Consider the following 55,155-nt stretch of genomic DNA (forward strand, 5'->3'; position numbering starts at 1 on the left):
TCGGGACCGATGCCATGATCACCGCAGCCGCCGTGCTCCAACTGCTGATTCTCGCGGGAGCGTTGTACGACACGGGACGTCTGCTGGCGTCGCCCGGAGCCCGTCGTCCGGTGTGCCCCCGGCTACGGCACGGTCGCACGGCGCTCGAAGCGGCCGAGCGGCAGCTGGTGGAACAGCGGCTGCGCGTCCTGATCGACGCGGCCGCCTACCGGGAGCGGATGCGGTCCCTCGCGGACGGGCGACGCCCCCGGGCGGGGCGCCGCGGCTGACTCCGGGAGCTTGCCACGCGCGCGGTGACATCTGGCGCTGTCCTTCGCCAGGAAGCAGTCGCCTCCGGCCTCCTCCACGTACCGAGCCACCCCTGCGTGGCAAGACCCCGAACGTCCCTCGGACAGGTACGGTCGCCCCTCTCTCCCCCGTGGCCACGGCGTGATCATTGAGTCGGGCGCGGACGCCGGGCACGGCATCCGAAAGGGTTCCCCCGTCCCCGCCGGAAACGGCGTCCGTGCCAGGGGGACGGCCCTGCGAGGGGTCGTGGCCGCACGAGGGTCGTCGGCCGCGTGTCCGCGCGATACGCAGCCGCGCGGACACGTCCCCCGGCCCGACGGCGGACAGGGCCCAAGGGGACAGGTCCATGGCGCCGCACGGCCCCCACGCTCCGGGCGGGCCATGGGGCCGGGGTTCCCCAACCCATGGGGCTACGTGGCCCCTCTTCCGCTCAGCGCCCGAAACGGCACCGAAACACAGCAGGACGACTGCTACACAGAAGGTCTCCGCGCATTCGACGCGGCGGTCCTCGCACCCCGATTCCCCCGCCCGGGAGGTTCCATGCTGCCCGCAGAATCCGCCGCCGTGGTACGTGCCACCCTGCCCGCCGTGGCCGGAGCGGTCGACGAGATCACGACGCGCTCTACGGGGCGATGTTCCAGGACCGGCCGGAACTGCTCGACGGAATGTTCGACCGCGGCAACCAGGCCGGCGGAGACCAGCGGCGCACACTGGCCGGCTCCACGGCCGGGTTCGCGACCACGCTGCCGGCAGACCCGGACCGCCGGTACGACGCATCCGGTACGAGGTCTTCGGCCCCGACCTGTGGCCGGCCGACAGCGCGGCCTGAACCACCTGCACCTTCCAGGAAAGGATCCACGATGACGCGCGACAACTCCCAGGCCGCACCCGCGGTGCGGCTGCGTTTCGACGGCCCGGTGGACCAGGAGACCCTCGCCTACGCCCGTACGAAGATCGACGCCGTCGTCGGCCGTTCCGGCCTGCCCGCCATCACCGGTGAGGTGAGGATCGTGCGGGCGGCCATCCGCCACGCCGACCGGCCCTGGCTGGCCACGGCCGACCTGCGCGTCGGCGGCCGGCAGGTGGTGGTGCTCGCCGAGGAGTCCACCGGCCGGGAGGTCGTGGACCTGCTCCAGGACCGGCTGCGCCGCCAGACCGACAAGGCCGCCCACGCCTGGGAAGACGGCCACCGGACCGAGGCGCCGCCGTGGCGCGGCGGCGGTCAGCAGTCGGCGTAAGGGCTCACTGGGAACGGCCCGGTCGGTGGCGGTCCACCGACCGGGCCGCTGTCATGTGCTGCCGCGGCGGGACGCGGGCCGACCGGCCCGCACAGGTGACCAACGGCCCACTGACCCGGCCCCCGGCGCACGAAAACGTGGGTGCCGTGGTTCCCGGACCGGCGGGCGAGGACGAGGAGTTGTGTGATGGCGAAGGCGTACCTGGTGGGCAGTGGGATCGCGGCGCTCGCCGCAGCCACGTTCCTGATCCGTGACGGCGGATTCGACGGGGCGGACATCCACCTCTTCGAGGAACAGCACACCGTCGGGGGCAGCCTGGACGCGGGCGGCAGTGCGGACGCCGGCTACAGCATGCGCGGGGGGCGGATGTTCGAGGCCGAGTTCCGCTGCACGTACGACCTGCTGTCCGCGATCCCCACCCTCGACGATCCCGCGGTGTCCGTGACCGAGGAGATCCTGGCGGGGCACGAGGAGTTCGCCTGGGACGACGTGGCACGTCTCGTCGACGGGGACGGAAAGATCGTCGACACCGCCTCCATGGGGTTCTCCGAGCGCGACCGGCTGGAACTGGTCCGGTGCCTGGCGAGTCCCGAGGGACACCTGGACGGCAAGCGCATCACGGACTGCTTCGGCGAGCACTTCTTCACCACGAACTTCTGGTTCATGTGGTGCACCACGTTCGCCTTCCAGCCCTGGCACAGCGCGATCGAGTTCCGCCGCTACCTGAGGCGGTTCATCCATCTCTTCCCCGAGTTCGCGTCGATGTCGGGCATCCACCGCACCCGCTACAACCAGTACGACTCGATCGTGCGTCCCCTGACGACATGGCTGCGGGAGCGCGGCGTCACCGTGCACACCGGAAGCCAGGTCACCGACCTCGGGTTCGCACCGGGGCACGACGGCACCACGGTCGAGACCCTCCATGTCTCCCGGGGCGGCCGCGACGAGAAGATCGCCGTGGCTCCCGAGGATCTGGTCCTGGTCACCAACGGCTCGATGACGGACGCCTCCAGCCTCGGCTCGCACACCACGGCGCCGCCCCCGCCCGGCCACCGCTCGCAGGCGTGGCTGCTGTGGCACCGCATCGCCCGCGGGCGTGAGGACTTCGGCAACCCGGCGGTGTTCGACAAGCACGTCAAGGAGTCCCGCTGGGAGTCGTTCACGGTCACCGCCAAGGATCCCGCCTTCCTGGACGCGCTGGCCGAGTTCGCGGGCCGTGAGACCGGCAGGGGCGGGCTGATGACCTTCACCGAATCCAACTGGCTGCTGACGATCGTCGCCAACCGCCAGCCGGTCTACCGCGACCAGCCCGAGGGCGTCTCGGTGTGGTGGGGCTACGGTCTGTTCCCCGGCCGCGCGGGCAACCACACGCCGAAGCCGATGACGATGTGCTCCGGCCGGGAGATCCTCGAGGAGCTGCTGCACCATCTGCACTTCGACGCGTCGTCGGCGGCCCGGGTCCTGGAGACCTCCACCGTGGTGCCCTGCCTGATGCCGTACATCACCAGCCAGTTCCTGGTCCGCCGCCGCGTGGACCGGCCCCGTGTCGTGCCCGAGGGATCGGTCAACCTCGCCTTCATCGGGCAGTTCGCGGAGGTACCGGACGACGTCGTCTTCACCGTCGAGTACTCGGTGCGCACCGCGTGGACGGCGGTGGCCCGGCTGCTGAACCTCGACCGGCAGCCTCCCGCGGTCTACAAGGGGCACCACGACCCCCGTGTCCTGGTTGCGGCTCTGGAGACGATGCACCGCCGGTGACCGGGCACGACTCGGCCGGTGGAAGCGTGTGCGGCATCAGGACCGCTCCGGCTCGGATCCGGTCGGCCTCTGTCAGCCGAGCATCCGCTTCCTCCACTGGGGGCCGACCCGCGCCCACTGCGCGTCCCACTCCGCAAGGCGCCGCCGGTCCAGCCGTCCGCGCGCGAGCCGTTCGCCGGCCAGGACCACGGCCCCGGCTCCCATGGCGGCCGCGGCACCGAACAGCGCCGTCTGCAGCCATGCCTCGGTCGGGCTCGCGGGTTCGAGAACCAGCCTGCCGGTGTGATCGGTCCAGGTGGTGATCCGGGTGCCGACGGCGGTGCCGGGCTCGACCCTCGTGGTGCCGGTGTGCGTCGAACCGTCGGCCGCGACCCACCGCACCTTCGCCCACACCTTGTCGTCGCTGTACCCCGACGTGGATACCGGCGGGATCCGTGGCGCGTCCTCGGTCAGCACCGCCGAGACGGAGTGCACGTCCGCGCGTCGTGCGGCGAGGTCGTCCCGCACCGCCTGCTGCGTCGCCAGGGCGGCCAACAGGCCGCCGAGCAGGGCGAGTGTCCAGGCGGCGAGCACGATCCACGCTTCCAGCCGGTCACTGCGGCGCCGCAGGGGATTGCGCCGCCACCGCCAGAACCTGATCCTCTTCGCCTTCGCACGGTGTGTCTTCATCGGTCGACACCCCATTTGTCGTACGCGCCGACGTGCTGAGTGACGTCCTCCACCTGGAACATCGCACGTCACGGCGGGCAGACGGGAGGGGCCGACCAGGCAGGCCCACAGGGCCGACCGGCCCGCGTCAGCGCGCCCCCGAGTGAGGCGACCAGGCAATCTGCCGAGCCGACGCGCCGGGTCGTCGTGGCAGGCAGGCCGACCATCCGTCGCGCAGACACCGCTGTCACTGGAAGGCGGCGTGGATCTCCTGTTCGGTGGCGGCGTGCGAGACGACCAGGATTTCGTCGCCGGGCTGCAGCCGCACCTCGGGTGTGGGGACGGTGGGTTGGCCCTCGCGGATGACGGTGGCGACGACCGTGCCCGCGGGAAGGGTGATCTCGGCGAGTGTGCGTCCGGCGGCGCGGGACTCGGGTGTGATGGCGGTTTCGATGACGTCGACGCCCGCCTTGCTCAGGCGCAGCAGGGCGACGGTGTCCGTGGCCCCGGTGGCCTCCTCGATGAGGGAGATCAGCGGAGTGGCCGCGGGCACTGCGGTGTCGACTCCCCAGTTCCGGTCGAACAGCCAGGCGTTCTCGGTGTCGTTGACACGTGCCGCGACGCGGGGCACCTCGAACTGCCGCTTGGCGAGCAGACTGATGACGAGGTTGTCCTCGTCGTCGCCGGTGGCCGCGATGACGAGGTCGGCCGTCAGCACGCCCGAGTCTTCCAGGATCGCGGGTTCGCAGGCGTCCCCGGCCACGAGACGTACGGGCAGATGGCCCTTGAGTTCGGCGACGCGGTCCTCGTCGATGTCGAGGAGTGTGACGTCGCTGCGGGCCGCGGCGAGCACCTGCGCGATCTGGGTGCCCAGGCGTCCCGCACCGGCGATGAGAGCCTTCATGTCCCCAGCTCCTTGTCCAGAAAGCCGCGCAGTCGGCCGAGCGCGGTCGCCGCGACGGCGAAGGTGACCTGGTCGCCGGGCTCGGCACGGGTGCTGTGGGCGGGCACCAGCGAGCGGCCCGCACGGGTGACCTCGACGACCCGGATCTCGCCGTCCACGTCGAACTCGGCCAGTCGCCGCCCGCTGACGTAGGACGGCAGCTCGGAGCGGACCAGCAGCGTCTCCCCGTTGCCGAAGGTGAGTTCCGGTGTGAGGTGGCGGTGCAGGAGCATCTGGTGGATCTGGTGCACGGTCCAGCGGACGCTGGCGATCGTGGGGATGCCGAGGTCGCGGTAGATGTCGGCGCGGCGCGGGTCGTAGATACGGGCCAGGACGACGGGCACCCGGTAGGTCTCCTTCGCGGTGCGCGCGCTGACGATGTTGCTGTTGTCGCCCGAGGTGGCGGCCACGAACGCGTCGGCGTGCTCGATCCCGGCGGCCTCGAGCACGGACCGGCTGTAGGCGTTGCCCTCGTGGAACCGGCCCGGGAAGCCGGCCGGCAGCAGTCTGCGGGTCCTGGCGTTGCGGTCGATGAGCTCCACGTCGTGGCCTTCGGCGACGAGCTGGACGGCGAGTGCGGATCCCACCCGGCCGCAGCCCGCGATGATCACCCTCATCGCACTCCTTCCTTCCGGCCCGCAGGCCTACGGTGTCGCAGCCACCCCTTGCGGGCCTCCTCGGCCGCCAGCAGCAGCACGCCGAAGCCGGCGAGAACGGCCCAGTCGGCGGCGGCGAGCGGGGCGGTGTGGAACAGGGCCTGCAGGGGCGGCGCGTAGCTGATGGCCGCCATCAGCGCGATGCCGAAGCAGCCGGCGGCCAGCAGCCAGGGATTGGACAGCAGGCCGATCCGGAACACGCTCTGCCGGTCGGTGCGCACGGCGAGCGCGTTGAAGAACTGGCTGACCACGATCCCGGCCTGGACCATGGTGATCGCCTCCCGGTAGACGGGGTCGTCCTTGGTGAAGTCGGCGTACGGGATGCCGGAGGCGTGGATGTGCCAGAAGAACACGGCGCACACGCCGAGGGACTGGATGCCGCCGAGGAAGAGGACCCGCCCCATCACGGCGGTGGAGAACAGCCGTTCGCGCCGGGAGCGCGGCGGGCGGTCCATGACGTCCGGCTCCGGTGGCTCGGCGCCCAGGGCCAGCGCGGGAAGGACGTCGGAGCCGAGGTCGATCGCGAGGATCTGTACGGCGGTGATCGGCACCAGGGGGAATCCCGCGAAGGTGGCGGCGAGGATGGGCGTGAGCTCGGCGATGTTGTGGCTGAAGAGGTAGATCAGGAACTTACGGATGTTCTGGTAGACGGAGCGGCCCAGGCGTACCGCGGTGGTGATGGAGGCGAAGGAGTCGTCCAGCAGCACCATGACGGCGGCCTCCCTGGCGACGTCGGTGCCGGAGGCGCCCATGGCGACGCCGATGTCCGCGTGCTTGAGGGCCGGTGCGTCGTTGGCGCCGTCGCCGGTCACGGCGACGACCTCGCCGCGCTGCTGCAGGGCGGCGACCACCCGCATCTTGTGCTCGGGGCTGACCCGGCACAGCAGCAGTTCGCCCGAGCCGGCGAGCAGGGTGTCCAGAGCCTCGTCGTCAAGTGTGTCCAACCGGGTGCCGGTGACGACCGTGGGATCGGGCCGGCGGACGATGCCGACGCGGCGGGCGACTGCTTCCGCGGTCAGCGGGTGATCGCCGGTGACCATGACGATGCGGATGCCCGCGTGCCGGCAGGCGTCGACGGCGTCGCTGACCTCGGGCCGGGGCGGATCCTGCATGCCGACGAGGCCCAGCAGGGCGAGGTCCGACTCGGTCTCGTCCTGGGTGGGGCGGCCGTCGGGCAGGGACCGCGACGCCACCGCCAGGACCCGCAGGCCCTGGGCGGCCAGTTCGTCGTTGGCGCTGATCACCGCTGCCCTGAGATCCTCGGTCAGCGGCTGCCGCTCGTCCTTCCATACGACGGCGCTGCAGCGGGTGAGCAGTTCCTGCGGCGCGCCCTTGACGCAGGCGCGGAGATCGCCGTGCGGGCCGCGGTGCACGGTGCTCATCAGCTTGCGGGTCGAGTCGAAGGGGAACTCCGTCACGCGTGGCGTCGAGGCCTCCTCCGCCGCCAGGTCGACGCCGGCCTTGGCGGCGGCGACGAGGATGGCTCCCTCCGTGGTGTCGCCGAGGACCCGCCAGCCGTCGTGGTCCGCGGGTGGGACCATCCGGGCGTCGCAGCACAGTGCCGCCGTACGGAGCAGCTCGCGCACCGGCTGTGGGTCGGTGACCTCACCGACGGGTGCGTACCCGACGCCGGAGACGGGATGACGGACACCGCCCGCCCACACCTGGACGACGGTCATCTCGGCCTGGGTGAGGGTGCCGGTCTTGTCCGTGCACACGACGGTGGTGGAGCCCAGCGCCTCCACCGCCAGCAGCTTCTTGACCAGGGCGTGCCGGCGGGCCATGCGGCGTACACCGATGGCCAGGGACACCGACAGCGTCGCGGGCAGCCCCTCGGGCACCAGGGCGACCATCACGCCCAGGGCGAAGACGAAGGTCTCCACGAGCGGCCGCCCGGCGGGCAGTCGCACCGCGAACAGGAGTGCTCCGATCGCGAGCGCCGCGCCCGCCACCCTGCGGGCCATGGAGGCCACTTGGAGCTGCAGGGGGGTCTTCTGGCGGGGCGCCGCGGACGCGAGCCGGAAGATGCGCCCGAACTCGGTGGCCGCACCCGTCGCGAACACCACGGCCTTCGCGGATCCCGCCACGACGTCGGTCCCCATGAACACGCAGTTACGGGCCTCGAGCACCGGCCCGGCCGCCACCGGCTGGCGGGTGCGGCCGACGGGGTCGCTCTCCCCCGTCAGCGCCGCGTTGTTCACCGCGAGTTCGTGCGCCTCAACGAGACGGCAGTCCGCCGAGACCGCGTCACCGGCCTCCAGGACCACGACATCGCCGGGGACCAGGTCACGGGCGGGCAGTTCCTGCCGCTCCCCGCCGCGCAGCACCCGGCAGGTGCGGGGCACCATCGCCTGGAGCGACTCGGCGGTCCGCTCGGCGGAGTACTCCTGGACGAAGCCGATGGCCGCGTTCAGCAGCACCACGCAGAGAATCGCCACGGCAAGCTGCAGGGTCCCCACGTCCCGGGGGTCCTGAAGACCGTAGGCCAGGAAGGTGATCGCGGACGCGACGAGGAGGACCACGGCGAACAGATCCCTGAACTGGCCGGCGAGGTCCCTCCACCAGCCTCTGCGCCGGGCCCTGGGCAGCTCGTTGGGGCCGTGGCGCTCCCGCCGTACGGCCACGTCGGCGGGTGCCAGCCCTCGGGGTGAGCTGTCCAGGGCGGCGAACACGTCCCGGGTGGCCAGGGTCTGCACCGCCGGGCTGTTCGCCGTCACGGGGTGACCATGTGCCGGGTGATGGCCTCGGACGGCGCGACGGGGAGTGCCCTGACGGCGTCGCGGCAGTCGGCGTGGCGAGCGGCCATGTCCTCATCGTGGAGTCCGTCATTCCGGGCCGCAATCCCGGAACCGGGCATCGCGTACGGTGTCCGCGGTGGCGCATGCACAGCGTTCATCCGTCGAGGATCCATCGCGTCGGGCCTCGCGGGCGCGGGGCCGTACGGGCTCCGTGGGAGAGCCGTTCGGCCCCCGGAGGACGGCGCGAGGCTCTGTCGCCGCGGGGTCCGACAGCTTGCTCACGGCACCGGTGGGACCGCGCGGGCGGCTGGTGGAGACTCCGCGCGAGGACAGTCCGTCGCAAGCCGGACCGGGGTCACGGCTGTCGGCGGGCGGACACGGTTGGTCCGGTGGGCCGGTCGTCGGCGCGCGCGGGCGGATTGGCCCGCGAGTAGGTGTGAAGCTCCCACCTCAGGGAGCTGGCGTGGTCGATCTGGACCGCCTTGGCGATGTCGAACTCGACCACTCGCAGGGCGCCGGGGTACTTCTGGGTGCGGGCGGGATCCCAATCGATCCGTCCCTGTCCGGTCAGCTGCAACGTGTGACCGTTTTCCCAGTCCAGGAAGAGCAGACCGGCCGCCGGGTGGAGATGCATGTTGCCGAGCGTCATATAGAACTGATTACCGCTGTAGTCCGGCCAGGCGATGGTGCGCGGGCCGGCGACCGTGACGAATCCCGGCATGCCGCCGCGGTGCGAGGAGTCGGCGCCGTGGCCGGGCGAGAGGCTCGCGATGAAGAAGGTGTCGGCGCCCTCGATCCACCGCTGCTGGTCTTCACTGAGCTCTTCGCCGGTCGCGGCCGGCCCGGCGCCGCCGGGTACGGTTTCCTTCACGGTGCGTGTCTGAAGGTATTTCGGGCAGTTGCCGAGCACCTGATCGGTCCGCAGGACGAGGCGGTTCCCCTCCCGCCTGGCGACTCCATTCATCCGGACCCGGCGTCGTGTCTGCGGCTGGAGGGCGAGCACACCGATGTCCCGTTCGGTGTGGAAGGCCTCGCGGAGCGGATCACCGGGCGCGGGCAACGCGTCGATGACGACGGTCCGTTCGTCCACCACTTGGGCGAAGCCGGTCGGCCCGTCGAGGATGGTCGACCAGATCGCACCCTCATTGTCGGCCCCGGCGATGACGAGCATGGGCTGGTCCCGCATGAATGGGACGAACCCCTGGGGGATCTCCGGGCCGAACATCGGAGAACCCCATCCGGGCCCGCCCTCGCGCGCCTGCCGCTGGATCGCCTGCTCGCCCTCGTGCTCGACGTTCCTGATGTCCATCAGTCCTCCTTTTGCGTGGGCCTGATCACTTCCAGGCGCGGTCGAGAAAGTCGGCGATCAGCGGGGCGATCTCGGGCAGATGGGTTTCCAGGGCGAAGTGGCCGGTGTCGAAGAGGTGGAGTTCGGCATCGGGCACGTCGCGGAGGTAGGCGCGGGCGCCGGGCTCGGGGAAGAAGGGGTCGTTGCTTCCCCAGGTGATGAGGGTGGGCGGGGTGTGCCGGCGCAGCCATGCGTGCCAGTGGTCGTAGAGCTCGACGTTGGTGTGGTAGTCGAAGAGCAGTGCCTGCTGGGCCTCCTTGCGGCCGGGCAGGTCGAGGAAGTGCTGGTCGAGCGTGTAGCCGTCCGGGGCGACGAGGTCGCGGTCGGGGACGCCGGTCTCGTACTGACTGCGGGTGCCGTCGAAGGTGAGCAGGCCCTGGATCGCGTCCTCGGCGCCGGGCGTGTCGGGCGTCAGACCGAGGAGGCCGCGGGCCGCTTCGGAGAGCCCTTCCTCGTAGGCGTTGCCGTTCTGCACGACGAGCCCCGCAATCCATTCCGGGTGGCGGTCGGCGATACGGAAGCCGATGGGCGCTCCGAAGTCGAAGACGTACATCACGAACCGGTCGAGACCGAGGCTCCGGACGAAGCCTTCGGTGATGTCGGCGACCCGGTCGAAGGAGTAGGTGAAGTCGTGCGGGGCCTGGGTGTGGCCGAAGCCGGGGTGGTCGGGGGCGATCAGCCGGTAGTGCGAACCGAGCGCGTCGATGAGTCCGCGGAACTGGTGAGAACCGGACGGGAAGCCGCAACAAGGCCAGATGACCCGAAGAACAGCCGGTTCACTTGAGGTGCGGCGGATACCGGGTTGCGAACCATCTCGCGCCGCACGACGAGCACGCCGTATGCGTGCAGCAGGCGGGCGATGCGGTCGGCGCGGGTCAGGATGCCGGTGACGTTGGAGGCGACGGAGAAGCTGCCGCCGCCCAGCCGCAGGTCGACGTGTCTGCGCAGTTGCGTTGCGAGCCGGTCCAGATCGATGTGGCCGTCCGGGCCCTCGTCGATGCACCAGCTTGTTCCACGCTGCGGATGCGGTCCAGCAAGGTCGGCACGGTCGGGGCCGATGGCGTGCTCATGGCCCCAGCTCGATGTCGATCTCGGGTGGCTCGTGGAGGGTGTTGTGCACTGTGCAGTGCGAGGCCACGGCCAGCAGAGCGGCTCTGCGATGATCGGAGAGTTCGGGCGGCGGTACGACCACGACGTGCAGGGAGGCCACGCGGGCCGGGCGGTCGGTGATCCGGTGCGGGCAGGCCGTGCCGGTGGGGATAACGGCCCGCGTAGAACGCGACGCAGGTGGCCAGGGAGGCCGCGAAGAGTTCGGTCGCTGGCGCACACGGCCGTCACCTTCCAGTCGACCTCGGAGGGCGCAGTCGATCGAGGGGCCGACGGGGTGCGGCGGGGGCCGTTCGGCCCTCGTCGGAGGCCCTGCAGCGGTATACCCCGCCAGGTATTCATTGTGGGTCCTGACGGCTGGTCCGGCGTCGGCGATTGCGTCGAAAGGCGGGACGAACGGCCCTGCCCCCGGGCCGGGCGAGGACGCAGGCTGGGACGCGAGACGACGTAGTCGATCCCCTTGTCGGGGAGACGGGCGGCGGGCATGAACGCCCAGGCCACGGGTGCAGCCGAGGAGACGCGGGTGCTGGTCGTCGAAGACGACCGCGGCATCGCGGAGTCCCTGGTGCGTGGTCTGCGGCAGGCCGGCTATGCGGTCGAGGACGTACGGACCGGGCGGGCTGCGCTGGCCGCGCCCTCCCCCGATGTGGTGCTGCTCGATCTGGGGCTGCCGGACATCGACGGGGTCGAGGTGTGCCGGCGGCTGCGGGCCCGGTCCACTGCGGCGATCATCGCCGTGACCGCCCGGGGCGAGGAGGCGGACCGGGTGGTCGCCCTGGACGAAGGAGCCGACGACTACCTGGTCAAGCCGTTCGGGCTGGCCGAGCTGCTGGCGCGGATACGGGCGGTGCTGCGCCGTCGGCGCCCGGCGCGACCGGAGATCCTGCGGCACGGGCCGCTGGCCCTCGACCTGCGCACCCGGCAGGTCTCCGTCGACGGCCGTGCGGTCGCTCTGACGCCGAAGGAGTTCTCCCTTCTGGAGTGCCTGGCCGCCGATCCGGGCCGGGTGGTGAGCCGACGGCAGATCCTGGAGCGGGCGTGGGACGCCCACTGGTACGGACCCACGAAGGTGCTCGACGTGCATGTCGCGGCGCTGCGCCGCAAGCTCGGCGTGCCGGGGCTGATCGAGACGGTGTACGGGCACGGCTTCCGGCTCGGAGTGGTCCAGGAGTCCCAGGAGCAGCCGTGACCCGCCGGATCGCCTGGACGCTGCTGGCGCTGACCTCCGTGCTGCTGGTGCTGGCGGTCGTACCGCTGGCGGTGTCGATGACGGCGCGCGAGCGCGTCTCCTACCGCGACAACCAGCGGGCGGCCACCCGCCTGATCGCCGCGGCCGCCGAGGAACACCTCTCCGACCACAAGCCGGCCACCGCCATGCGCAAGGAACTCGGCACTGCGGCCCGGGCCGGGGACTGCGCCGCGGTGTACGACGCCTCCGCGCGCCTGGTGGCCAGTACGCCCTGTACGGCGGCGCAGGGCGAGGAGGCGGCGGAACTGGTGGGGAAGGTGCTGGCCGGGCACGAGCCGGAACCGCCGGAGAAGGAGGGCCGGCTGCTGGCCGCGGAACCGGCCGGTGAGGTGCGACGGCCCGCGGGAGCCGTCGTGCTGGCCCGCTCCGCGGCCCCGCTCGATGCCCGTACCGCCGCGATCTGGGGCTGGTCCGCCGCGATCGGCGCCGCGGGACTGGCCGCCTCCGTGCTGCTGTCCGCCCGCCTGGCCCGCTGGGTCGGCCGGCCCCTCTCGACGCTGGACGCCAGCGCCCGGCGGCTGGGCGAGGGGGCCCTGGACGAACGGACCGACGTCGACGCCGGACCGCCGGAAGTGCGCCGGCTGGCCGCCACCTTCAACACCATGGCGGCCCGCACGGAAGCCCTGGTGCACGGCCACCGGGCCGTGATCGCGGATGTGTCCCACCAATTGCGCACTCCGCTGGCCGCGTTGCGGCTGCGGCTCGACGTCCTCGCCGCCGGCGCCGAAGAAGGCACCGCGACGGAACTGGCCGCCGCGCAGGAGGAGATCGCCCGGCTGTCCCGGCTGGTCGACGGACTGCTGGCGGTCGCGCGCGCCGAACAGGCGACACCCCGCCCGAGCGCGGTGCGCGTCGACGAGGTGGTGGCCGAGCGGGTGGCCGCCTGGTCGCCCGTGGCGGAGGAGCGCGGGGTGGGGCTCAGGGCCGTGTCCGCAGGACCCGCGGTGACCGTCGCGCTGGGCGCGGGCCACCTGGAGCAGATCCTCGACAATCTGGTCGCCAACGCGGTCGAGGCCGTGCCCGCCGGCGGGAGCATCACTCTCGACGTCCGCGAGGCGGGCGGGCGGGCCCGGGTGCTCGTGCGGGACGACGGGCCGGGGATGACGGCCGAGGCGAAGGAGCTCGCATTCCACCGGTTCGGGAACCCGGAGACCAGGGGCAGCGGCCTGGGGCTCGCCATCGTCCACCGGCTGGTCACCGCCAACGGCGGTGCCGCACGCCTGGAGGACACGCCCGGCGGCGGGCTGACCGTCGTACTGGATCTGCCGCTGTGGCCGGAGCGCGGGCACGAGCGGGGGATCGCGTCGAGATCCTTACCCGTGGACCGGACGGCGGATCAGAACCGGTAGATCTTTACGGGTTCTGAAGAAGACGCGAACCAGTTCCCGAGTGGCGTGAGCAGAGCCTGGAGAAAGACGCACCCGACGCGGGCCGCCGATTCACCAGGAGCGCTGCCATGGCACCCTCGCCCGACGACTTCCACCGGCCCCCCTCCCCGGCCGGTTCCCCGCTCACGCGCGATCACGGCCTGCGACGCAGCCGCCGCATCACCCGGTGGATCGCCGTCACCGCCGTGGCCGGCGCTGCGGCCCTGGGCAGCCTCTACACCCATCTGCTGCCGGGCACCTCGGCCTCCCCCGCGCCGCCGGGCCCACCCGTGCAGCACTCCGCCGCTTCCACCGCCACCACGGCACGAGGGGACGACCAGCGGCGGGGCGAGGACGACGAGGAGGGCGCGGCCCCGGTCACCCAGCCGGCACCGCGGCCCCCCGCCCAGCCGCCGGCCGCCTCCCAGGGACAGCCGCACACCACGACGGGGGCGTCATGACCACGCGCGCCCCGGCACCGGCCCGGACGGTCTTCCCTGCTCTGGGCACCACGGCCGCCCTGCTCGTGACCGACCCGAGCGCCCTGCCCGTCGCGACGGCGGCCCTGCGCGACGAGCTGGCCACCGTCGACCTCACGTGCAGCCGCTTCCGGCCCGACTCCGAACTCACCCGCGTGAACCTGGGCGCGGGCACCTCCCTCACCGTCAGCGCATACTTCGCCGAAGCGCTCCAGGTCGCCCTGCGTGCCGCCCGGATCACGGACGGCGCCGTGGACCCGACCGTGGGCGGGGCGGTGATCGCGCTCGGCTACGACTGCACCTTCGCCTCCGTGCGCCCCGACGACGCCCGTCCGCTGCCCGTGTCACGCCCCGCGCCGGGCTGGCAGCGGATCGTCTTCGACCCGCACACCCGCCGGCTGCGGCTGCCCCCGCACACCCGTCTGGACCTGGGCACCACCGCGAAGGCCCTGGCCGCGGACCGCGCCGCCCGCGGAGCCGCAGCCGCCACCGGCAGCGGGGTTCTCGTCAGCCTCGGCGGCGACCTGGCGACGGCCGGGCCGACGCCGGAGGGCGGCTGGCGGATCGCGCTCGCCGACGACCACGCACGGCCCCTGACGGAGCCGGGCCCCACCGTCGCCGTGACGGGCGGAGCGCTGGCGACCTCCGGCATCCGGGTGCGCACCTGGCGGCGAGACGGGCGCACCCTGCACCACATAGTCGACCCGGCCACCGGCGAGCCCGCCGCACCCGTCTGGCGCACCGTCACCGTCGCGGCCGCCACCTGCGTGGACGCCAACACCGCCAGTACCGCCGCGATCGTGCTGGGCGACCGGGCCCTGGACTGGCTGCTCGGCACCGCCCTGCCCGTGCGGCTCGTCGGCCTCGGCGGCGATGTCGTACGCCTCGGCGACTGGCCGCTCGATTCCCGCGTCCCTGCCCAGGGAGGCAGGCCATGACCACCCTGGCCCTGACCGGCAGCCCCCTGTGGTACGCCAGCCGTGCGAGCGGGACCCTCTCCCTGATCCTGCTCACCGCCACCCTGGTGCTCGGGATCGCCTCCGGCAGGCGCTCCGCACCGCGCCGGATCGGCCGGTTCGAGGTCGGGCTGCTGCACCGCAACCTGTCCCTGCTCACCCTGGTCTTCCTCGCCGTGCACGTGGGGACCGCGGTACTCGATCCGTTCGTGCGCCTGGGATGGGCGGTGTCCGTGGTGCCGTGGGTGGGGTCCTACCGTCCGCTCTGGCTCGGACTGGGTACCACTGCGCTCGATCTGCTGCTCGCAGTGCTGGTGACCAGCGCGCTGCGGCTGCGGCTGGGGGTGCGGCGCTGGAAGGCGGTGCACTGGCTGGCGTATGCGGCGTGGCCGTTCGCTCTCTTCCACGGGGTGGGCACCGGCACCGACACGCGGCTTCCCCTCCAGCTGTGGCTGTACGCGGGGTGTCTGGCCTCGGTGATCGGTGCCGTGTGGTGGCGCCTGGCGCAGGCCGGCCCGGGGCGGGTCGCCGGGCGTCTGGTGGCCGCCGTGACCGCGACCGCCCTACCGATGGTGCTGGCGGGGTTCCTCGCCACGGGGCCGCTGCAGCCGGGCTGGGCCGAGCGTGCCGCCACGACGACGATCCTGCTCGAAGGTGGACGATGAACTCCTCGGCCGCGGCATCCTTCGCGCCCGACCACCCCTGGGCCGGGCCGGTCGATCCGTCCGCGGCCCGTCTGCTCGCCGGGTGGTACTCCACCGGGCAACCGGCCACACTCAGCGATCATCTGCGGCGCTACGGCCCGCCCCCCGGGAGCCGTACGCCGATGTCCCTGGTGGAGGCCGTCGAGGCGGCGGGACTCACCGGACGCGGCGGCGCCGGGTTTCCCACCGCCCGGAAACTGCGTGCCGTCGCGGAGCACCGTGGCCGCTCGGTGGTCGTCGTCAACGCCATGGAGAGCGAACCCGCCAGCAGCAAGGACCAGTTCCTGCTCGCCGTCGCACCCCATCTCGTCCTCGACGGTGCCGTCCTGGCTGCCGCCGCGGTCGGCGCCGACACCGTCCACCTGTGCCTGCCCCGCGAACGCACGGCCCAGTACAGGCAGCTCGGGGCGGCTCTGGCCGAGCGTCGGCACGGCCGCCTCGACCGGGTGCGGGTGCGTCTGCACGCTCTTCCGCACGCCTACGTCTCCAGCGAGTCGACCTCGCTGGTGAGCTGGCTCAACGGAGGTCCGGCCCGACCCCAGGGCAGCCCGCGCACCCACGAACGGGGCGTCGCCCGGCGTCCCACGCTCGTGCACAATGCCGAGACACTCGCCCATCTCGCCCTGATCGCCCGCCGCGGACCCCGCTGGTTCCGGCAGGCCGGTGCCCCGGACGAGCCCGGCACCACGCTCGTCACCGTCTCCGGCGCCGTGGCCGCCTCGGCTGTCCTCGAGGTCGTGCTCGGCACCCCCCTCACCACGGTCCTCGACCGTGCCGGAGGTCCGACGGAACCCGTGCAGGCGGTCCTGCTGGGCGGTTTCGCCGGCACCTGGCTCCCGGCGCAGTATCTGCACACGCCCCTCACCCGCCGCGATCTGACCCCGCTGGGTGCCGCGCCCGGTGCGGGCGTCCTCGTCGCGCTCGCCCACTCGGCCTGCGGGCTCAGCGAAACGGCGCGGATGCTTGCCTATCTGGCCGCCCACGGCGCCCGCCAGTGCGGTCCCTGCCATTTCGGGCTGCCCGCCGTGGCCGAGGACTTCACCGCCCTGGCCGCCGGACGGGCCGATACGGATCTGCTGTCCCGCCTGCAGCGCCGGACCGCTCTGCTGCCGGACCGGGGCACCTGCCGCCACCCGGACGGTGCCCCCCGCCTAGCGGCCTCCGCGCTGCGCACCTTCCCCGAGGACGTCGAGCGGCACCTCACCCACGGCGCCTGTGAAGCGGCCCGTCGGCCGCCCCGGATGCCCGTACCGCCTGCCACACCCCCGGAAGGATGGCGATGACCCGCATCCGGACCCTGCGCATCGACCGCATCGCCTGCTCGGGCCAGGGCCTGTGCGCGGAACTGCTGCCCGAGCTGATCGACCTGGACGAATGGGGCTACCCCGTGCTCAAGGACCGGGCCGTCCCCGAACGGCTGCACACCCACGCCCGCCGGGCCGTCGGCGCCTGCCCCCGCCTGGCTCTCCGTGTCGAGGACACCAAGCCCTGACACACCCGCGACCACCGCCGGTCAGATCAGCGGCAGCGTCCCCGACATGGCCGTACCCACCTGGCCGACCCGACCTGGCCAGCCCTGCTCGACACGCGGCTTCGATGCGACGGTGCTCGTCCTCCAGGACGGCGATCTTCTCCGGAAAGTCGGCGGCCGCGCCGGGAACAGTCGGTGCTCCTCGGCCACGCCTTTCGGCGGTGCGTCGTTGTGTTTCCTCGACGGCTGCAGCATGGCGCCCGTTCCTCGTCCAGGGGAGCGGGCGTCGGGCGCGGGGGCGCTCAGGGCGAGAGCTGCACCCCGTACAGGCTGCGTCCGCCCACGAGTTCGCGGCCGGTGATCAGTTCGGGTTCGATGCGGACGAAGACCTCCTCGGGCGAGGGGGCCCAGGAGCGTGGGCCGGTCCGGGTCAGACGCTCGTGCTCGTCGGGGTCGCGCACCACGGTGGCCGCCCCGGTGACGACGACGCTCCAGCCGGAGTGCGCCACCGAGTCGACCTCGTCGACCTCGAAGGCGACCACCGTGCCGTCGACAGCACGGGCCAGTTCGGACGCCGCCGAGGTGCACAGCAGTACCGCGCCGTCGCTGTCGAGGGAGAAGTTGACGGGCAGCACCGCGGGCAGGGCCTGCCGGGTGTGGACGATGCGGCCGACGGGCACCTTCGCCAGGAGACGCAGGCACTCCTGCCGTTGGAGTTCGCGGAAACCGTCGTTGGGATACATGAGCCAGCCCGTCTCTCACCTGGATGCGACGCTGGAGCGTCCGGTCCATCGTCCGTCGGGTGGGTGCGGCGGGTGAGGGTCCATCGGCCCTGGCCCGGCCGCAGAACGTCCCGCGTCACACCGTGATGCGTCGCCCGGTGATGGCGAGGGGATCGATGCGCACCCACTGGTCGCGGCGGCCTCCGGCCCAGGGCTCGCTGCGGGCGCCCTCGGCGAGCCGGCGCATCTCGTCGGGGTCCGTCACGGTCCGGGCGTGGCCACGCACCAGCACGCTCCAGCCCCTGCTGAACGCGTCGTCGATGCGGTCGACCTCGAAGGCGACCTGGCAGCCGGACGCCTGCGACGGCGTACTGCCGGGTTCGGTACGGAAGACGATCGCCCCCCCGACGACGCTGTAGTTCACGGGCACGACGACGGGCCCCGAGACCGTGGGCACCGCGATCCGCCCCACTCCGTGCATGGAGAGCAGCGCCCGGCACTCCGGGACGCTCAGCGACGTGAAGTCGGGGCTGCGGGAAGCCTGCCCCAGGCCGCTCGGCAGTTCGGTGTCGCCGCCGGTGAGGTCCCGCACGGTGGTCTCGAGGACCTGGGACAGCCGGAGCAGGACGCCGGGGCCCGGTGCGGCGCCGGGGTGCTCCTCCAGGTACTGGAGGTAGCCCGGCGCCATGCCGGCGCGGGTGGCCGTCTCCCTCCGGCTGAGTCCGAGACCCGCGCGCCGTGCGGCGAGACGGCGTCCGAGATCGCCCAGCGCATGTTCCTCGACCGTCCGAGACGGTGCCTTTTCCGCCATGGCCGCTCACTCCCTCTCACCCTGCCGGACCGCACCCGACGCCCGGATTGACCCGTAGATCCAGCATGTCCGGATCCAATGGGGCGGACTTGGGCCGGTCGGCCCTGACCGCCGGGCCGGACGGGACTGCTTCCGGGCCGCGCCGGGGCGCCGTGAACGCGTCATGGGACGGGGGCACCACCGCATCGTTGCGTTGCGGCGGTGCCCCCTCGGGGACGCCGAAGTCACTGCAGCCAGCGGTTCCGGCTGACGAAGGGCAGTCGCGCCCAGACCTTGCCCAGACCCCAGGTGGCGCCGGCGCCGGCCGCCGCGAGGGCGATGACGACGACGGCGTAGATGACGTGGTAGTCGGCGAACGGGTTGGTCGACATGCTCAGCGACCCGTCCGACAGGTGCCTTGCGGGCGGCCATTCCGCGATCCACATCAGCGCCATCATCGCGGTGCCGGCCACGGCCGCGATCCGCAGGCCGATGCCCACGATCAGGGCGAGGCCGATACCGAGCAGGCCGAGCATGAACAGCCAGTCCGCCCAGCCCGCGCCGGCCCAGTCGTGGAAGGTGGATTTCATCGGTCCGGCCGCGACGGAGCTGAGGAATCCCTTGGTCGGCGAGCCGCCGTCGATCCAGCCCTTGCCGGACGGGGTGGCGTAGCCGAAGCCGAAGGTCTTGTCGAGGAAGGCCCACAGGAAGACGAACCCGGTCAGCAGGCGAAGCCCGGCGAGGACGTGTGCGCTGGTCGCCGTGAGCGCGACGGCGCCGGTCTCGTCGACGGGCCGCTGAGCCGTCGCCGGCCTGCGCACGGACGGGAGGTGGAACCGGACATGCCGGTGCGGTTGGTCGTGGACTGCCATGATGCTCATCCCTCTCCAGGGGTGATGCGCGGTTTGACGACTCTCGTTGCGCTCTGAATGTCCCGCTCCGGCAGTCGGCGTCGCAGGGGCTGCGCGGCCCGTGGTGCGGGGCCGAACGTCCCTGCGGTGAGGGCCCGTTCAGGTGCCCGCTGCGGTCCCGGTCATCCGGTGGGCACGAGGACCACCGGGCAGTGCGAACGGTGCAGCAGGGTGTGTACGACGGGGCCGACGTGCGGGCCGGGCCGGTCTGCGTGGCGGTGGACGCCGATGACGACGACACCGGCTTCGCGGGTGGCTTCCAGCAGCGCGTGCGCCGGCCCGGCGGTGACGGTGTGCGCCTCGACGCCGACCTGGGGGTGTTGCTCCCGCAGCTCGGAGAGGGCGAAGCGGGGCACTGCCTCCTCCATGGCGCCGCGTTGGCCGGGTTCCCGCTGTCCGGGGCTTGTTGCGGGCACCGGCGACGGCACTTCCGGGGTGACGTGCCGGCGGGACCAGGAGTGCAGGACGCGCAACCGGGTGCCTCGCCGCTCCGCCTCCTGGAAGGCATAGGCCGCGGCGTCCGCGTCGGCGTCGCTCGCCAGGCCCAGCAGCACCTCTCGGCCGTCGTCGCACCGGTGGTCACCGCGTACGACCAGCAGCGGACTGTGGATGTGCGCGGCCAGGCGCAGGCTCACCGAGCCGAAGAGCAGTCCGGTGAATCCGCCCAGCCCGCGGTTGCCCACGACGGTGAGGGCCGCGCCGTCGCTCTCCCGCACCAGGGCCTCCGCCGCGCCGCCCACACGTGACGCGGTCTCGACCTGCAGGCCGGGATGGTGGGCGCGGATGCGTGCGGCGGCGGACGCGAGGACCGGTCCGGCCTCGTCCTGGTCGCGGACTGCGTGGACGACGCGCAGGACGGCGTGGCGGCGTACTGCCTCCTGCGCCGCCCAGTCCAGCGCCCGTACGGCGGTCAGTGTGCCGTCGACTCCGACGGCGACGTACTGGGCAGTCATGTCGCTGTTCCCTTCTGTGCTCCCGTTCTGTGCTCCCGTACGGCTCTCATGCTCCGGCGGACCGTCGGGCGGGAAATGGGCCATCGGTCCCGCCCCTGCCCGAGAGCGACCTCCCGACCCGCCGTCCGCGAGGCGATGGAGCCGCCCGGTCCCCGCCAGACGTGCGCAAAGGGCCGACCGGCCCTACCGCCGTACCTGACATCCGGCTTTGCTCTGTCTATGACCGAAGTCCGCACCGGGCCGGCACCCTGCCACACGGAACGCGTCATCGGGGGCACGACGGTGGTGGAACTGCACGGCGAGATCGACATGCTCACGGCGACGCCGCTTTCGGCCCGCCTCGACACCCTGACCGCAGGCCCGCGCCCCCACCTGGTGCTCGACCTGCGCCCCGTGACCTTCATCGACGGCAGCGGCCTGCGCCTGCTGTGCCGCGCGAGGAACCGGGTGCTGGCCCGGCAGGGCAGGCTCCGGCTGGTGGCCGACAGGGGGCGCCTCCTGCGCATCCTGCGGCCCGCCCTGCTGGCCGACGTCTTCGAGATCCTTCCCGACCTGCGGGCGGACCATTTCGATGCTCCCGAACAGGGCACCGTCTCCGCCGGGACGGGCTGACCCCGTCGGCTTGTGGCGCAGTCCTCGCTTGCAGCGGCTCTCGCACGGCATGACGATCGGAGGGCGGGTGTCCTACCCCTCCGTTACCACTGAGGCATGTGATGGGTCCCACATCACACAGCGGTGAAGGCGGTCGCCCGGATCCCCCCGTGGGGGCGCTGACCCCCACCGGCGACCCGGTGCTTGCCGCCCGGTTCAGCGTGCCGGTGGTACCGAAGACGTTCGTGCGCAGGCCCCGGCTCTCCAAGCAGCTGGACGCAGGAGTCCAGGGGCCACTGACCCTGGTCGCCGGGCCTGCCGGCGCGGGCAAGACCCTGCTGGTCGCCGACTGGGTCACGGCAGGAGGCCTGCCGGGGCCCGCCGCCTGGCTGACGGTGGAGCCGGAGGACAGCGGCCCCGGCCTCTTCTGGACCTATGTGCTGCAGGCCTTCCGGCACCATGGGATCGCCCTGCCCGACCAGATCGGCAGCCCGGCCCGCCCCGGCACCGTGGACCACTCGCTGCTGACCCGCCTCGCGGCCTGGCTGGACGGACGGGACGTGCCGGTGATCCTCGTCCTGGACGACTTCGACGGGACGTCCGGGTCCGCCGAGGTCGCCGATGAGCTGCAGTTCGTCCTCCGGCACGCGGGCCGAGGCCTGCGCCTGGTGATCATCTGCCGTGCGGAGCCGTTGCTGCCCCTGCACCGCTATCGGGCCGCCGGCGAACTCGTCGACATCCGCAGCGCCGACCTGGCGTTCCGTTCCGAGGAGACGGCGGCCCTGGTCGATCGCCATGGGCTGCCGCTGTCGGCGGACGCCGCCCGTGCCCTGACCGAGCGCACGGGCGGCTGGGCGGCGGGACTACGCCTGTGCGCCCTGGCGGCCGAGCACACCGATGACCCGGAAGGCTTCCTGAAGGACTTCGAGGCCGGTCAGAGCACTCTCGCGGACTTCCTGCTGGCCGAAGTGCTCCGCACCCACCCGGCGGAGACCCAGGACCTGCTGCTGCGCACCAGCATCGTCGAGGAAACCCATCCGGATCTGGCCAATGCCCTCACCGGGCGGAACGACGCGGAACCCATTCTGGCGGAGCTGCAGCACGCGAACGCGTTCGTCGAACCCATCGGGCATTCCTGGTACCGGCTGCACCCGTTGTTCGCGGAGATCCTGCGGGCCCATCTGCGCGTCCGCCACCCTGGCCTGGAGCCGGAGTTGCACCGTGTGGCTGCCAGGTGGCTGAGCGGAGCGGGCCTGCTGAGCGAGGCCCTGCCGCATGCGGCGGACGCGGGCGACTGGGATCTGGCCGCCGCCGAGTTCATCGACGATCTGGCGATCGGCCGGATGCTGACCGGCCTGGACGCCGAGCGCCTGGACGGTCTCTTCGCCCCGATGACCCCGGAGGCCTCCGGGCCCGCGACCGATCTGGTGCGGGCGGCGCGCGAACTGACCCGCCACGACGTGGAGCGAGGTGTCGCCTACCTGCACGACGCGCAGGAGAAGCTGCCCGACGACCCGCGCGAGGCCGCGGCCGCGCAGTTCAGCTGTGCCGTGTTGCAGGTGCTCGCCGCCCGGGTGGCGGGCTCGGCGGACATGGCCGAGACGGCGGCCGAGACGGCGGCGGAAGCCGCGCGTGCGCTGCCCGCCGACCTGCTGGAGCAGCGCCCGGAGCTGACGGCCCTCATGCTCACCGACCTCGGATCGGCCCAGCTGTGGGCCGGCCGCTTCGATGCCGCTCGTTCGACGCTGTCCGCCGCCGTCCGGGCCGCCGACGGGCCGTCGACGGCCTTCCCCCGGCATGAAGCCCTCGGCCGACTGGCGCTGATCGACCATCTGCACGGCTGGCCCGGCCACGCCGAGTCGCACGCCAGGGCGGCGATCTCCGAGGCCGACCACTCCGGTCTGCCGGCCTCCGCGCGAACCGGGGTCGCCCAGCTCGTACTCGCCGCCGTCGCCATCGACCGGGGCGACCTCGTGGCGGCGCGCGACCACCTCGATCAGGCCGTCGCCTCGTCCGCCGCGTCCCGCGATCCCATCGTGGCCGTCGAACTGGCACTGCTGGGTTCCCGGATGCGGCTTGCGAAGGGGGATCCCCAGGGGGCGCTCCAGGACCTCGACGCGATGGCGGAGAAGCCGCTGACCTCCGCGGACCCTTCCCCCTGGGTGCACGACCGGATCGCGATGGCCCGGGCCGCCGTACGACTGGCCGAGGACGACGCCCGGTCCGCGGTACGGGTCTTCGAGAACGAGCCGCCGCAGACCCCGGAGGGCCTGGTGGCCGAGGCCCGGGCGTACCTGGCTGCCGGTGCACCCGAGCGGGCGCTGGGCATCCTCGACGCGCTCCCCGACGACCCCGGTCGTGGACCGGGCGTCACGGCCTGGGCTCTGGTGGCTCGGGCACAGGCCGTCGACGCACTGGGGGATGCCGCCACCGCAGAAGGCCTGGTCGTACGGGCTTTGGCGGTCTGCCGGCCGCATCAACTAAGGCGGCCCTTCCTGGAAGCCGGGCCGTGGCTCGGGCGGCTGCTGAGCCGCCGGCCCGCGCTCACACAGGGACACGACTGGCTGGCCACCGCCCCGGAGATGCGCTCCCCCGGACCGCGTCCGCAGCAGGGATCCGGGCTCCCTTCCCGGGAGCCGCTCAGCGAGCGGGAGCGGGACGTGCTGGGGCGGGTGGCGCAGCTGATGTCCACCGACGAGATCGCAGACGATCTTCATCTGTCGGTCAACACGGTCAAGACGCACCTGAAGAGCATCTACCGCAAGCTGGCCGTGAGCCGACGCGGCGACGCGGTCCGCCGGGCCCGGGAACTGGGTCTGCTGTGAGGCCCGTTCACCTGCCCGGGGTGATGTCCCCCACCTCCTGCCGCCGCAGCATGGAGACACAGAGACACGAAGGACCGGACGACGTCGAGAGAAGCCTGCTCATGCGCTATGAGATCCGCGTCGACGGGCAGATGTCGGACACGCTGACTGCGGCGTTCCCCGAGTTGGACAGCTTCGTCGGACCCCGTCAGACCGTACTGCTCGGCGAGGTCACCGACGAGGCCCATCTGTACGGCCTGTTGGCGCGGTTCCAGTCGCTCGGTCTGCACGTGGTGGAGATGCGCCGGCTCCCGGCGTGAGGGAAGCAGGACTTCGTACGCACGGCGGACTTCGTAGGCACAGCTGGGCCGGCCCCTCTCCAAGCTCTTCCGGAAGCTGCTCCGGGAGACGTCTTGGAGCGGGGCCGGCCCAGCCGGCCGTCACATGCCCAGCAGCCGCGACTTGGCGGCGGTGAACTCCGCGTCGGTCAGCACTCCTTGGTCGCGCAGCTCTCCGAGCCGCTTCAGCTCGTCGAGCAGGCCGCTGCCCGCAGACGGCTGGGCGGCGGCGGGCGCGGCCGGTGCAGCAGGTGCGGCGGCCTGCTGCGCCTGGAGCTGCTCGATGGCCGCCTGCTGGTCCGCTTCGTGCTGCTGGGCCGCCGCGGCCCGGCGTCCGGCGGCGTATGCGGTGCCGCCGACCAGAGCGCCGCGCAGCAGGGGACGGCGTCGTCCGAGAGGCATCGTCCTGTCCTTTCTCTTCCGCAGTTGTGCCGCCGCGTGCGGGCGTCACGTCAGTGTCTGCGGCGTGGCCGTGCCGCTCAGTTCTGCCTCCACCTCGGCGATCTGCTCATGGGGAATGCGCACCGTAGCCAGCAGACGGCCGTTGTGGCGCCGGACCTCCTCGGCGGCCTCCCGGGCCCACACGTTCTCCACCAGCAGGGCGAGGACGGTGGTGTCGGGATCCATCACCATGGCGATCTCGTTGACGTCGTCGAGGCCGACCATCCCGAGCGTGCGGCGCGCGGCGATGTCGGCGGCCACGTCGCCCAGGTTCGCGATGTCCGACAACTCGGTCCTGCCGATACGGCCGTCCGGGCCCTTCGTCACCACCAGCGCATCGAGGATGCGGACGTCATTGCGGCGCTCGATTTCCTGCACCGCGGCCAGGAAGGAGTCCGGAGGCTGACCGGCCGGGAACGAAAGAATGATCAGGTCGATCGGTCCGAGAATGCTCATGCCGGGGCTCCGTTCTTCCGCTGGCTGTATGCCGTGCGCGGTCAGTGCGAGGCGAGGATCTTCGCCTTGGCCTGCGCGTACTCGGTGTCGGTGATGTCACCGTGGTCGTGCAGCCCGGCGAGCTTGGCCAGTTCGTCCGTACTGGTGCGCCCGGCCGCGGGGGTCTCGGCTGCGGCTTCTTGGACGTAGGAGCGGAAGGCCTGCTCCTGCCGCTGCATCTGGCGCACGTCGCGTTCGCCCATGCTTCGCCCGCGGGCGATCAGGTAGACGAAGACGCCGAGGAACGGCAGCACGCAGACGAAGAGCGTCCAGCCCGCTTTGCCCCACCCGTTCATGCTGTCGTCCCGGAAGATGTCCCCGATGACCCGGAAGAGCAGCACGAACCACATGATCCACAGGAAGAAGTAGAGCATGGTCATGAACGCACTGAGGAGGGGATAGTCCGAGCTTGCCAGGGGGTAGTCCACGGTTTGCCTCCACGTGTCGACCGCCGTGATAGCGCGGCGGTGCCCGGCCTTGCCTGCTCCACGCTGCGCTCGCCGACCTGCGGACACATCACCCTGTGCGGGTGGGGTGCGGGCGGCGGCCGTGACAGCGCGACCACCTGCGTTTCCTCGTTGGTCCGGACGGTGTTGTCCCATGAGCGCGGGTTCGCCGTCCTGCCAGGCCGTCCGGCTGGGCGTCACCCGAGGTGGGTGACGCCGCGGCCCGAGCATGCCGTGGCCGCGACAAGCAAGGTCGTCGCGATGAAGGGCAGCGCGGCGGCGAAGTTCGCATGAGCCTGCGCCAGTTCACGCCCACCGTCACCATGACCATGGTGACCGACGGCATCAGCAGGATGAGGAACAGCCCGATCTTGAAGGCGTGCTGGGCCCCGGCGTCATGAGCGTGCCCGGGCCGCCGCAGCCCTCTACCCGGTCAGACGGCCAGCACCTTGGACTTGGCCCGCTCGTACTCGTCGTCGGTGATGGCGCCCTGGTCATGCAGCGCGGCCAGCCTGCCGAGCTCGTCCGCCTTGGTGGCCCCGGCCGTAGGGCCCGTGGCGGCGGTCTGCTGAACGTACGTGCGGAACGCCCGTTCCTGGGCCTGCACCCGTCGCATCTCGCGCTCGCCCATCCCGCGCCCGCGGGCGATCAGATAGACGAGCACGCCGAGGTACGGCAGCGCACAGACCATCAGCGTCCAGCCGGCCTTGGCCCAGCCGCTGAGCGCGTCGTCCCGGAAGACGTCTCCGATCACGCGGAACAGCAGCATCAACCACAAGATCCATACGAAGAACCAGAGCATGGTCAGGAAGACGTTGAGCAGCGGGTAGTCCATGGTTACCTCCGCACGCAGGTGGCCGCGGCGACGGCTGCACGACCGGTGGGGGCCTGCGCCTCATACGGTCCACCGGCCCTCTCCCCCACTGCATCACCCCCCGCGGGTGGGCCCCAGGGATCCGGCGCGGGCAGGACGAAGTCTCATGAGGCGTCGTGCGGCTGCGGCGGGGGTGGCTGCTCCGCGTTCAGCGTCGCGCGACCGCCTGCTGCGAGGAGGGCCACAAGGGCCAGGACGCCGAGCAGGACGAGGCAGAGCAGCAGGATCGTGAGCGCGGTGGGGTGGTTCCACAGCGCGAAGACCAGAGCCACGATCAGCAGGGCGGCCAGCGTGATCCACCGGCGGTAGGTCTGCGCCCAGACACCCACCTTTCCGGTGCGGACCTGGTGCGCGTATGCCCAGGTGGCCGCGGAGTCCGCGGTGCGTTCGGAGGTGCTGCGGATCGCCACCGGCAGCCGTCCGGGACCGATCAGGTAGGCGCCGAGTGCGATCACGATCCCGAGCACGATCGCCGTGCGCAGGCTCAGCCGCAGGAAGCGCAGCAGGGTGTCGAAGACGGCTGCGGCAGCCGCCTGCGACTGCACCTGGGGCGGGAGGTGGTTGAGGTAGTAGTGGCGCGCGACGACCAGGCCGATGGCCACCACCAGGCAGGCGAAGGCCGCCCCGAGGGCGGTACGGGCGAGGGCGCGCCGCTTGCTGCGGGCCAGGAGCACTCCGGCGGCGCCGATCAGGACGACCAGGATGGGGAACCAGGTGCCGATCACGTCCAGCGCATGGGCACCCTTGCGCATCTTGGCGAGCTGGTCGGAATGGAACAGCACCAGCTGCTTGTTGACCTCGGGAATCTTCTCCGCCGGGGACAGACCCGCCGCGACCAATTTCTGTTTCAGCTGGTCGACGGCGGTTCCGACGTCCAGGGTGACCGTGCCGTCGCTGACGCCGATGGCGCCGCGACCCTGCCCGGTCAGCGCGTGCACGACTGCGTTGTGGGCCCTGCGGTTGGCATTCGTCCACACCGTGGCGAAGGCATCGCTGTGCACCACGCGTGTGGCGATCTTCGTCACCGCGCTGTCGACAGCGGAATCGATCTGCGGTCCCAGCCCGCGTACGGCAGCAGTGGCCCGTGGCGGCAGGCCCTGAGCGTGCAGCCAGCCGGCGAGCTCCGCGGCGGCCCGGGCTCCGTCGACCCGTACGTCCGCCGCATGGGAGATGCGCTTGACGGCCGCGTCCTGGATCGCCGGGTCGGTGGCCAGCGGCGAGACCGTGGACACATAGCGGTCGGTGTCGAGCGCGATGTCGTGGACCCACACCGTGAGCAGCGCGACGGGAACGAGAATGCAGGTCAGCACGATCAGTACTGCGGAGGCCGTCGCGCGGACGACCCCCCCGGACGGCGGGCTCATGCATACTCCAGCTTCTCCAGCGGGGTACTTCTACCTCCTCTCCATTGCCGCTGCGAACGCCGCGGAGCGCACATCGGGAAGCCCGTACGCGTGAGAATGCGGGCCGGTGGGGGGGCGATCACAGCGGTGGCATGTCCGAAGCCTGCAGGTCGCGTCGGTCGGCCGAGCGCAACGCCAGCGCCACGGCGACCTCCGCCACGCCGAGCAGCAACAGCCACAGGCCCAGCAGACGGGCGAGCGCGACGGCCGACTCTGCGGGGTAGCCGAGCACGACGATGCCGGCGACGACACCGAGCACCCCGACGCCGAACGTGAGGCCGCGGTGTGCCCGGCCCCGGTCCGCGATCGCGATGTACACCGTCACCAGCCCCGACAGCAGCCAGAACACCCCGACGACGAGGGACAGCACGGCGATGGTCTGCATCGGGTGGCGCAGACACATCACCCCGACCAGCACGGATCCGAAGGCCAGCAGGATCCGCATGAGCCGGCTGCCGCTGTCCCGGTACGAACGGGAGAAGGCCGACACGAACGAGAAGACGCCCCCGAGCAGGAAGTGCAGGCCGATCACCACGCCCAGCACATGCAGCGTCTCCTGTGGCCACACGAGCACGATGACGCCCGGGACCAGGGTCGCCAGGGCCCAGCCGAGCGCCCACAGCCATGCGTCGCCGACGTCCGCCAGGATGTCCTGGGCGTCGGTGGATGCGGGCTTTGGAGTAGACGTCATGGTGTCGCCTCCGACGTCGGGCCGGGTCCCGTGATCCCCCGCGCCGGGTGAGGGCGCCTCACATCCGCTGGTCGGTGACGTCGTCGCGCCGCACCACGCACAGGCCCCAGATGATGAACCCGTACATCGCGATCAGCGTCAGCGACCACATCGGGTAGTAGGGGAGGGACAGGAAGTTGGCGATGATCAGCAGGGATGCTATGACCACACCCCCGACCCTGGCCCAGGTGGCCGCCGTGAACAGGCCGAGGCTCACGATCACCCCGACCACACCGAGGGCCAGGTGGATCCAGCCCCAGCTGGTCAGGTCGAACTTGAAGACGTAGTTGGGGGTGTTGACGAAGACTTGGTCATTGGCGATCGCCATGATGCCGCGGAAGATATCGAGGACACCGGCGATCATCAGCAACACCGCGGCGAACACGGTGAGGCCGGCAGCGGCGGCCATTGTGCCCGGCGAATGGCGACGAGGAGTAACGGTGCTGGCCATGGCCGGCCTCCATTCCTCACGAGGGCTGCTGCGCGCAGCCGTTCACCACCGACCCTGCACCCGGTGGGCCGCTGCGTGATCACCCGGGGAGGGTGAGGTTGCACCGGTTGCCTGCTGCTGTGCTGGGCGTGCACTCCCACGAGGCCGAGGAGGCTGAGATGGCTGCCGAGTTCCGGGGGAGGATCGCGCGGGAAATCAGCGACTCGGTGCCCGGCGTCCTCGACATCGTCTGGGACCACATCGGCTTCGGCACCTTCGACAGCGACCGGTCCTGCCCGGACCTGGTGTACGACAACCACCCCCACGAGGTGAAGCAGACCCCCGACCGGGGCTGCCCCTTGTCGAGGAAGCCGGCCGACCGGGCGATCGAGTTCATCCGCGACGCCGAGGTCGTCGCGCTGGACACACCGTGGTTCACCCGCCTGTGCCCCGGCGCCGGACACGAGGTCTACCGCGAGCCGGCCCTGCGGCGTGAGATCGAGCGGGGAACCATGCCCGAGGGAACCGGGCTCACCCCGATCAATCCGCACGGCGAGCCGTATGCGCTCGGGCCCGGTGGGGCGCCGTGGCCGGCCGACGAGTTCGTCCGCCCCTGGCAGACCCTGAACGAGGACGAGCAGCGCCTGTTCGCCCGAATGACGGAGATCTTCGCCGGGTTCGTCCACCGCACCGACGCCCAACTCGACCGTGTTCTGGACTACTTGGCCGAGTCGGGGCAGCTCGACAAAACCATCACGGTCATGGTGTCCGACAACGGAGCAAGGGGTGAGGTCGGCCCGAACGGCTCCCTGAACGAGAACAACCTCTTCGACGGCGTGCCCGACGACCTGGCGGACAACCTGCGGCACCTGGAGGACCTGGGCAGCCCCAAGACCTACAACCACCCCCCGACGGGGTGGGCCTGGGCCTTCGACACGCCCTTCAAGTACTGGAAGCGGTGGGCCGCCTACGAGGGCGGCGTCGCGGGCCCGATGTTCATCTGGCAGAAGGTCGCCTCACCCGGCCGGGTGCCGGCGGGCGACCACATTCCGTCCGCCCTCTTCCGCGCCGACGACCGCAAGGACAACGGCATCACGGTCGGGACCCTGCCCCTGCACGTCGACGACCGCGAGGCGGGGGCGATCCGGATCAGGACGCAGCCCGGCATGTTCGCCGGCGACGGCAAGTGTCTGTGCGTGGGGCGCGACAGCGGCCAGGCCGTCTCCGGCGACTACGACCCGCCATTCCGCTTCCTGGGCGGCACGATCCGCTGCGCGCAGGTCGACGACAGCGGTCAGCCCTTCGCCGACCTGGAGAAGCAGGCCACCGGCGCGTTCACGGGCGACTGGCAGGCGGTGTCTGGCAACCACCCGGAAGGAGGACGGCACGATGAGCGGCAGCGCTTGGACCGTGGTGGCGGTGGCGGGCGTCACCGCCGCCTACGCCCTCTGCTCGCGTCGGCTGTCGACCACGCCCGTCTCCTCGGCGATCGTGTTCACCGGATGCGGCATCCTCATCGGTCCCGCCGTCCTCGACATCGTCGGCATCGAACACGACTTCGCAGCTCTGACGGCCCTGCTGGAAGCCGCCCTGACCCTGGTGCTGTTCACGGACGCCATGGCCGTCCGGCGGCGTGACCTGGCCACGGGCGACTTCCTGCCCGGCCGGCTGCTGGGCATCGGCCTCCCGCTGAGCATCGCCGCGGGCTGGCTGCTGGCCTGGCCGCTGTTGCCGGGGCTGACCGCATGGGAGCTGGCCCTGGTGGGCGCGATCCTCGCCCCCACCGACGCCGCTCTGGGCAAGAGCGCCATGTCCGATCCCCGGGTGCCGGCGCTGGTTCGCGAGGGTCTCAATGTGGAGAGCGGCCTCAACGACGGAATGGTGCTGCCGTTCTTCGTCGTCTTCCTCGCGGCCATCCCCGGCACGTCCTACGCGCACGAGGGCGTGGCGGGCACCTTCTGGCGTGCCCTGCTGCTCAGCAGCGCGCTGGGCCTGCTGGTCGGCGGCTGCGGCGGGCGACTGCTGCAGGCGGCCCGGGCCCGTGGCTGGGTTGCCCGGGAGTGGGGGCAGATCCTGGTCCCCGCCGTCGCCGTGGTCTCCTACGAACTGGCTGTGATCACCGACGGCAGTGGCTTCATCGCCGCCTGGGTGGCCGGGTTCGCCTTCGGATACACCCTTCGGCACTTCCCCGTGTCCGCCGGCACCGGGCCGGACAGCGGGGACGACACGTCCGAGTTCGCCGAGACACTGGCGGGCCTGCTGGCGTCGGTCAGCCTGATGCTCTTCGGCGCGGTGCTGCTGGGACCTACGCTGCAGCACCTGACCTGGAAGCTCGTGCTCTATGCCGTGCTCAGCCTGACCGCGGTGCGCATGCTGCCCGTGGTCCTCTCGTTGCTCGGCAGCGGACTGCGACCGCCGACGGTCGCGTACGTCGGATGGTTCGGGCCGCGTGGTCTCGCCTCTGTGGTGCTGGCGCTGCTCGTGGTGGAGGCGCATGTGCCGGGCACGGAAACGGTGGGCCGGGTGGTCGCCGTGACCGTTGGGCTCAGCGTCCTGCTGCACGGTGTGTCGGCCGTGGCGCTAGCCGGGTGGTACGGCGCCTGGTTCCGGCGCACGAGCGCGGCTGCCGGGCATGAGCTGCGGGAGGGCGCCATAGCACCGGAGAATCCGGGGTTGCCCGCCGGGCCCGGTCCTACGCGGTGAGGTCGGTCCTCGCGCTCACGTGTCCGGCGGCCACGGCATCGCCCAGCGCCCGGTGATCGCGCTCGTTCTGATCGGCGTAGGCCTGCGCGAAACGGGCCAGTGCCCGGTCGAAGGTGTCGCCGCGTCCGAGGTACGCGCCGATGGCGATCGGATCGCCGGACCGTGCGTGGGCACGCGCCAGTGAGGCGCCGCACAGCCGGCCGAAGAGCGTCAGGGTCGCGGGATCCATGGTCTCCGGCCGGGCGATGCCCTTCCAGTCCCGCAACTGCCGTACGTAGAAGTCGCGTTCGCGGCCGTCGATGCCTGTCATGTGCTTCCAGCCGAGGAAGATGTCGCTGGCGGCCTGCATCAGCCGCTGCCCGGCCACCACCCGCTCGCCCTGGTTCTCGTGCGCGCTCACGCCGCTGTAGGGAGCGAGGACCGAGTTGCCTGCCTCCTTGGCCTGCAGCAGCAGCGGGTCCTCCTCGTCCCGGCCCAGCAGCAGGATGATCCAGCAGCGGGTGCCGACGCTGCCGACGCCGACCACCTTGCGGGCCATGTCGACCACGTGGAACCGCCCCAGGAGGTGCTGCCGCTCCGACGAGAGGGTGCGTGCGTAGTCCGCGACCAGTCGGCGCAGGGTCCCTTGCAGCTCGTCGCCCTCGGTGCCGGGCAGCAGCTCGTCGAGCGGTGTGACGAGCGGCGGATCGGAGATGATCCGGGGTGCGCCGTCGACCAGCCGGGTCAGTTTCCCGAAGGCCTGCAGGCTGGTCCGGGTGCGGGCCTTGGCCGACGCGGTGTCGACCCGTCGGCGGTCGCTGTGCCTCAGCCGGTCGGACAGGATCGCCTCGACCTGGGCGACGTCGTCGCGTGCGTACCAGATGTCGAGGGTGCGCATCCCCGCGAAATCCCGCATCCGCTCGCGGTAGGCCCGGACGCTTTCGCGCACGACCGAGGCGCAGTCCGCTTCCGGGAACGAGTTGGCCCGGCCGGCGATCACCAGGCTCGCGGCGAGCCGCTTGACGTCCCATTCGAACGGGCCCGGCAGGGTCTCGTCGAAGTCGTTGATGTCGAAGACCAGACGCCGCTCGGGGGAGGCGAGCATCCGGAAGTTCAGCAGATGGGCGTCGCCGCACAGCTGGGCCATGAGCCCGGTGTGCGGGGACGCCCCCAGGTCGGACGCCATGATCGCCGCTGCGCCGCGGTAGAAGCGGAACGGCGATTCGAGCATGCGGCCGTAACGGATCGGGACGAGTTCCGGGACCCGGGCGGCGGACTGCCGCTCGATGATGTCGACGGGATCCGGCCGCTTGGCGTCCGGTTCGAAAACGGCATGGGCGGAGCGCGGCAGCACGGCCCGCGCTGCCCTGCCCAGCGCCGCACGCTCGGACGAGGACGAAGGACTCGCGTTCATCGTGACCATGGCCGTTCCTCCTTTCTGGCATCGTCACGGTTCGCTGCTCGCGTGGGATCACCCCGGGCAGGTGATGTGCCGGCCTGGGCCGTGAGCTGTGATACGCGTGTGAGCAGTGCCGAGACTCCGGCTCGGACGGCCGGCCCGAGCGACCGGCCGCCCCGGCCGGTTCAGAGGTGGACGGCTCGTCTGGCCCTGCTGGTCGCGACCGCCGCGATCGCGCTGCTGCTGGCGGCTGCCGGGGTCAGGAGCATCGCCCTGCTGCTCGTCGGTCTGGCGGGACTCGCTGCCACGGCGGCCGCCACGTGGTGGGCGCTCACCCATCACGGCCTGCTCCGGGTGCTTTCCTCCGCCCTGGCAACGGTGGTGCCGCTGGCCGTGCTGCTGTACTACGCCGCCGTGCACCTGCTGTGGGCCGCCTTGTCGGCCCTCGCCCTGGGGGCCGTGGCGAGACTGACCGGGCGAGCCGCCCTCGGCGCGGAGGCGCGTCCCGCGGGACCGCCACAGCAGCGGACTCCACCGCCGGAGAAACCGTTTCTCATCATGAATCCCCGGTCGGGCGGCGGAAAGGTCGGCAGGTTCCACCTCGCGGAGAGGGCCCGGGAACTGGGCGCCGAGGTCGCCGTACTCGACCCCGCTCACCCGCAGGACGTCGCCGAACTGGCCCGCCGAGCCGTGGCCGAGGGTGCGGATCTGCTGGGAGTCGCCGGAGGGGACGGCACCCAGGCGCTGGTCGCAGGGGTGGCCGCACAGCACGACATACCGTTCATGGTGATCTCGGCGGGCACCCGCAACCACTTCGCGCTGGATCTCGGCCTGGATCGTGCCGACCCCTCGACGTGCCTCGACGCTCTCACCGACGGAGTCGAACTCCGCATCGACCTCGGCTTCGTCTGCGACCGCGTCTTCGTCAACAACGCGTCCTTCGGTGTGTACGCGCAGGTCGTACAGAGCTCCGCCTACCGGGACGACAAGGTGGGCACGATCCTCCAGCAGCTCCCGGAGCTGCTGACCCACCAGTCCGGCCCGCGACTGACCGTACGCGCCGCCCACATGCTCTTGGACGCGCCGCAGGCGGTGCTGGTCAGCAACAACCCCTACCAGGTGGGGGACCCCGCCGGCCTCGGTCGCCGCACGCGGCTGGATTCCGGCGCGCTCGGCGTCCTCGGTGTCAACGTCGACAACGCGGCCCAGGCGGTCGAGCTGCTGCGTGGCCGGCACTCCCGCGGGCTCACCGCGTTGACCGCGGACGAGGTGGTCGTCGACGCCGATGCCCCGGAGATCGCGGTCGGCGTCGACGGCGAGGCCCTCGTGCTGTCCACCCCCGTTGTCTGCCGCATCGCGCCGGGTTCGCTGCGCGTACGGGTGCCCAGCGGCCGGCCGGGGGTGCCGCGGGCGAATCCGCCGACGGACTGGCGGGCCCTCGGCCGACTTGCCTTCGCACGCCGCAACGGGGCCTCGGCGGGCTGACCGCGGCAGGCCCGTCGGCGGGAACCGGCTAACGGGCCCGCAACTGCTCGTCCAGCGCCGCAGTCTGGGCACGACGCGGGCCGGCCGGGCCCTCCGGGCCGTAGCCGAGCCGGATCAGCATCTGGGCGTGACCGGTGTGGTGGGGGTCCGGGCCCAGGCTGCGGCGCAGGTCGGGCCATTCCATCGGCTGGTGCAGCAGCGACGCGCGCAGTCCCAGGACGGTGGCCACCAGCAGGACGTGTTCGAGTGCCTCTCCCGCGCGCAGCCAGTCCGTACGACGGTCGTGCTCGGTCCTGAGCAGGGCGATGGCCGGGGCGGTCTCGAAGTCCTGAGCGGGCAGCTGCCCGGGGTGGCGTGCGGCGGTGAAGTCCCGCATGGGGATGCGTTCGCGGGCGTCCTGGAGGCCGAGTGCGGTGTGCGGAAGGCCGACGTCGAACGGGCTGTCCGGGTCCCGGTGCACCCAACGGCGGCTCTCCCTGCCGCGGTCGGCGTCGAGGCGGTTGCGCTGCTCGGCCTCCGCGGTCACCCGCAGCAGCCGGACCGTCTCGGCGGCCTCGGGAAAGTTCAGTGAGGCGCCTTCCGCGTGAGCGGCCTCGGCGAGTTCGACGCGTGCCTGCGGCGGCAGGGGCCTGTCGGTGAACGGGAAGCGGCTGCTGTGTCTGCGCCAGATCGCCGGGTAGAGGTCGCCGCGGTGTTCCTTGCCGTGCCGACCGGCCGGTCCTGTGGGCCGCACGACGGCGAGCAGGCCGGGCTCGTCGGGGCGGGGCAGCAGCCGCACCACGGGTGACCAGCCGAAGTGGGACACCGCGACACGGAGGTTGAAGACGGACGCGCCCACCGACAGATGCAGCGCACGGCCGGCCGGATCGGCGTACCGCAGGCCGCGCTGCGGGTCCGCGCGCACCTCGAAGGCGACGGTCTGGGGGTCAAGCCTGAAGCGCCAGGGCTGCGTGTTGAAGATCGAGGGCGCGGCCACGGCTGCCGCCACGCAGGCTTCCAGGGTCTCGGCGTCGAGAGGCACGGATGGCATGGTGCCCTCCTCCCGCACGGGCTTCGGAACAGATGGTTGTCCTACGAGGGTGGGCGCCCGGCGGCCTCCGGGTGAGGGGCCGATGGTCCCCGTCAGTCAGCCGGTCAGGCCACCGATGACGTCGAGCGTGGGACGGAACGCCCCGCCCGGGGGCGGACGACTGCTGCGTGCCGGCTCACCGGGGCAGGGCTGAAGGGCCCCGCCCTTCGCAGACTTGGTCCCGGTCGGCCCCCCGACTCCCGCTGTCCGGCCCATGCCACGACACGCGCCCGGCTGTCACCTTGCTCGAAGTGACGACGAGGAGGTGCTGACCGATGCGGACGTGCAGGCGAACCAAGAGGTGGCTGTGGCGGTGGCGGGCCAACCCGCTGCGCAGGCGCGACGACGTGCACGAGGCCTGGCTCGTGCTGGCCCTCTGGACGCTCGTGGCGGTGGGCGGAACGCTCGCCGGTGTGCTGACGGCCCGGGCCGCCGACGACGTCTTCATGCAGCAGCGCGCCGAGCGCACCCCCGTGACGGCCGTACTCCTCACGGACACGCCCCCCGCGGAGGCGAAGATCTACCGCGCGTTTGCTCAGGTCCGCTGGACCGGAAAGGACGGATCCGCCCGCACCGGCAGGACACTGGTGAACGGCGGACTCAAGGCCGGATCCACGACGGTGCTCTGGACCGACACGCAGGGCAACCTCACCACCCGCCCGCCGAGCCGCACCGATGCGGCGGTCGAAGCGGGCCTCCTGGGATCCACGTCGGCGCTCGCCGTCACCGGCCTCGCGTTCGCACTCACAGGCGCCGCACGCTACTGGCTGGACCGGCGGCGCATCGACGAGTGGGGCAGGGAGTGGGACCAGGTCGGCCCGCGGTGGGGGCACAAGACGGGCTGACCGTTCGGGGGTGGCCAGGATCCAGGGCCAGAGCGCGCTCCCGGGCGCCCGGCAGTGGGTCGACGGCGATGATCGGCGCGGCGCCGACCAGGCGGTGCCCCCGTAGCGATCGGGCCGGGCGTCGGTGACATTCAGGTGTTCGCATGTCGGGCCGGCTCGATACGCAGCAGCAGGAGGGCGGTGTCGTCGGTGCGGGCGCCGGATGGCTGGGCCCGGTTGGTCAGCGTGTCAGCGATGTTCTCGAGTTGGTGGCCGGCCTGAGAGAGGGTCCTGATCAAGGTGATGAGTTTGCTGTCGTAGTGGGTGCCGGGGGCTTCGACGATCCGTCGGTGTAGAACGCGAGGACGGCGCCGGGGCAGGACAGTCTCGGCGGTGGGATAGGTGGCTGTGGGGTCGGCGCCGACAGGACCGGCTACACCAACTGGCTCTGGACTTGCGCACGCTGACATACCGTCGCCTCAGTATGGCTCCGGACGTCGGCAACATCGCTGATGAGGGGCCCGCCCCGGTCTATGGGACGTTGACACGCGCTCTGCCCAGCGCATCCTCGAGGCCCTTGCGGCCCGGCACCGGCTCCGTCAACGGCCGCTGCCATGCCATGAGTTGGCCGTGAGTCGCCCAGGACCCGGCCCGGCAAGGCGGCGCGTCATGAGCAGGGTCATAGACCAGTTGACCATCGCCTCGGCGCTGGTGCTACAGCGTCCGTAGGGTTTGCGCAACTGCGCATTTGCGACCGCCGGGAGGCGGGACGAGAATGTTCTTACAAGGCGGAACGGCCGGGACAAACATTGATGCCGACGCCATCGGATGTGTACAGGGACCGAGACCTTCAGACCTCGACGGTCACTGGCAGTCACCGTCACCGCGAAGGCAGCGTCGTCGCGAAGAAGATTCGAACAGTGCAGGTGCTCAGCCGGTGGTGTCGGCCGGGGCGACGGGTGAGCTGTCCAGCTGGGCCGGCAGGTCGGAAGGAGTCTGCGCATGCGGATCGCCGTGGACCTGAATCGATGCCAGGGATACGCACAATGCGTGTATCTGGCGCACGAGGTCTTCAGGTTGAATGGTCAAGAAGCCCTCACGTATGAGCCAAACCCCGATGACGAGCGGCGCCTACAGGTTGAGCGAGCCGCTGCGGCGTGCCCGGTTCAGGCGATCGTCGTCGACCGTTTGGACGGCGCGGAGCGGGGCGAGACGTCATGACCTTGCGGGCAACGGTCACAGAGCTGGTGCGCGAGTTCAGGGCCAGCGGCCGGATTGTCATCGTGGGTGCCTCTCTGGCCGGGCTTCGGGCTGCGGAGACCCTGCGCGAGGAGGGCTTCACCGGTTCTTTGACCATCATCGGGGACGAGCCGTACGAGCCCTACGACCGTCCCCCGCTGTCCAAACAAGTGCTCAAAGGCTGGGTGCCGGCCGACCACACCAAGCTGCCCCGCATGCGAGAAGTGGATGCGGACTGGCGGCTCGGGGTGGCCGCCACCGGGCTGGACCGGGTCACCAAGCAGGTGCGCCTGGCCGACGGTGAGCAGGTCCCCTACGACCGGTTGCTGATCGCCACGGGCACTCGCGCACGCCAGTGGCCGAACCCGGTCGAGGCCGCCCTGGACGGGGTCCACACGATTCGCTCGCGTGATGATGCCGCGCAGCTCCAGAAGGCGTTGGCCGAGTCGCCGTCGCGGGTCCTGGTCATCGGCGCCGGGTTCATCGGCTCGGAAGTGGCTTCTGTCTGCCGGGAGCTCGACGTCCCGGTGACCGTCGTCGAGCGGGGTTCGGCGCCGCTGGTCGGCGCGCTCGGCGGAGTGATCGGTGAGATCGCCGCGCAGATGCAGCGTGATCACGGGGTGGACCTGCGTTGTGGGCTGGGCGTGTCATCACTGGAGGGCGACTCCGACGGTCACGTGCGGCGCGCTCAGCTTTCGGACGGCGCCACCGTCGACGCCGATGTGGTGGTGGCCTCGCTGGGGTCGATCCGCAACGTGGAATGGCTGGAGGGCTCCGGGCTCGCGGCCGGTTTCTGGGGCGTCGGATGCGACGCCGGTGGTCGTGCCTTCGACATCAACGGCGTGGTCACCGACAGCATCTACGTGGCAGGGGACGTGGCTCGTGCGCCGCATGTGCTGTACGAGTACCAGTTTCTTGCGATGGAGCACTGGGACAACGCCGTTTTCGGCGCAGAGGTCGCGGCGCACAACATGGTGAACCTCGAGCCCCACTATCACCCGCATCTCTTGCTGCCCGGCTTCTGGTCCGGTCAGTTCGGCGTCAATATCAAGTCCGTCGGCGTGCCGCCTTTCAGTGACGAGATCGTCTTCACACAGGGATCCGTCGCGGAGCGCCGTTTCGCCGCCGCCTACGGTCACCGGGGCCGCATTGTCGCAGCCGTCACCTTCGATCACGGCAAGTGGCTGGAGTACTACGGGGAGCTGATCGAGCGATCGGCTCCGTTCCCGCCTCCGCCGCCAGGCTGGGACGAGCCGTCCGACATGAAGCCGATGCCGGCTGAGTTCCCGGACCCAAGGGTGCCGACGGCGATCCCCGACGTCGCCCTCACCGGCCATGCTCCGAGCGAGCGGACGGCCGAGTTCCGGCCGCGGCGTCACTGACGCGCCAGCCGGGTCGGGCGTGTAGGTGGACAGCATCGACAGGAAGAAGGAGGGGAGCCTCGTGGTCGAGGAAACCCCCTGGCAGCAGGCCCTCCGCTACGCCAACCGCGCCAACCCGTACCCCTTCTACGAGGAACTGCGCAAGACACCGGTGGCGCGGCAGCCGGACGGGACCTATGTCGTCAGCACCTACCGGGAGATCGTCGCGCTGCTGCATGATCCCCGGGTCAGTTCGGACCCACGGAAATGTCCCGCCCCGGCCGGGGCCCAGGCAGAGAGCTCGGCGGAGCCGATCAGGGAAGTGCTGACCGAACCGAACATCATCACCTGCGATCCACCCGAGCACGATCGGGATCGCCGGATGATGATGCCGCACTTCGCCGGCCCGCCTCCTTCCCCTCACTTGATCTCCGACCTGGAGCCCGAGATCCGCCGCATCGTCGACGGACTCCTCGACGACATGAAGGGCAAGAACCGGATCGATGCCGTCGATGACTTCGCCTACCCCCTGCCGGTGACGGTGATCTGCAAGGTTCTGGGCGTGCCGCTGGAGGACGAGTCACGTTTCCACGACTGGATCGAGACGGCCCTGGACGCTTTGGATTTCGGCCCCGAAGCCGCATCCGACGAGATCCGGAGCCTGCAGGCCGGGGGCCGGCAGGCCGTGCAGGAGTTCGGGCAGTTCGCAACTGAGCTGCTCGACCGGTACGCCCAGCAGCCCGGCCCGGGCATGCTCTCAGCGATGGTGAACGAGGACGGCCCGGAGGGACGGATGTCCAAGGGCGTGCTCGCGAGCAACGCCCTGCTTCTGATCTTCGCGGGGCACGAAACCACGGTGAACCTCATCGCCCACAGCGTCCTCACCCTGCTACGGCACCCGGACGCGCTCGAGCAGCTGCGCCGCCGGCCTGAACTGATCGTGCCCGGAGTGGAGGAACTGCTGCGCTTCGAGTCGTCGGTGCAGTTCTGGCACACCCGCTCCGCCGTGGAAGACATCGACATCGCGGGCACCACCATCCCGAAGGGGGCGCCGATCTTCCTGGCGTACGGCTCGGCGAACCGCGACCCGGAGCAGTTCACCGACCCCGACGAACTCGACCTCGAGCGCCGCGACAACCAGCACCTCGGATTCAGCCAGGGCATCCACTTCTGCTTCGGCGCTCCGCTCGCCCGGCTCGAGGTCCAGATCGCGGTCGGCGAGTTCGTCCGCCGGGTGGGGGACCCCCGGCTCGTCGAGGACCCGCCGCCATACCGGCACAACCAGATCTTCCGCGGCCCGCGCCACCTCCTGGTCGACATCGACGGGATCCGCGACTGACCCAGTGTGCGCAAAGGATCGACATGCGAGCTTTTCAACTCGTCGGTTGGCGGCAACCGCCCGAGGTGCGCGAGGTGCCGGTGCCCGAACCCGGGCCGGGGCAGATACTGGTGAAGGTCGGGGGTGCCGGTGCATGCCACTCCGATCTGCACATCATGGAGGCACCCGCACCGCTGCCCGGTTTCACGGGTCTGCCCTTCACGCTCGGCCATGAGAACGCGGGATGGGTGGAACAACTGGGGGCGGGTGTCACCGGGTTCGTGCCCGGGGACCCCGTGATCGTCTATGGCCCCTGGGGCTGTGGCATCTGTGCCAACTGCCGTCAGGGTCAGGAAAACTACTGCCAGAACCTCGGTGGTCAGGGCCCGGGTCTGGGAGGTGGTCACGACGGCGGCATGGCCGAGTACCTGCTGGTCCCTGCGGCGCGATACCTGATTGCGCTGGGCACCCTCGACCCCCGCCGGGCCGCCCCGCTCAGCGACGCGGGACTGACCAGCTATCACGCCGTCAAACGGTCGCTGCACCTGCTGGGACCGGGGTCGACCGCGGTCGTGATCGGGGCCGGCGGTCTGGGCCAGATGACCATCCAGATTCTGCGCGCGCTCAGCTCGGCGACCACCGTCGTCGCCGTGGACACCGACGCCGGCAAGCTGGAAACCGCCAAGCGCATGGGCGCCGACGAGGCACTGCTCTCGGGCGACGAAACGATCACGCGCATCAAGGAGATGACGGCGCAGCAGGGCGCTCAGCTCGTGCTGGACATGGTGGGCGTGGACCCGACGCTGCAGATGGCTGCTCAGGTGGCCGGGATGCTCGGCCACCTGACCATCGTCGGCCTCGGCGGCGGCGCCCTCCCCGTCAACTTCTCCAGCCCGCCGCACGAGTGCTCGGTCGCCTCGCCCTATTGGGGCTCCCTCCCCGAACTGATGGAAGTGATCGCCCTCGCCCAGCAGGAAAAGATCAAGATGCTGGTCGAGTACTTCCCTTTGGAACGCGCCAACGAGGCCTACCAGCTCCTGCACGACGGCAAGATCCAAGGACGCGCCGTCATCACCCCCCACACATGACCCGCTGTTCGCGGGCGTGGGCCCGGCGCAGTTCCTGGTCCAGCTCCTCCGTGACTGGCCGGTCCGGACGCCCGTGATCAGTGCTGGGGATGCGGTCGGTGGAACAGGGGCCGCCGCTGTGCAGCAGTGCGGCCGGGAGCGAGACGGCCGACTTCGACGCGCATCCTGATGGCCTGGAACACTTCGACCACGCCGAGGACCACGGCCATGACACCCACCGTCAGGGTGAGTGCGGCGATCGAGGTGAACGGCGAGACGATCAGCACGATGCCCGCCAGAGTGCTGATGATCCCGTAGAACAGCTGCCAGCCGCGTGCCGGCATGTCCTCGGCAGCGGCCGCCGCTGCCGTCACCATGATGCCGCGCAGCAGCCAGCTGAAGCCGATCCACAGGGCGAGCAGGAAGATCGACTCCAGAGTGCCCCGGAAACAGATCAGCCCCAGCAGGACGGAGAACGCACCCGTGAGGAAGTGCAGCACCCGAAGGTGCCCGGGGACGTGCGTGCCGAAGGCGGCGGCCAACTGGAAGACGCCGGTGACCAGCAGGTAGATGCCGAAGAGTACGCCGACGACCCGCAGCGTCTCTTGCGGCCAGGCGAAGACCACGACGCCCAGGGCGATCGTGGCCAGGCCCGTGGTGAGCAGGATCTGCCAGCCCATGTTCGCCAAGGCGCCCAGGCCTTCGGTCAACGGGGCGTCTTGTGGCTCGGTGCCGCGCGAAGGGCCGGTGCCCGGGGAATCAGAGGGATGAGTCATGCCACTGCCTCCTCCTGGAACAGCAGGACCAAGCCGTACACCTCCATCGTCACCCACCCGGCCCTGTTTCACCTGGCGGCGGCCTTCCGCAAGCCCGGTCAGGAACGGAGGCGGTGCTCCGACGGAAGACCGAACCCGGGATGACCGTCTTCGACACCCGGCTCGGACTGACAGTCCTCGACGCGATCGGTTCCGCCGGGCCGCTCGACGCGCACCGCGTCGTTGACGATCTCCACCGCAGGACGACGGACACCGAAAACGGCTACGCGGCCCGTGAGAACGTGGCGCATCCTCTGTTCACCGAGATCGCCCCGGACCGGCAAGTGCACGACTGTCGCGCGCTGGTGCGCGCCTGCTCCCTCGGCGCTGGGATCCTCCCGGACGAGCTGCGAACAGAACTGACGGCGGCTCTGCGCGCTGGCGACAGCGTGATCCGGGAAAGCCTCGCACCTTCCTCCGACGCCGAAGGAGCTGGCTGACGGCAGACCAGCCGTCTGCGCTTGCTAGGGGGCTGTAAGGGACCTGGCCCACTGCGCACGAGGGCGGACCGATGCTGAGAGGGATCTGATCAATTCGACCCGTGGCGAGCACCAGAAGTGATCCCGGTCTCGGCCGCGCACTTCTTTCTCGGGCGCGCACGGGCCTATGGGGCCCGGTCGTGGCGAAGGGCCCCCGGCGCCCTGCTGCCGGGGGCTTTCGTCGTACGTGTGGCTCAGACGGTGGTGACGACCTGCTCGTACTCCAGGCGCGGGGAGCGCGGGAACCAGGCGTCCTCGCCCGGCTTGCCGATGTTGACGACCATCAGCGGGGTGTGGTCGTCGTCCAGGAACTCCTTCTGGACGCCCGCGAAGTCGAGGCCGGTCATCGGGCCGGCGGCGAGACCGGCGGCGCGGACACCGATGATGAAGTACGCGGCCTGCAGCGCGGCGTTCAGGCCGGCGGACCCCTCGCGGGCCTGGCGCTCGGAGAAGAAGACGTCCTTGGCGGCCGGGAAGTGCGGGAAGAGGGTCGGCAGCTCCTCGTGGAACTCGTTGTCCGCGGAGAGGATCGCGACCAGCGGGGCGGTGGCGGTCTTGGGCTGGTTGCCCTCGGCCATGTGCTTCACCAGGCGCTCACGGGCCTCGGCGGAGCGGACCAGGGTGATGCGCAGCGGGGTCTGGTTGAGGGAGGTCGGGCCGTACTTGATCAGGTCGTAGATCGCCTGGATCTGCTCGTCGGTCACCGGCTCGTCGGTGAAGGTGTTCGCGGTGCGGGCCTCGCGGGGCTGTGCGAACTCCCAGCCCAGAGGCCTCGCTCTCCCCACTGTTCCAGGGACTTTTCAGGGACTTTCAGCGCTGCCCGAGGGACTTCCGAGGGACTTTCCGCCGCCTAACGCGCAAGCCCCCGAAAGATCGGAAAGGATCTCCGAGCAGGCCGGAGGCCCTTTCCGAGGCAAAGCCGCAGGTAGCGGCAGACACGTCGGGCCATACGCCGGGTATTCCTGAGCACCCTTGTGACCTGCGCTTTTGCGAGCCGTATCGGTTGTGACCTGCTAGGACGGGTTGCAGAGGCGATCGGAGGCAGTCAGAGGAAACCGCTCTGATTCGACCCGGGTTCGACCCGAGCTGCTCGGAGCCAGCCAGAGGCAATCGCCCTCTGCTTGGCCCCGAATCAGCCGAGGTCAGGACCGTGTCGAACCGGTGAGGATTCCTCTGGCGGCCCTCCGAGTAGTTCTCGGTCGAGCCGCGATGGGGACGCCTGCCTCTGATGCGGGGCCAGGCATACGAAGGCCTCCAGGACGGCAATCCTGGAGGCTTCGCTTGGCACCGATTGGAGGTCGGTTCCGGACACCACCCGTGGTTTTAGCGGGCCCGGGTGGCGTCCACGTCCTTGCGAGACGACCCCACGGTGCCACACCACACCCACCAGGCAGACTCACCCCGACGACCCATTCACCCGAGCGAGCGACTGGGGCTTCACCGGCTGTCTCCGGCTGCGGCTGACCTGGTTCTGCTCGGAGACCTCACCGGCCGCTACGCGGCGGGAAGTTACAGCAGGCTCGGCTCCGACCGCCGGAGCGTGGTCCTGCGCGCTGACCGTCAGGGCGCGGCCGAGCACGGTCACCGGATCACCTCGGCCATCGCCTGCCACGTGGCCCGTGCCGGCGGCAGCGTCGACCAGCTCACGCAGCTCCTGCTGCACCCCGACCACGAAGGCGGACGGCACACCCGGCACATCGCGCTGCGATCCGGGCAGTCGCGCGCCCTGGACTACATCCGCCGGGTGTGGGCCAGCGCCTCGGACGCGATCAGCAGCACCAGGGCGCTGGGCTCCCGGCACGAGGCGTACGAGGTCCTCGCCGCACTGCGCGACCGGATCGAGACGACACCGTGGCGCGGGGAGCGTGGCCGGACCGCGCTGCGGGTGCTGCGGGCGCACCTGAACTTCGCCGAGATCGCGGGCGGCCCCCTGCACCACGCCAGTGAGCGGCAGACCGCGGAGGAAGCCGGGGTCTCCCGCACGACCCTGCGCGTCGTCTACGAGACGGTCCTGCGGCCGCGTGGCTGGCTGCGGCGCCTGCGGGTCGGCCATGGCCGGGAGGGCTCCACCTGGTACCTGGGCGACGGCAAGATCCCCGGTCACGGTGGCCCGGCTCTGCTGTCTCGCTTCCGGTCCACTCAGTTCCCCCCCGACCCGGCACTTGGGGAGTGGACCACCCCTGAGACGGCCACGACGGCCGACATCGACTCCACCGTCCTCGGCCATCTCATGGGCCACGACGCCTTCGCCCACCACGCCCTGGGCAGCGCCGCCCTCGTGATCATCAGCGCCCTGCACCAGCACCCCCACCAGACCGCTGCCGAACTCGTCGGTACGTCCTCGGTCTCCCGCGCCACGACCTACCGGACCCTAAAGCGCCTCGCCGACCACGGCCTCGTCCAGCACACCGGGGAGACCTGGGCCCTCGCGCCACGTGCTCTGGAGGGCTTCGGTATCCGGCTCCCGGACGACGCTGGCAACGGCCACACGCTGGCACAGGGCTGGGCCGACATCGCCGAGCAACACGGCACCTGGGGCATCGCAGCCCAGCGCAAGGCACTGCACGCGGCCGAGCGTGCGGCCTACCAACAGGCACTGGACCGGTTTGCGGAGCACCGCTGCAGGGCCGTGGTGATCGTCCGCGACGGCCGTCAAGTCCTGGTCCCCATGCCGCGCCCCGATGAGATCCCGCCCGCGTGGCACGCCCCGCACGGGCGCGTCCTCGACCCGCTCACCGGCCGTCCGGCCGCCGACTGGCGGGTCGCCACCGACGGCCGACTGATCCTCATCACCCCATCCGACCAGCGCAGTTACGACGAGCTGGCCACCGCCCATGCCGAAGCCCTCAGCGAATGGGAGTCCGCCGCATGAACCCAGAGCCCCCAGTCACCTCCGACGCGAGCGAGGCGGTGACGCCCGAGTCCCTGCGCACGCAGTACGAGTCCGGCGCCACGGTCGCCGAACTCGTCGCCACCAGTGGGCTGTCGTACGGCACGGTCCTCAACCGGCTGCACGACGCCGGGACCGAGATGCGCACGTCGTGGCAAACCCGCCGAATGCGGCAAAACCCCCAAGCCCGCCGCCGCCTCGCCGCCCGCCTGCGCACCCTGTACGAGCAGCACGGCGCAACCCTCACCGAACTCGCCGCAGCCGCAGGAGAGACGAGGCGCGGTGCCCGGCGCCTCCTGCTCGAAGCCGGCGGCACCGTGCGCACCACCCAGCAGACCCTGCGGATGCGCGCCGCAGCACGGGCCGCCGAACGGCACAAGGTCGCGCTGTCCCTGCGGGCCCGGTACGAGGCCGGAGCCACGGTCCCGGACCTCGCCAGGGAGCACAGCTACTCCGTCGCCACCGTCTACCGGCTCCTGCACCAGGCAGGCACCCGCATGCGGCCCCAGCACGCCCACGCACCCGCCCACGACGCGAGGAAGAGGCCATGAGCCATCACATCCTCGTTGATATTCCCCACCCTGCCTGGCAGATCAAGAAGGCGGCCGTGCGCCATTCCGGCCACCACAGGGCAGCACGGGCACCCCCGTCGCCGGCCCGCTCGCCAACGCACGTACCAAACAACACCCCTTCCCGTTTCAGGAGATCAAGCACACGTGAACGAGAACACCCGTCACAAGACCCTGGCCGCAGCCACAGACCACGTCTGGGACGCCTTCGTCATCGTCGTCGGCATGCTCAAGGGCGGCACCGGCAAGACCACCTCGGCCTGGTTCATCGCCCTCTACTACGCCGTCGTCCTCGGCCTGCCCACGTTGCTGCTGGACGCCGACGCGACCAGTCAGTCCGCCTACGACTGGTTCAAGGTCGCCCAGGCCGCCGGCTTCGAGATTCCCGAGAACCTGGTGGTCGAGCGGTACCCGTTCGACGACATCGCCGAGTACATCCGTGCCAAGCGCGCCGAGTTCGGCGCGATCGTGGTCGACGCCGGCGGCGGCAGCGCCCGCATCTTCCACGAGGCTGTTACCGAGGCGAACCTGCTGCTCGTGCCGGTCGCCCCCACCAAGATCGAGCGCCGCAAGCTCGTGGCCACCTTCGACGAGGCCGAGCGCGCCGCCGCACGCAACGAGCACGGCGTCACCGCCCACGTCGTCATGGTCAAGGCCGACGACCGCACCAGCCTGCCCGGCCGGGCCAAGGACCAGCTCCTCGACCCCGCCGAGGGCGAGGGCATCGGCCCGGACCGCGACGAGGCGTTCCCGCTCGCCGAGACCACCATCCATTCCTGGGTGCACTACATGGAGGCCTTCGGCGAGATCCCGACCGAGCTGAGCGAGTACGCCGAGCTGATGAAGGAGCTGACGGCATGACCGAGCGTATGAAGCCCCCGGCCCGCCGCACCGGTCGCACCCTGGGCGGGGCCAAGAAGGCGACCCCGCCGCCCCCTCCCCCGGCCGCCGAGCTCACCCCCGAGAAGTTCGCTGCTGAGGAAGCCGTCGCCCAGGGGAAAGGCCAGCCCGTGGCCAGCACGCCCCGGGTTCCGCCCGCTCCATCCAACGCTCCTATCGAGACGTCAGCGCAGGAGGGGACCGAGACGGTGTCCGATGTGGCACAGAGCGTTGCCTCGGTGACCGCGGCTGCAGTTCCAAGCGACTTGGCGCCGGAATCTGCCCCTAGTCAGCCGGCCCACTCAGTCGTCACCTCCCGGGAAGGCATGGAATCCGCAGGTGAGCCAGTAGAGCGACAGGTGCCGCCTGCGGTTTCGGCCACCGAGTCCGCAGCACCCACAGTCCAGGCACGGCAGCCGACAGAACCTGCTGTGCAGCATGGTCCGTCTCCCGTCACGTCTGCGGCTGCTGGCGCGACTCCGGCCGCAGAGGTGGCAGTTCGCCCTATCGTCCCTCCGGTCGTAGCCAGTACCGCGTTCCCGGTAAGGATCGAGGGGCCGGGGTCGCAACCGGAACAGGACAATCGATCGCAGGAGGCTCCCAGCGAGGGGACGCCGCATGCGCACGGACCCGGCCGTCCCAAGGACATTCCCGAGGTCGCGGTCGTACTCAACCAGCGCATCATCCACCGCGAGAGCCTCGACTCGTCCGTGCCGGCCGCTCTGAAGCTCAAGCGAAGGATCAAGCGCTTCGCGCTGGACAACGAACTCGACCATCTACCGATCGGCGACATCGTCGCCGTCGCCATGGATGAGTGGCTCACCACGCGCGGCTTCTGACCGTCCAGCGCTTCGCCCAGTAGGGCGCAGGGTGGCCGCAGACGCGAGTCTGCGGCCACCCTGACGACTATTCCACTAGCCCAATAGTCGACTAGCCGGATCTCTATTCGCCTAGTCACAGCACCCGGAGCGCCCGTGCCCGACCACACCCACCACATCCGCCTGCTACGCGACCTCGCCGACGCCCTCGAAGCCCAGTCCGACCCCGCCGACGCCCCCTTCACCCCGCACCCCGACACTCAACTCATCATCGCTGCACGTCACACCAGCCGAGGGCAGCTCAACTACGCCGTACCCAACGCCCTCCAGCTCCAGAGTCGCATCCGCCGCTTCAACGCGGACACCGGCATCGCCCACGGCGACCTCGTCGCCATCGCCCTCGACACCTTCCTCCGCGCCAAGGGCTACCCACCGCAACTGGGGTTGGTTCGCAGGACATAGGCTGAGGTTCTTGATGTGCCAGGACGACGGCACTGCCCGTGGCAACTCCCGGGGGCTGCTGCAGGTTCGGGTGGCAACCTGTCACCCGAACCTGCAGCAGCCCCTGCCACTTTCGCCCCGCGTTGCTGGCAGAGGCCGAGTACACCAGTGGCAGTCGAGCGCGGTCTGTGTAAATCGCCCCTGATTTCGCGGTGCGAATCCGAGAGGGAAGATTCTCCTTCTGCCACGGCAGCTGTAAGTCTTGATCGTTGAGGCGTCCGTGCAGGTCAGGGTCGGGGTGGCCGCGGACACGGGAACGGCCACCGTGATCATTGACGTGTGTGAAGACGATCAAAAACCAGGTGGCCGTGGAGGCTACGATAGCCGAGCGGGTCTGGACGGCGGCGTTCGGGTCGCTGATGGCGGCGGTGGCCGTCTGCTTCCCGCGCCGGGACTCGCGGATGCTGGGCCGGGCGATGACGCAGGGCATGCTGATGGAGCTGGAACGGCGCAACTGCTGGACCCTCGCCGAGGCCCTCGGGCACGACGGGCCGCACCGCCTCAAGCATTCCCTCTCGCGCGGCGCCTGGAACCATGACCTGGCCCGCGACCGTCTCGCCGCCTGGGCCGCGGCCGAACTCGCCGACAGCGAAGCCGTGTTGATCGTCGACGAGACGGGTGACGAGAAGTCCTCCACCGACTGCGTGGGAGCCTCCCACCAGTACTCCGGCGCTCTTGGCGGCGTGGGTCTGTGCCAGGTCGCCGTCCATCTCACCTACGCCTCGCCGCGCGGTCACGCCCTGATCGACCGCGAGCTCTACCTGCCCGCGGCCTGGGCCGAGGACGAGGAGCGCAGGCTGCTGCGGCACGTGCCCGACGAGGTCACCTTCGCCACCAAGCCCCAGTTGGCCGCCGCCATGCTGCACCGGGTTCGCGGGCTCGGCCTTCTGGCCCGCTGGTTCACCGGCGACGAGGTCTACGGCAGCCTGGAACTGCGCCGAACGGCCCGTACACTGGGCTTCGATTACGCCCTGGCGGTCAGGGCCGACCATCGCGTGAGCACTGCCGCGAGCCGCTTCAGCGCCGCTGAGCTGGCGGCGAAGGTGCCGGCCGGGGCCTGGATGCGACGACGTACGGGCAACGGCACCAAGGGCGACCGCCACTACGACTGGGCCCTGATCGATGTCCTGGCCGACGACACCCCCGCAGGCCGGGACGAAGCCGGACACGCGTTCCTCGTCGTGCGCCGCCACCGATACACCCGCGCACTGTCCTTCTACCGCTGCCACTCCACCACCCCCGTCAGTCTCACCGTCCTCGTGAACATCATCTGCACCCGCTGGAAGATCGAGGAGGATTTCCAGGGCGCGAAGGGCCTGGCAGGACTCGACCAGGGCCAGGTGACCTGCTGGACCTCCTGGATGCGCTGGAGCCTGATCAGCCTTTTCGCCGCCGCCGTCCTCGCCGTCACCCGCACCGTCGACAGAACCGAACACGGCCTTCAACTCGCCCCGGCCAGCGGCCGCGAACTCCTGGCCGTCCTGCGGATCACCGCACTCCCCACGCCCCGCCGCGACCGCGAGCACGCCCTGCACTGGTCTGCCTGGCGCCGTCACCACCGGCACCAGGCCACCGAGGCCCACCGCCGATGGAACAACATCACCGCGGCGGCGACCACATGACCGGAGCCAGACGATCAAGACTTACAGCTGCCGTGTCTGCCGCCCCGGATCCGACTGTCAACGGCCATGTCGTTCTCCCCGTAGTGTTCAGATGCCGCAATCCGGACCGTGTACGGCTTCCACGAGATGGGCTCCGTACCGTCTCCCCGAGGAGGGTGCAGAACTTTCTGGAATTACGGAGTCCCGCTGGCCAGCGTCGCGTCCCTGACCGGATCCGTCTGCGCGGCGACTCGCCACACCAGCGCCCCGAACACAGCGAACCATGCGGCCAGTACAGCCCAGCCGACGGCTCCGAGGTTGATCGCCGTCACGGTGATCAACAGGGGTGCAAACATGCGGGCGCTTGCCTGTGATCCCGTGAAAATGCCCTGATAGCGGCCGACCATGGAACGGGGGGCCAGGCTGAAGCTCAGGGTCCATGTGCCTGCGGCCAGCAGGATCTCGCCACCGACATGTGCGACGCCTCCGAGGATGACGACCGCACCGGCGAGCCAGTCCGACAAGGCCGCGGACAGCGCGAAGAGTGCACAGGCGAGGACGAGCAGGAATGCCGCGTACAGACAGGCCAGACCCGCTTGCCGGTTCGTCGTGATGCCTCGGCTCATCCTGACCTGTAGAAGCACGACCAGAATGCTTTCCATAGCCAGTGTGATACCGATGGTGGAATCCGGGGCAGTTGTGCGCAACGTCACCCACAGCGCGATGCCCGTGTCCATGAGTCCGCTGTGGACGTACAGCGCTCCGGCATAAATGGCGAAGAGCAGGAATCTGAGGTTGCTGAAATTTATCGATCCCCGTTCGCCGCGGTCATGAATCTTTCCTGATCGGCCGACCGGAGCGATTTGCGTGAGCAGAAGGACCGCGGCGGCAAACGTGAGTACGTCGACGGCGATGGTCAGCTGGAATGCGCGAAGCGTCCCGAAGCTCACCGCGATGAGTGTAAGGCAGGATCCGGCGCCCATCCCTGCATTGGTCACGGCACGGAGATAAGCCAGACTCCCCACTCGTTCTGTCGGTGAGAGGATTCGGCCGACCAACGTGTTGCGGACGGCGACAGAGCTGAACGCGCATGCTCCCACGACCGCGGAGGTCGCCAGGTAGCCGGAGAGTGACTGCACGAAGAGATAGGTCGCGGTGCCGAGCCCCTGGAGAGCGGTGAGAGCGATCAAGAGCATTCGCGGATCACGTCGATCGGCCAGCCGGCCGATGAGTACGCTCGCAACCAGCCCGGAGAGACTGGAGACGCTCGCGCCGAGGGCGACGTCACCAGCCGAGAGCCCTACGAAGCGAACGAGATAGAGCGCGATCGTGGACACCAGCAGGCCATTGCCCACAGTGTTGACCAACGTCACCCAGGCCAGCCGTCTCGTCACGAGATCCGGAGGCTGCAAAATTCGCAATCAGTCTCTCCTGTTCACCGCGCGTCGCGGGCTTTCAGTGGCTTGCTGAAGGCCAGTTGCGTGGCGAGGTCTCCGGCGTGAGGCCGGGAAAGTCGCCGATAGCCGTTCTTGACATAGAAAGCAGCGGCTTCCGGCTGCCGAGGACCTGTGCTGAGATAGATTTCAGTGTATCCGAGGCGTGCGGCGTGATCCTCAAGGGTCGTCAACATCCAGGCCGCGAGTCCTCGCCGCCGCCAGTCCGGATGTGTCCACATTCGCTTCACTTCGGCGATATGTGAATAGCGCCGACGAATCGCGCCGCTGACGACAGGGGTACTCCCCTCAGCCACAATGACGAAGATTCCGTCCGGCGGCATGAAACAGGTTGTCCCGTAGTCGACTAATTCTTGACGTGACGTGTCTGTCTCATACCTGCTGTCGTACTCGGCGGCAAGCCTGTCAAACAGGGAATCAACCAACGGATCACCGTGCGTGACGGTATTGACGGTGAGCGTGGAGAAACACGCAGGCACTGGCTTGGTGTCGGGCTTGGGTCGGTTCATGGTCCTCCCAAACGACGCCCGGCAGCCCTGACTGCCGGGCCATGGGGAACAGCGTCTAGCCGAGCCGCGGAAAGTACTGCCCGTCGAGCAGCGGCCCCTGCGGTTCGTCGACCACGGGATAGAACGGTCCGGCACCGCCGAGGAGCCACGCCGGGATGCCGTCGCGGGTCGGTTCGTCGATGACCGCCTTGGTTCCGTCGAGCACCGCGTGCACGGTGGTGCCCCTGCGCGGACGATCGCTCTGGTTCGGCAGGGAGCCGTGGATCGTCAGGGGATGGTGGAAGAGCACGGATCCGGCCGGGACCTCCGCGGGCACCGGATGGAACTTCGCCCGCTGCTCTTCGGTCAGCTGGCGGGTGAACGAGTCGGGGTCGGTGTAGATCTTCGAAGGGCGCTGGAGGAGCACCCCCCACTTGTGGCTGCCTGGAACGTACTGGACGCAGCCGTTGGACACATCGGCGTCGTCCAGGGCGATCCAGCAGGTCACATGGTTCATCGGCTGGGCATAGGTCTGGTAGGAGAAGTCCTGGTGCCAGGCCACGACGCCCTTCTGCCGCGGGGGCTTCCAGAACAGCTGGTCGAAGAGCAGCCGGCCGGGACCACCCAGGATCTGCTGGATGGCACCGACGATGGTCGGGTGCCAGATCAGGTCGTGGAGACTGCGTCGTACTCGCCAGCCGCCGACACCGTGGACCTGGCCTCCGGTCTTCGAGGCGTCGGAGTGGTACTCGAACCAGAGGTCACGCCCATCGTGCTCGGGGTCACTGATCTCCTCGATGTCGGCCCTGATCTCGGCGATCTCGTCGGCGGAGAACACCGGAAGCCCGATCAGGAAGCCGTTTTCCCAGTAGCTGTCGAGTTGCTCCTGAGTGAGGGCCTGCGGGTTCGCGGGCTGCGGCCAGGGCCGAATGGCTCCGTGGGTGGTCGACAGGTCTGCACTCATGACTCGTCCTTTCGTTCGCTGTCCGTTGTCCTTGCCGAAAGCTGCGCGCTCCAGCGCAACAAACACGTTCCGGTCGCCATGCCACCGCCGAAACCGGCGAGGAGTACGAGGTCACCGGGTCGCAGAGCGCTTTCGCGGTGAGCCTCGTCGAGAGTGACCGCGATGGAGGCGGCTCCGGAGTTGCCGTAACACGCGACAGTCCGGTGTGTCCGGGCGTTCTCCAGGTCGAGCAGGCCGGTCAGCCGGTCGAGGAGCGCGCCGTTGGCCTGGTGTGGTACGAAGTGGTCGACCTCGGCGGGAGTGACGCCCGCCTGCGCGAGCACGTCCTTGACCGCGGTCGGCACCTTGGTCAACGCGAACTCGCTGACCTCCCGGCCGCGCATGTGCAGCACATGCTCCCTGTTCTCGACCGTCTCCTGGGAGGCGGGTCGGCTGCTGCCTCCGGCCGGAACGACCAAGAGGGAGGACAGATCGCCGTACCCGGTGAGATCAGTCCCCAGGATTCCCTGCCCCGCGGGGACGCTGCCCAGTACCGCCGCGCCGGCCCCGTCGGACAGGAGGACCGCGGTGGCACGGTCCGACGGGTCGATGAACCGTGACCAGATGTCGGCGCCCACGACAAGGGCTCGGCCACCGTGTGCCGTGGCGAGCAGGCCGGCGGCCACGGCCAGGCCGTAGACGAAGCCGCTGCACGCGACATTCAGGTCGAAGCACCCCGCCTGCCAGGCTCCAAGGCGCTCCTGGAGAAGTGAGGCCGTCGGAGGGAGCGGATGGTCACCCGTGGTCGTGGCCACGATGATGTAGGTGAGTTCATCCGGCCTGAGGTCTGCTTGTGCGAGGGCGCGGACCGCGGCCCGGTGGGCCAGATCCGATGTCGCCTCTGCTTCGTCGGCGTAGCGGCGGGTGAGGATTCCCGTCTTGCGTTCGATCCACTCGGTCGTGACGTCGAATCTCTGGGCCAGTTCGGCGTTGGTGACGACCTGTCCGGGAACGTAGGAACCTGTTGCCAGGATGCCGATCGGGGCGGTCGTCATACGTACTCCCTCGCGAACGGCGTCAGGGCGGTCTCGCCGATGCGTTCCCGTGCCGCCGGGTCCGTGATGCCGAGCCCGGTGCGCGGGGCCAGGCAGAGCACGCCGATCTTCCCGATGTGTTCGTTGAGCTGGACGAGCCTGCCCGCCTCCCCGATCTCGTCGAGCGGGTACACCTGGGAGAGGATCGGGGCGATCTTGCCTAGCTTCGCCAATCGGATGGTTTCCCACTGCTCCTGTAGGTTCGCCGCGTGGCTGCCCACGATGCGCTTCAGCTTCATCCACAGATAGCGGTTGTCGTACCGGTGCTGGTATCCGGTACTCGATCCGCAGGTCACCACGACACCGCCACGACGGACGACGAACATCGACACACCGAAGGTGGCTCGGCCGACGTGCTCGAAGACGATGTGCGGATCCTCACCGGTCTCCCGACGAATGATCCGTCCGATCCGCTTGCCCGCCTCGACCACCGCCGCCGGGTCGTCGTCGATCTCGACACCGAGCTCTGACCGGTTGATGACGACGTCACAGCCGAGTCGCCGCAACACCGCCGCCTTCTCCTCCGAACCGACGACGCCGACAGGAATGCCGCCGGCCTGCTTCACGAGCTGCACGGCATACCCGCCCAGGCCTCCCGAAGCCCCCCAGATCAGGACGACGTCGCCGATCTTCGTCCGCGCCCCGCGCTCACTGATGAGCATGCGGTACGCGGTGCCCGCGCACGCCGGGATGCTCGCCGCCTCTTCCCAGGTCAGGTGACCGGGTTTGGGGATGAGCTGGCTGGCTCGCGCCACCGCGTAGTGGGCCAGACCACCGAAGTTGGTCTCGTAGCCCCAGGCCTTCTGTCCTTCCCCCAGCATGCCGTCCCACTGGGTGACCGGCTCCTGATCGTCGACCTGGATGGGGCTGACCAGGACGTGGTCGCCGACGCTCCATCGGCGGACTCCGGTCCCCACCCGCACGACTACACCGGCCGCATCCGAGCCGAGCACGTGAAAGGGCTGGTCGTGGCGCCGGTCCCAGCCTCCTCGCGCGCCGAGTTGACGCAGGAAGTCGAACGTGGGCAGCGGCTCGAACGTGCCGGACCACACGGTGTTGTAGTTCACCGAACTCGCCAGCACCGCGACCAGGACCTCGTCGGGCGCCAGTTCGGGCATGGGTACCCGGCCGACCCTCAACGACTTGCGTACGTCCTTGTCCTCGACGCCGTGGAACAAGCCGACGTCCTCGACCCTGGTGTGCGCCGCGGTGTAGTCCGTCGGCACAGGGGTGTTCGCGAGCACATCCGGGGGCGCGCCGACTACAACTGCCTCTGACAAAGCGTCCATAGCTACCTTCCGG

At 70.6% G+C, this 55,155-nt stretch carries 54 protein-coding genes and 3 pseudogenes; 29 read left to right on the forward strand and 28 right to left on the reverse strand.

The window, feature by feature from the left end; genetic code table 11:
• Positions 1 to 14 precede the first annotated feature (14 nt).
• The 4 genes and pseudogenes from ACFY1U_RS39400 to ACFY1U_RS39415 all read left to right on the forward strand — a co-directional run bounded on the left by ACFY1U_RS39400 (position 15) and on the right by ACFY1U_RS39415 (position 3,284).
• Entirely contained in the window at positions 15 to 269 is a 255-nt protein-coding gene (locus ACFY1U_RS39400) for a hypothetical protein (RefSeq protein WP_390698845.1), read from the forward strand.
• A 559-nt stretch (positions 270 to 828) separates the two neighbouring features.
• Positions 829 to 1,064: pseudogene (locus tag ACFY1U_RS39405) on the forward strand (hemin transporter); the annotation flags it as partial.
• An 84-nt stretch (positions 1,065 to 1,148) separates the two neighbouring features.
• Positions 1,149 to 1,526, forward strand: coding sequence for a hypothetical protein (locus tag ACFY1U_RS39410; RefSeq protein ID WP_390698931.1), 378 nt, complete (start codon positions 1,149 to 1,151; stop codon positions 1,524 to 1,526).
• Positions 1,527 to 1,712: 186 nt separating this feature from the next.
• Entirely contained in the window at positions 1,713 to 3,284 is a 1,572-nt protein-coding gene (locus ACFY1U_RS39415; protein WP_390698846.1) for an oleate hydratase, read from the forward strand.
• Positions 3,285 to 3,356: 72 nt separating this feature from the next.
• On the opposite strand, the gene ACFY1U_RS39420 is transcribed toward ACFY1U_RS39415, so the two are convergent.
• From ACFY1U_RS39420 to ACFY1U_RS39450, 7 genes are all read right to left on the reverse strand, one after another.
• Positions 3,357 to 3,953 (reverse strand): hypothetical protein, encoded by a 597-nt coding sequence (locus ACFY1U_RS39420; protein ID WP_390698847.1) that lies wholly within the window; start codon positions 3,951 to 3,953, stop codon positions 3,357 to 3,359.
• 226 nt (positions 3,954 to 4,179) lie between these two features.
• The gene (locus tag ACFY1U_RS39425; protein WP_390698848.1) at positions 4,180 to 4,836 is read right to left on the reverse strand and encodes a potassium channel family protein; all 657 of its coding nucleotides are present in this window, start codon (positions 4,834 to 4,836) and stop codon (positions 4,180 to 4,182) included.
• Entirely contained in the window at positions 4,833 to 5,492 is a 660-nt protein-coding gene (locus ACFY1U_RS39430; protein WP_390698850.1) for a potassium channel family protein, read from the reverse strand. Before ACFY1U_RS39430 ends, ACFY1U_RS39425 begins: the two co-directional genes overlap by 4 nt.
• The gene (locus tag ACFY1U_RS39435) at positions 5,489 to 8,248 is read right to left on the reverse strand and encodes a cation-translocating P-type ATPase (protein ID WP_390698852.1); all 2,760 of its coding nucleotides are present in this window, start codon (positions 8,246 to 8,248) and stop codon (positions 5,489 to 5,491) included. Before ACFY1U_RS39435 ends, ACFY1U_RS39430 begins: the two co-directional genes overlap by 4 nt.
• 376 nt (positions 8,249 to 8,624) lie before the next feature.
• Positions 8,625 to 9,578: a pyridoxamine 5'-phosphate oxidase family protein gene (locus tag ACFY1U_RS39440; RefSeq protein WP_390698853.1), complete on the reverse strand. Its 954-nt coding sequence runs from the start codon at positions 9,576 to 9,578 to the stop codon at positions 8,625 to 8,627.
• A 25-nt stretch (positions 9,579 to 9,603) separates the two neighbouring features.
• Positions 9,604 to 10,620: an alpha/beta fold hydrolase gene (locus ACFY1U_RS39445; RefSeq protein WP_390698854.1), complete on the reverse strand. Its 1,017-nt coding sequence runs from the start codon at positions 10,618 to 10,620 to the stop codon at positions 9,604 to 9,606.
• 63 nt (positions 10,621 to 10,683) lie between these two features.
• Complete coding sequence (locus ACFY1U_RS39450; RefSeq protein ID WP_390698855.1) at positions 10,684 to 10,827, reverse strand: OsmC family protein; 144 nt, start codon at positions 10,825 to 10,827, stop codon at positions 10,684 to 10,686.
• A 381-nt stretch (positions 10,828 to 11,208) separates the two neighbouring features.
• On the opposite strand from ACFY1U_RS39450, the gene ACFY1U_RS39455 reads away from it, so the two are divergent.
• The 7 genes from ACFY1U_RS39455 (at position 11,209) to ACFY1U_RS39485 (ending at position 16,971) form a co-directional block, all read left to right on the forward strand.
• Positions 11,209 to 11,913, forward strand: a complete 705-nt coding sequence (locus ACFY1U_RS39455; RefSeq protein WP_390698856.1) for a response regulator transcription factor — start codon at positions 11,209 to 11,211, stop codon at positions 11,911 to 11,913.
• On the forward strand, positions 11,910 to 13,322 hold the full coding sequence (locus tag ACFY1U_RS39460; protein WP_390698857.1) for a sensor histidine kinase: 1,413 nt from the start codon (positions 11,910 to 11,912) through the stop codon (positions 13,320 to 13,322). The genes ACFY1U_RS39455 and ACFY1U_RS39460 overlap by 4 nt, the downstream gene beginning before the upstream one ends.
• 107 nt (positions 13,323 to 13,429) lie before the next feature.
• The gene (locus ACFY1U_RS39465) at positions 13,430 to 13,801 is read left to right on the forward strand and encodes a hypothetical protein (RefSeq protein WP_390698858.1); all 372 of its coding nucleotides are present in this window, start codon (positions 13,430 to 13,432) and stop codon (positions 13,799 to 13,801) included.
• The gene (locus ACFY1U_RS39470; protein ID WP_390698859.1) at positions 13,798 to 14,757 is read left to right on the forward strand and encodes an FAD:protein FMN transferase; all 960 of its coding nucleotides are present in this window, start codon (positions 13,798 to 13,800) and stop codon (positions 14,755 to 14,757) included. Before ACFY1U_RS39465 ends, ACFY1U_RS39470 begins: the two co-directional genes overlap by 4 nt.
• Positions 14,754 to 15,440, forward strand: coding sequence for a ferric reductase-like transmembrane domain-containing protein (locus tag ACFY1U_RS39475; RefSeq protein WP_390698860.1), 687 nt, complete (start codon positions 14,754 to 14,756; stop codon positions 15,438 to 15,440). The genes ACFY1U_RS39470 and ACFY1U_RS39475 overlap by 4 nt, the downstream gene beginning before the upstream one ends.
• Positions 15,437 to 16,762 (forward strand): NADH-ubiquinone oxidoreductase-F iron-sulfur binding region domain-containing protein, encoded by a 1,326-nt coding sequence (locus ACFY1U_RS39480; RefSeq protein WP_390698861.1) that lies wholly within the window; start codon positions 15,437 to 15,439, stop codon positions 16,760 to 16,762. The genes ACFY1U_RS39475 and ACFY1U_RS39480 overlap by 4 nt, the downstream gene beginning before the upstream one ends.
• Positions 16,759 to 16,971, forward strand: coding sequence for a ferredoxin (locus ACFY1U_RS39485; RefSeq protein WP_390698862.1), 213 nt, complete (start codon positions 16,759 to 16,761; stop codon positions 16,969 to 16,971). Before ACFY1U_RS39480 ends, ACFY1U_RS39485 begins: the two co-directional genes overlap by 4 nt.
• Positions 16,972 to 17,252: 281 nt before the next feature.
• Here the strand turns inward: ACFY1U_RS39485 and ACFY1U_RS39490 are convergent, their stop codons facing one another.
• From ACFY1U_RS39490 to ACFY1U_RS39505, 4 genes are all read right to left on the reverse strand, one after another.
• Positions 17,253 to 17,693, reverse strand: a complete 441-nt coding sequence (locus ACFY1U_RS39490; RefSeq protein ID WP_390698863.1) for a pyridoxamine 5'-phosphate oxidase family protein — start codon at positions 17,691 to 17,693, stop codon at positions 17,253 to 17,255.
• Between the two features lie 115 nt (positions 17,694 to 17,808).
• Positions 17,809 to 18,483: a pyridoxamine 5'-phosphate oxidase family protein gene (locus ACFY1U_RS39495; protein WP_390698864.1), complete on the reverse strand. Its 675-nt coding sequence runs from the start codon at positions 18,481 to 18,483 to the stop codon at positions 17,809 to 17,811.
• Between the two features lie 224 nt (positions 18,484 to 18,707).
• Positions 18,708 to 19,334, reverse strand: coding sequence for a hypothetical protein (locus ACFY1U_RS39500; RefSeq protein WP_390698865.1), 627 nt, complete (start codon positions 19,332 to 19,334; stop codon positions 18,708 to 18,710).
• Positions 19,335 to 19,495: 161 nt separating this feature from the next.
• Complete coding sequence (locus tag ACFY1U_RS39505; protein ID WP_390698866.1) at positions 19,496 to 20,326, reverse strand: universal stress protein; 831 nt, start codon at positions 20,324 to 20,326, stop codon at positions 19,496 to 19,498.
• Between the two features lie 219 nt (positions 20,327 to 20,545).
• On the opposite strand from ACFY1U_RS39505, the gene ACFY1U_RS39510 reads away from it, so the two are divergent.
• The 3 genes from ACFY1U_RS39510 to ACFY1U_RS39520 all read left to right on the forward strand — a co-directional run bounded on the left by ACFY1U_RS39510 (position 20,546) and on the right by ACFY1U_RS39520 (position 24,041).
• Complete coding sequence (locus tag ACFY1U_RS39510) at positions 20,546 to 20,938, forward strand: STAS domain-containing protein (protein WP_390698867.1); 393 nt, start codon at positions 20,546 to 20,548, stop codon at positions 20,936 to 20,938.
• 149 nt (positions 20,939 to 21,087) lie between these two features.
• Positions 21,088 to 23,742, forward strand: coding sequence for a LuxR C-terminal-related transcriptional regulator (locus ACFY1U_RS39515; protein WP_390698868.1), 2,655 nt, complete (start codon positions 21,088 to 21,090; stop codon positions 23,740 to 23,742).
• 101 nt (positions 23,743 to 23,843) lie between these two features.
• Entirely contained in the window at positions 23,844 to 24,041 is a 198-nt protein-coding gene (locus ACFY1U_RS39520) for a hypothetical protein (RefSeq protein ID WP_390698869.1), read from the forward strand.
• Positions 24,042 to 24,161: 120 nt separating this feature from the next.
• Here ACFY1U_RS39520 and ACFY1U_RS39525 read toward each other — a convergent pair whose 3' ends face one another.
• The 7 genes from ACFY1U_RS39525 to ACFY1U_RS39555 form a co-directional block, all read right to left on the reverse strand.
• Positions 24,162 to 24,461, reverse strand: a complete 300-nt coding sequence (locus tag ACFY1U_RS39525; protein ID WP_390698870.1) for an SHOCT domain-containing protein — start codon at positions 24,459 to 24,461, stop codon at positions 24,162 to 24,164.
• A gap of 45 nt (positions 24,462 to 24,506) precedes the next feature.
• Complete coding sequence (locus ACFY1U_RS39530; RefSeq protein WP_390698871.1) at positions 24,507 to 24,956, reverse strand: DUF6325 family protein; 450 nt, start codon at positions 24,954 to 24,956, stop codon at positions 24,507 to 24,509.
• A 41-nt stretch (positions 24,957 to 24,997) separates the two neighbouring features.
• On the reverse strand, positions 24,998 to 25,375 hold the full coding sequence (locus ACFY1U_RS39535; protein ID WP_390698932.1) for an SHOCT domain-containing protein: 378 nt from the start codon (positions 25,373 to 25,375) through the stop codon (positions 24,998 to 25,000).
• Positions 25,376 to 25,874: 499 nt separating this feature from the next.
• Positions 25,875 to 26,276 carry an SHOCT domain-containing protein gene (locus ACFY1U_RS39540; protein WP_390698872.1) on the reverse strand — a complete coding sequence of 134 codons (402 nt, stop codon included), beginning with the start codon at positions 26,274 to 26,276 and terminating at the stop codon, positions 25,875 to 25,877.
• Between the two features lie 143 nt (positions 26,277 to 26,419).
• A complete protein-coding gene (locus ACFY1U_RS39545; RefSeq protein WP_390698873.1) occupies positions 26,420 to 27,679 on the reverse strand; it encodes a hypothetical protein in 1,260 nt (419 codons plus the stop codon).
• Positions 27,680 to 27,797: 118 nt separating this feature from the next.
• Positions 27,798 to 28,409: an HdeD family acid-resistance protein gene (locus ACFY1U_RS39550; RefSeq protein WP_390698874.1), complete on the reverse strand. Its 612-nt coding sequence runs from the start codon at positions 28,407 to 28,409 to the stop codon at positions 27,798 to 27,800.
• Positions 28,410 to 28,467: 58 nt separating this feature from the next.
• Positions 28,468 to 28,899, reverse strand: coding sequence for a hypothetical protein (locus tag ACFY1U_RS39555; RefSeq protein ID WP_390698875.1), 432 nt, complete (start codon positions 28,897 to 28,899; stop codon positions 28,468 to 28,470).
• Between the two features lie 158 nt (positions 28,900 to 29,057).
• Between ACFY1U_RS39555 and ACFY1U_RS39560 the strand changes: the two are divergent.
• A pseudogene (locus ACFY1U_RS39560) lies at positions 29,058 to 29,873 on the forward strand (sulfatase-like hydrolase/transferase); the annotation flags it as partial.
• Between the two features lie 496 nt (positions 29,874 to 30,369).
• Positions 30,370 to 31,581, forward strand: a complete 1,212-nt coding sequence (locus ACFY1U_RS39565) for a cation:proton antiporter (protein ID WP_390698876.1) — start codon at positions 30,370 to 30,372, stop codon at positions 31,579 to 31,581.
• Here ACFY1U_RS39565 and ACFY1U_RS39570 read toward each other — a convergent pair.
• Complete coding sequence (locus tag ACFY1U_RS39570) at positions 31,571 to 32,983, reverse strand: DUF2252 domain-containing protein (protein WP_390698877.1); 1,413 nt, start codon at positions 32,981 to 32,983, stop codon at positions 31,571 to 31,573. The two genes, ACFY1U_RS39565 and ACFY1U_RS39570, sit on opposite strands and share 11 nt — an antisense overlap.
• 180 nt (positions 32,984 to 33,163) lie before the next feature.
• Between ACFY1U_RS39570 and ACFY1U_RS39575 the strand changes: the two genes are divergently transcribed.
• Positions 33,164 to 34,444 carry a diacylglycerol/lipid kinase family protein gene (locus ACFY1U_RS39575; RefSeq protein ID WP_390698933.1) on the forward strand — a complete coding sequence of 427 codons (1,281 nt, stop codon included), beginning with the start codon at positions 33,164 to 33,166 and terminating at the stop codon, positions 34,442 to 34,444.
• A gap of 28 nt (positions 34,445 to 34,472) precedes the next feature.
• Here the strand turns inward: ACFY1U_RS39575 and ACFY1U_RS39580 are convergent, their stop codons facing one another.
• Entirely contained in the window at positions 34,473 to 35,474 is a 1,002-nt protein-coding gene (locus ACFY1U_RS39580) for an Acg family FMN-binding oxidoreductase (protein WP_390698878.1), read from the reverse strand.
• 314 nt (positions 35,475 to 35,788) lie between these two features.
• Here ACFY1U_RS39580 and ACFY1U_RS39585 point away from each other — a divergent pair, with 314 nt between their 5' ends.
• Positions 35,789 to 36,358, forward strand: coding sequence for a hypothetical protein (locus ACFY1U_RS39585; RefSeq protein ID WP_390698879.1), 570 nt, complete (start codon positions 35,789 to 35,791; stop codon positions 36,356 to 36,358).
• A 131-nt stretch (positions 36,359 to 36,489) separates the two neighbouring features.
• Here the strand turns inward: ACFY1U_RS39585 and ACFY1U_RS39590 are convergent, their stop codons facing one another.
• Positions 36,490 to 36,636, reverse strand: a complete 147-nt coding sequence (locus ACFY1U_RS39590; protein WP_390698880.1) for a hypothetical protein — start codon at positions 36,634 to 36,636, stop codon at positions 36,490 to 36,492.
• 703 nt (positions 36,637 to 37,339) lie between these two features.
• Here ACFY1U_RS39590 and ACFY1U_RS39595 point away from each other — a divergent pair.
• From ACFY1U_RS39595 to ACFY1U_RS39610, 4 genes are all read left to right on the forward strand, one after another.
• Positions 37,340 to 37,558: a ferredoxin gene (locus tag ACFY1U_RS39595; RefSeq protein WP_390698881.1), complete on the forward strand. Its 219-nt coding sequence runs from the start codon at positions 37,340 to 37,342 to the stop codon at positions 37,556 to 37,558.
• A complete protein-coding gene (locus tag ACFY1U_RS39600; protein WP_390698882.1) occupies positions 37,555 to 38,958 on the forward strand; it encodes an NAD(P)/FAD-dependent oxidoreductase in 1,404 nt (467 codons plus the stop codon). Before ACFY1U_RS39595 ends, ACFY1U_RS39600 begins: the two co-directional genes overlap by 4 nt.
• Before the next feature lie 61 nt (positions 38,959 to 39,019).
• Positions 39,020 to 40,276 carry a cytochrome P450 gene (locus ACFY1U_RS39605; protein WP_390698883.1) on the forward strand — a complete coding sequence of 419 codons (1,257 nt, stop codon included), beginning with the start codon at positions 39,020 to 39,022 and terminating at the stop codon, positions 40,274 to 40,276.
• A gap of 23 nt (positions 40,277 to 40,299) precedes the next feature.
• Positions 40,300 to 41,343 (forward strand): NAD(P)-dependent alcohol dehydrogenase, encoded by a 1,044-nt coding sequence (locus tag ACFY1U_RS39610; RefSeq protein ID WP_390698884.1) that lies wholly within the window; start codon positions 40,300 to 40,302, stop codon positions 41,341 to 41,343.
• A gap of 77 nt (positions 41,344 to 41,420) precedes the next feature.
• Here the strand turns inward: ACFY1U_RS39610 and ACFY1U_RS39615 are convergent, their stop codons facing one another.
• On the reverse strand, positions 41,421 to 42,098 hold the full coding sequence (locus ACFY1U_RS39615) for an HdeD family acid-resistance protein (RefSeq protein ID WP_390698885.1): 678 nt from the start codon (positions 42,096 to 42,098) through the stop codon (positions 41,421 to 41,423).
• Between the two features lie 122 nt (positions 42,099 to 42,220).
• Here ACFY1U_RS39615 and ACFY1U_RS39620 point away from each other — a divergent pair.
• A pseudogene (locus ACFY1U_RS39620) lies at positions 42,221 to 42,577 on the forward strand (hypothetical protein); the annotation flags it as partial.
• Between the two features lie 233 nt (positions 42,578 to 42,810).
• On the opposite strand, the gene ACFY1U_RS39625 reads toward ACFY1U_RS39620, so the two are convergent.
• Entirely contained in the window at positions 42,811 to 43,401 is a 591-nt protein-coding gene (locus ACFY1U_RS39625; protein ID WP_390698886.1) for a malonic semialdehyde reductase, read from the reverse strand.
• Positions 43,402 to 44,156: 755 nt separating this feature from the next.
• On the opposite strand from ACFY1U_RS39625, the gene ACFY1U_RS39630 reads away from it, so the two are divergent.
• The 6 genes from ACFY1U_RS39630 (at position 44,157) to ACFY1U_RS39655 (ending at position 49,895) form a co-directional block, all read left to right on the forward strand.
• On the forward strand, positions 44,157 to 45,488 hold the full coding sequence (locus ACFY1U_RS39630) for a MarR family transcriptional regulator (RefSeq protein WP_390698887.1): 1,332 nt from the start codon (positions 44,157 to 44,159) through the stop codon (positions 45,486 to 45,488).
• Positions 45,485 to 46,057, forward strand: coding sequence for a helix-turn-helix domain-containing protein (locus tag ACFY1U_RS39635; RefSeq protein WP_390698888.1), 573 nt, complete (start codon positions 45,485 to 45,487; stop codon positions 46,055 to 46,057). The genes ACFY1U_RS39630 and ACFY1U_RS39635 overlap by 4 nt, the downstream gene beginning before the upstream one ends.
• 165 nt (positions 46,058 to 46,222) lie before the next feature.
• On the forward strand, positions 46,223 to 46,936 hold the full coding sequence (locus ACFY1U_RS39640) for a ParA family protein (RefSeq protein ID WP_390698889.1): 714 nt from the start codon (positions 46,223 to 46,225) through the stop codon (positions 46,934 to 46,936).
• A gap of 509 nt (positions 46,937 to 47,445) precedes the next feature.
• Positions 47,446 to 47,793: a hypothetical protein gene (locus ACFY1U_RS39645; RefSeq protein ID WP_390698890.1), complete on the forward strand. Its 348-nt coding sequence runs from the start codon at positions 47,446 to 47,448 to the stop codon at positions 47,791 to 47,793.
• Between the two features lie 135 nt (positions 47,794 to 47,928).
• Positions 47,929 to 48,234, forward strand: a complete 306-nt coding sequence (locus ACFY1U_RS39650; RefSeq protein WP_390698891.1) for a hypothetical protein — start codon at positions 47,929 to 47,931, stop codon at positions 48,232 to 48,234.
• Between the two features lie 320 nt (positions 48,235 to 48,554).
• Positions 48,555 to 49,895 (forward strand): IS701 family transposase, encoded by a 1,341-nt coding sequence (locus tag ACFY1U_RS39655; protein WP_390698892.1) that lies wholly within the window; start codon positions 48,555 to 48,557, stop codon positions 49,893 to 49,895.
• A 173-nt stretch (positions 49,896 to 50,068) separates the two neighbouring features.
• On the opposite strand, the gene ACFY1U_RS39660 is transcribed toward ACFY1U_RS39655, so the two are convergent.
• Genes ACFY1U_RS39660 through ccrA form a run of 5 tightly spaced genes read right to left on the reverse strand, consistent with a single transcriptional unit; the run spans position 50,069 to position 55,142 of the window.
• On the reverse strand, positions 50,069 to 51,295 hold the full coding sequence (locus ACFY1U_RS39660) for an MFS transporter (RefSeq protein ID WP_390698893.1): 1,227 nt from the start codon (positions 51,293 to 51,295) through the stop codon (positions 50,069 to 50,071).
• 14 nt (positions 51,296 to 51,309) lie between these two features.
• Complete coding sequence (locus ACFY1U_RS39665; protein ID WP_390698894.1) at positions 51,310 to 51,837, reverse strand: GNAT family N-acetyltransferase; 528 nt, start codon at positions 51,835 to 51,837, stop codon at positions 51,310 to 51,312.
• A gap of 55 nt (positions 51,838 to 51,892) precedes the next feature.
• Positions 51,893 to 52,780 carry a phytanoyl-CoA dioxygenase family protein gene (locus tag ACFY1U_RS39670; protein WP_390698895.1) on the reverse strand — a complete coding sequence of 296 codons (888 nt, stop codon included), beginning with the start codon at positions 52,778 to 52,780 and terminating at the stop codon, positions 51,893 to 51,895.
• Complete coding sequence (locus tag ACFY1U_RS39675; protein WP_390698896.1) at positions 52,777 to 53,814, reverse strand: 3-oxoacyl-ACP synthase III family protein; 1,038 nt, start codon at positions 53,812 to 53,814, stop codon at positions 52,777 to 52,779. Before ACFY1U_RS39675 ends, ACFY1U_RS39670 begins: the two co-directional genes overlap by 4 nt.
• Entirely contained in the window at positions 53,811 to 55,142 is a 1,332-nt protein-coding gene (gene ccrA / locus ACFY1U_RS39680; protein ID WP_390698897.1) for a crotonyl-CoA carboxylase/reductase, read from the reverse strand. Before ccrA ends, ACFY1U_RS39675 begins: the two co-directional genes overlap by 4 nt.
• Between the last annotated feature and the right edge of the window lie 13 nt (positions 55,143 to 55,155).

Origin of the sequence: Streptomyces sp. NPDC001351 (genome assembly GCF_042896045.1) — a bacterium.
Classification (GTDB): domain Bacteria; phylum Actinomycetota; class Actinomycetes; order Streptomycetales; family Streptomycetaceae; genus Streptomyces.

Excerpts from the sequence above, each read along its gene's own strand:
- ACFY1U_RS39400 (WP_390698845.1), top strand. The coding sequence starts at position 15 with ATGATCACCGCAGCCGCCGTGCTCCAACTGCTGATTCTCGCGGGAGCG.
- ACFY1U_RS39410 (WP_390698931.1), top strand. The coding sequence starts at position 1,149 with ATGACGCGCGACAACTCCCAGGCCGCACCCGCGGTGCGGCTGCGTTTC.
- ACFY1U_RS39415 (WP_390698846.1), top strand. The coding sequence starts at position 1,713 with ATGGCGAAGGCGTACCTGGTGGGCAGTGGGATCGCGGCGCTCGCCGCA.
- ACFY1U_RS39420 (WP_390698847.1), bottom strand. The coding sequence starts at position 3,953 with ATGAAGACACACCGTGCGAAGGCGAAGAGGATCAGGTTCTGGCGGTGG.
- ACFY1U_RS39425 (WP_390698848.1), bottom strand. The coding sequence starts at position 4,836 with ATGAAGGCTCTCATCGCCGGTGCGGGACGCCTGGGCACCCAGATCGCG.
- ACFY1U_RS39430 (WP_390698850.1), bottom strand. The coding sequence starts at position 5,492 with ATGAGGGTGATCATCGCGGGCTGCGGCCGGGTGGGATCCGCACTCGCC.
- ACFY1U_RS39440 (WP_390698853.1), bottom strand. The coding sequence starts at position 9,578 with ATGGACATCAGGAACGTCGAGCACGAGGGCGAGCAGGCGATCCAGCGG.
- ACFY1U_RS39455 (WP_390698856.1), top strand. The coding sequence starts at position 11,209 with ATGAACGCCCAGGCCACGGGTGCAGCCGAGGAGACGCGGGTGCTGGTC.
- ACFY1U_RS39465 (WP_390698858.1), top strand. The coding sequence starts at position 13,430 with ATGGCACCCTCGCCCGACGACTTCCACCGGCCCCCCTCCCCGGCCGGT.
- ACFY1U_RS39470 (WP_390698859.1), top strand. The coding sequence starts at position 13,798 with ATGACCACGCGCGCCCCGGCACCGGCCCGGACGGTCTTCCCTGCTCTG.
- ACFY1U_RS39475 (WP_390698860.1), top strand. The coding sequence starts at position 14,754 with ATGACCACCCTGGCCCTGACCGGCAGCCCCCTGTGGTACGCCAGCCGT.
- ACFY1U_RS39480 (WP_390698861.1), top strand. The coding sequence starts at position 15,437 with ATGAACTCCTCGGCCGCGGCATCCTTCGCGCCCGACCACCCCTGGGCC.
- ACFY1U_RS39485 (WP_390698862.1), top strand. The coding sequence starts at position 16,759 with ATGACCCGCATCCGGACCCTGCGCATCGACCGCATCGCCTGCTCGGGC.
- ACFY1U_RS39490 (WP_390698863.1), bottom strand. The coding sequence starts at position 17,693 with ATGTATCCCAACGACGGTTTCCGCGAACTCCAACGGCAGGAGTGCCTG.
- ACFY1U_RS39495 (WP_390698864.1), bottom strand. The coding sequence starts at position 18,483 with ATGGCGGAAAAGGCACCGTCTCGGACGGTCGAGGAACATGCGCTGGGC.
- ACFY1U_RS39500 (WP_390698865.1), bottom strand. The coding sequence starts at position 19,334 with ATGGCAGTCCACGACCAACCGCACCGGCATGTCCGGTTCCACCTCCCG.
- ACFY1U_RS39505 (WP_390698866.1), bottom strand. The coding sequence starts at position 20,326 with ATGACTGCCCAGTACGTCGCCGTCGGAGTCGACGGCACACTGACCGCC.
- ACFY1U_RS39510 (WP_390698867.1), top strand. The coding sequence starts at position 20,546 with ATGACCGAAGTCCGCACCGGGCCGGCACCCTGCCACACGGAACGCGTC.
- ACFY1U_RS39520 (WP_390698869.1), top strand. The coding sequence starts at position 23,844 with ATGCGCTATGAGATCCGCGTCGACGGGCAGATGTCGGACACGCTGACT.
- ACFY1U_RS39525 (WP_390698870.1), bottom strand. The coding sequence starts at position 24,461 with ATGCCTCTCGGACGACGCCGTCCCCTGCTGCGCGGCGCTCTGGTCGGC.
- ACFY1U_RS39530 (WP_390698871.1), bottom strand. The coding sequence starts at position 24,956 with ATGAGCATTCTCGGACCGATCGACCTGATCATTCTTTCGTTCCCGGCC.
- ACFY1U_RS39535 (WP_390698932.1), bottom strand. The coding sequence starts at position 25,375 with ATGACCATGCTCTACTTCTTCCTGTGGATCATGTGGTTCGTGCTGCTC.
- ACFY1U_RS39540 (WP_390698872.1), bottom strand. The coding sequence starts at position 26,276 with ATGGACTACCCGCTGCTCAACGTCTTCCTGACCATGCTCTGGTTCTTC.
- ACFY1U_RS39545 (WP_390698873.1), bottom strand. The coding sequence starts at position 27,679 with ATGAGCCCGCCGTCCGGGGGGGTCGTCCGCGCGACGGCCTCCGCAGTA.
- ACFY1U_RS39550 (WP_390698874.1), bottom strand. The coding sequence starts at position 28,409 with ATGACGTCTACTCCAAAGCCCGCATCCACCGACGCCCAGGACATCCTG.
- ACFY1U_RS39555 (WP_390698875.1), bottom strand. The coding sequence starts at position 28,899 with ATGGCCAGCACCGTTACTCCTCGTCGCCATTCGCCGGGCACAATGGCC.
- ACFY1U_RS39570 (WP_390698877.1), bottom strand. The coding sequence starts at position 32,983 with ATGGTCACGATGAACGCGAGTCCTTCGTCCTCGTCCGAGCGTGCGGCG.
- ACFY1U_RS39580 (WP_390698878.1), bottom strand. The coding sequence starts at position 35,474 with ATGCCATCCGTGCCTCTCGACGCCGAGACCCTGGAAGCCTGCGTGGCG.
- ACFY1U_RS39585 (WP_390698879.1), top strand. The coding sequence starts at position 35,789 with ATGCGGACGTGCAGGCGAACCAAGAGGTGGCTGTGGCGGTGGCGGGCC.
- ACFY1U_RS39595 (WP_390698881.1), top strand. The coding sequence starts at position 37,340 with ATGCGGATCGCCGTGGACCTGAATCGATGCCAGGGATACGCACAATGC.
- ACFY1U_RS39600 (WP_390698882.1), top strand. The coding sequence starts at position 37,555 with ATGACCTTGCGGGCAACGGTCACAGAGCTGGTGCGCGAGTTCAGGGCC.
- ACFY1U_RS39610 (WP_390698884.1), top strand. The coding sequence starts at position 40,300 with ATGCGAGCTTTTCAACTCGTCGGTTGGCGGCAACCGCCCGAGGTGCGC.
- ACFY1U_RS39615 (WP_390698885.1), bottom strand. The coding sequence starts at position 42,098 with ATGACTCATCCCTCTGATTCCCCGGGCACCGGCCCTTCGCGCGGCACC.
- ACFY1U_RS39635 (WP_390698888.1), top strand. The coding sequence starts at position 45,485 with ATGAACCCAGAGCCCCCAGTCACCTCCGACGCGAGCGAGGCGGTGACG.
- ACFY1U_RS39665 (WP_390698894.1), bottom strand. The coding sequence starts at position 51,837 with ATGAACCGACCCAAGCCCGACACCAAGCCAGTGCCTGCGTGTTTCTCC.
- ACFY1U_RS39670 (WP_390698895.1), bottom strand. The coding sequence starts at position 52,780 with ATGAGTGCAGACCTGTCGACCACCCACGGAGCCATTCGGCCCTGGCCG.
- ACFY1U_RS39675 (WP_390698896.1), bottom strand. The coding sequence starts at position 53,814 with ATGACGACCGCCCCGATCGGCATCCTGGCAACAGGTTCCTACGTTCCC.
- ccrA (WP_390698897.1), bottom strand. The coding sequence starts at position 55,142 with ATGGACGCTTTGTCAGAGGCAGTTGTAGTCGGCGCGCCCCCGGATGTG.